Raw genomic sequence first — 54936 nt, forward strand, 5'->3', positions numbered from 1 at the left:
GGTCAGTCGCCCGCGCCGTGGTGACCGCCGTGCCGTTCTCCGCCACCCGGATCGCCGCCGCAGCCCCACCGCCATTCGAGGTGATGACCGGGGCCTTGTTGCCGGTATCAGGGCGGGTCAGAACCACCGTTTGGTCGGAGAATTTCACATTCTCCACCGCGATCAGCAGATCGGTGCCCTCGGCGCTGTTGCCGCTGCGATTGTCGGCCACCGTCCAGCCAAGTGCGGTCTGGGTGATGGTGTATTGGCTGCGCGTGCCGCTATAGACGGCGGTATCGGTGCCCGCGCCGCCATCGATCGTGTCATTGCCGGCACCGCCAGCCATGCTGTCATTGCCCGCTCCGCCCAGAATCCTGTCATTCCCGGCATTGCCCAGCAGCGTGTCATTGCCGCCATTGCCGTTGATCGTATCGGCAAAGCGCGAGCCGGAATAGAAATCGGCCCCGGCTGAGCCATTCACCACATGCGCCTCGGCCCATAGGAACCGCTCCAGATTGGCGGGTTTGGCGGTGCCGTCATCCTCATGGCTGCCCCCCATCAGTCCATAGACCGTGTCATGAAAATCGCCGCGATCGCGCTTGGCATTGTAGATGTTCAGCCCGGTGATCTCGATGGGCGTGGTGACGCCGGTGATATGGCCGCTGCCATCCTGCTTGAACCCCTGGGTCGCGGGGTCATAGCTGTTGCCCAGCGTCGAAAGCCGCACCGCGGTGAGCCGACCGCTCAGCGTATGGTCATTGAAATAATATTCGAAGGCGCTGCCATCCAGAATGATGGCCTTGGTCTGGCTTTCCTTGCCCGCCTCGACCTCATCGAGCAGCACGATCTGGTCGCCCTCGAACATGCCCGAGCCGCCAAGGATATAGGGCCAGCCGGTCGGCACCAGATCCGCGAAGAAGCTGGCGAAATCGGCATTGAAATTGACGCCTTGCGCCGCGGTGCCGGACAGATTGATCGTGATGGGCATTCGTCAGGTCCTTGTGCCAGCGCCGGGATCGGCGGCGCGGTCTCGCATGGGATCCCGGCAGCGCCGGAACCTTCGGGGTCAGCTCTTGCGGCCCTCCGGGTCGCGGACCCTGGGCTACGGCCATGGCAAGAGCCTTGCCTGAGATCCGGCACGCCCTTGCGCGCGCGGGCAGGCGATGAAACAACGGCCACGGAATGCGGCCGCATCTGCGATGCGCGCAGAGCCAAGGGGCTGAAAATTCCGCCCATCGATACGCGCGATTTGTGCTGGGAACCGTGACGGCACCCTGGCCCGGCTTGACCGGGCAAGAGTGCTGGACGGATAAAGGGGATGAGCGGGCCTGCCCCTGGATGCGGGCGGGCCAGTCCCCTTCGCCGCCGGGAATGAACCTTGCGATCCTGCCTATAGGATTTCAGAGCGTTTTAGTCAACCATGACTTCAACCAAAGCCCCAGCGACTTCCGCCAAAGCCCCAGACTCACCAGAAGGTGCAGCGCAAGCCGTGATGACAATCTGACCTGCAATGCCCGCGGGCGAGATCAGCGCAGGCGCGGCGGCTTGTCGGGGTTCATGCCCGGACCCTGCGGGGCGGCGGGCGCGGGCGGTGCATCGGCCACCTGGACCGGCAGTTCAAACCGTCGCCCGACCTGCGCCATTGCCTCGGCTGCGGGTTCCGATCCGGCAAGGAAGGTCACATCCATCTCGCCCGCCTCGATGCCCGAAAAGGTCAGCGCCTCAGCCGCTGCCCGCGCCAGGGCCTCCTGTGCGCCGGGGGTGGCATCGATGAAGGCCAGCATATGCCCCTGCCGCCCGTCGCGGTAGTGCACGGCAGCCAGCAGCGCATGGGCGGCTAGGCCGCCGGCACGGGCCAGCTTGGCCTCCAGCCCTGCAATCAGCGCGGCTGGCAAGGCGCGTGGTATCTCAAAACGTTCGGGCAGTGCCTCGGTCGCCTCGGGGCCATGCGCCAGCGTCTCGGCCAGCCAGTCCACCGCGAAAGGCGGCAGCAGCATCGACGACGGCGCGACGCCCAGATTGATGCCAAGGCCGATGCCCTGCCCGGCCAAGAGCCCGGCGATCACTCGCCCCGGCAACGCCGCATAGGGCACAGGAATGCCGGTAAAGGCACCAAGGCGTTCCTCATTGTCGAAGATCAGCACGACCGGCCCGTCTTCCAGATCGAAGACGCGCGGCGTCAGATTGCCGCCCTCGGCCTCGGTCTCCAGCATCAGGATCATCTCGCCATCGGCCAGACGTTCATAGAATTGCAGGCGCGGGGTGTCATCGCCATCACGGGCTGCGGCCATGGCCTCATAGGCAAGATCAAGCGGTGTCATCCCGGCATCTCCATCAGCGCGCGCACCCGCAAGCGCAGTTCGGGCAACAGTTCAGCCGCGAACCAAGGGTGGCGTTTCAGCCATCCGGTATTCCGCCACGACGGATGCGGCAAGGGGATAATCCGCCGCTCCAGCGCCGTACGCCAATCGGCCACCACCTGCGCAACCGGGCGACGGTCGTTCAGATGCCAGCGGATTGCCGCCCCGCCAATGGCCAGCGTCAGCGCCAGATCGCGATGCTCCGCCAGAACCCGCGCCCGCCATGTCTGCGCGCAGACCGGCGGCGGCGGCATGTCTGCGCCCTTGGCATCATAACCCGGAAAGCAGAAGGCCATGGGCAGGATCGCGACGCGGTGCCGGTCATAGAACTCGGCCTGCGACAGCCCCAGCCAGTCGCGCAGCCGGTCGCCCGAGCGGTCGGTAAAGGGCCGCCCCGACAGATGCACCCGCATCCCCGGTGCCTGACCTGCGATCAAAATCCGCGCCTGCACCCCATGCCACAGCACCGGGCGCGGACTGTGCGCACTGGCCGTCGCCGCAAAACGCGGCGCGCATATCCGGCAAGTGGCGATCTTTGCTTCCAGCGCATCCATCCCGCCACCATCCCATCCCAGATGCGGCAGGGCAACACCCTGCCCCGCCCGCCGCCCGCCCGCATTGCCCCGGCAGGCACAGGCGGCTATGGCGAAGGCCAAGCCGGTCAGAATTGCAGGTGAGCCGATGTATCGCGTCTCGAACTTCATCCGCCATTTCGCGCGCGCCCTGCTGCTTGGCGCGCTGATCGCGACGATCTGGGTCAATCTCTCACCAGCCAGTTATTATGACACGATGGAGCGGCGGCTGTTCCCGCTGCCTTTCCCCGACTGGTTCGTGGCCGATCATGTCGCGGCCACGCTGATCTCGCTGACCTCCGACGGGCTGATGGCGCTGTTCTTCTTCCTGCTGGGGAAAGAGCTGTGGGAGGCCAATATGCTGGAACGCGGCGCCCTGCACGGGCGGCGCGGCGGCCTGCCCTTTCTGGCCACCCTTGGCGCGATCTGCGGCGCGGTGCTGGTTTGGCTGCTGGTTTCCAGCCTGATCGAGACCGCCGAGGAAGCCGCCTTCGGCACCGGCTGGGCGGTGCCCATCGGCGGCGATGTGGTGCTGAGCTACGTTGTGGGGCGCCATGTCTTCGGCAAGGGCAGCCCGGCGCTGCATCTGTTGTTGCTGATTGCCATCGGTGCCGATCTGGCGGGCCTGCTGGCCCTTGGCCTGGCCTGGCCCGAACAGCCCGCGCGGCTGATCTGGCTGACGCTGCCTGCCCTTGCCGTTGCGGGCGTGTGGCTGCTGTTCGGCCGGCACGCAAGGGGCGACAGCGAGCGCGAGCGGCAAGAGGCGCTGCATCTGTGGCCCTATATGCTGGCGGGCGTGCTCAGCTGGATCGGCGTTGCGGCCTCGGGTCTGCCGGGCGCACTTGGGCTTTTGCCGGTGATCCCGGTGATCCCGCACGCCCATCGCGCCTTCGGCCTGTTTGCCGAAGCGGAGGAGCTGCTGCATGATCCGCTGAACCGCCTTGCTCATCTGGCTGTGAAGCCGCTGGTGGTGGTGCTGTTCCTGTTCGGGCTGACGCGCGGCGGCGTGGATCTGCACGCCTTTGCCCCCACCACGCTGACCGTGCTGGCCGCCTTCTGGATCGGCAAGCCCTTGGGCCTGCTGATGGGGGTCATGCTGGCGCAGCGTCTGCTGGGTCTGCCGCTGCCTGCAGGCATCGGACGGCCCGAGATCCTGCGCCTTGCCGCCCTGCTTGGGCTTGGCTTCACCGTGCCGCTGGTCGCGTTGGAAACCGGCCTGCCCGGCGGTGCCATGACCGAGGCCGCGCGCATGGGCCTTGCCCTGACGCTGCTGCTTGGTCCGGCACTGTGGTTGCTTCACCGCCGCTGAGCATTCCCCGATCCCGTTTGCAGGGCTGCAAAACCCCGCAAAGGATGGACATTTCTGGCCCGGATTGAACATAATCGTGCCCTAATCGGGCAGTAATCTTGCTTATATAGTGCTATGGGTGACCATGTGTTAACAATCCTGTCCTATCCGGGGGCCACATCCGGAAGGTCAATCCGTATCCCGCTGGGTGCGATGGGGCGCAGATGATCGAGTTCGAGAATGTCAGCAAGTCGTTCTGGACGGGCAAGCAGCGCAAGGTGATCCTTGACCGCGCCTCGTTCCGGATCGATCTGGGCAATTCCCTCGGGATCCTGGCCAAGAACGGCACCGGGAAGACCACGATCATCAACATGATGGCGGGTTTGGAAAAACCGGATGAGGGACGGATCCTGCGCAGCTCGCGCATCTCTTTCCCTCTGGGCTTCATGGGCGGTGTCATCAACAAGCACACCGCCACCGAAAACGCCCGCTATATCGCCCGGCTTTACGGGTTGGACCCCGATTATGTCGAAGGATTCTGTCGCTGGCTTTGCGGCCTTGACGAATATTTCGACATGCCGATCGGCACGTATTCCGCCGGGATGCGGGGGCGGTTTTCCTTCGCGTTGATGCTGGCGCTGGATTTCGACATCTATCTGATCGACGAGGGGATGCCCTCGACCACCGATGTGGAGTTCAACCGCAAGGCGGGCTCCATCCTGAAGGAACGCCTGACCAAAGCCACGCTTGTCGTGGTCTCGCATCAGGCGGCGACGCTGGAGAAATTCTGCCGCTCGGCTGCCGTGCTCCGCAATGGCCAGCTTTACATGTTCGACACCCTCGAAGAAGCGAAACGTCTTTATGACTACGAAGCTCAAAGTTAAGCGGTTCCGCATCCGTCGTCCCGAGCCGGTGGCCCCCCTGCCACCGCGCGAGGCGCTGGTGAAGGAAGGGATGCTCTTCGCCCCCGAGCCGGGCGATGACGGCTTTGGCAATCAGACCTTCCTGCCGCCGCCCAAACTGGATGCCGCCGAGCCTTCACCTGGACTTCCCGAGGGGTTGCAGCCCATGGGCGATCAAACCCCCGGCGAAGAGATGGATACCATCCGCCGCGAGGGGTTGACGGGGCGCCAATTGCGGCTTGCCCGACGGCTGGCACAAAAGCACAATCTGCCCGCCACCTCGGACTTCGATGCGGTGCGCCTGCTGCGGCAGGCGGGCCTTGATCCGTTTCAACGTTCCAGCCTGCTGGATCTGATCCCCGGACAGGATGGCCCGCCATCGGAACCGCCGGCCAATCGCGCCGTTGCAACCGCGCCGGGCGACGGGGTGCAACTGCCGCAGACCATCAAGCCTGCGCAGCTGCCCTCAACCCAGGTGCAGGCCGAACAGCACCACGCCGCTGATATCCTGCGCATCCAGCGTGACCTGAGCAAACGCCGCCGCCGCCGTTCGGCGCTACTGGCGGCACGGCTGTTCGTCTTTGTCGGCATTCCGACGCTGCTGACCGCCTTTTACTATTATGCGGTGGCCACGCCGCTTTATTCCACCAAGTCGGAATTCGTGATTCAGCAATCCGGCGGTGTGGGCGGCGGTGGCGGTGGCGGTGGTCTTGGCGGGCTGCTGCAAGGCACCGGCCTTGCCACTTCGCAGGATTCGATTGCGGTTCAAGGCTATCTGCAATCGCGTGACGCGATGATCCGGCTCGACCGCGATCATGGTTTCCGCAATCATTTCGAATCCGATCGGCTGGACCCGATCCAGCGGCTGGATCCCGGTGCCTCGCTGGAGAAGTCCTACAAGACCTATACCCGCAACATCCACATCTCCTATGATCCGTCCGAGGGCCTCATCAAGATGGAGGTGATCGCGGCCGATCCCGAGAAGAGCGTGGAATTTGCCAATGCGCTGATCGGCTATGCCGAGGAACAGGTCGACCAGCTGACGCAGCGCCTGCGCGAAGACCAGATGAAGGGCGCGCGCGAAAGCTATGAGAATGCCGAACGCGAGATGATCGCGGCGCAGCGCCGCGTTGTCGATCTGCAAGAAAAATTCAAGGTTCTCAGCTCCGAGGTCGAGGTGCAGCTGATCACCGCGCAAATCGGCAATCTGGAGACGCAGCTTTCCGCCGACCGGCTGTCGCTGCAACAGATGGAAAGCAACGCCCAGCCCAATCAGGCGCGGATGGAGCCGCTGAAACGCCGCATCACCACGCTGGAAAGCGAAATCGGGCTGCTGCGCTCGCGCCTGACCGAGCAAAGCGCCGATGGGCAAAGCCTGGCCGTGGTACAAGGCGAATTGATGGTGGCGCAATCGGATGTGGAAACCCGGCGGCTATTGCTGGCGCAATCGCTGCAGGCGCTGGAAACCTCGCGGATCGAAGCCAATCGTCAGGTGCGCTACCTGTCGCTGTCAGTCAGCCCCGTGGCCCCCGATGAAGCCGCCTACCCGCGCGCTTTTGAATATACGGTTGTTGCACTTCTGATCTTCGGCGGTATCTACCTTATGATCTCGATGACTGTCGCCATCCTGCGCGAACAGATCGCGGGCTAAGGAGAGACGCATGAAGACTGTTGCGATTGGCGGGCTGACCGTCGGAAATGACCGGCCTTTGCTGGTCATCGCGGGGCCCTGCCAACTGGAAAGCCTGGATCACGCCCAGATGATCGCGGGCAAGATGGCCGAGGCATGCAAGGCAGCCGGGGCGCAATATGTGTTCAAGGCCAGCTATGACAAGGCCAACCGCACCTCGCTGAAGGGCCGTCGCGGTCTTGGCATGGAAGAAGGCCTGAAAGTGCTGGAGGCCGTGCGCGCGACGGGCCTGCCCGTCCTGACCGATATCCATGACGAGGGCCAGGCGCGCGAGGCCGCCACGGTCGTTGACGTGATCCAGATCCCGGCCTTTCTGTGCCGTCAGACCGATCTGCTGCTGACCGCAGGCAGGACCGGCGCGGTCGTCAATGTGAAAAAGGGTCAGTTCCTTGCCCCCTGGGATATGGCCAATGTCGCCGACAAGGTGGCCTCGACCGGCAATGACAAGATCCTGCTGACCGAACGCGGGGTGAGCTTTGGCTACAACACGCTGGTTGCCGATATGCGCAGCCTGCCCACCATGGCCAGGACCGGCTGGCCGGTCATCATGGACGCCACCCATTCGGTGCAGCAACCGGGCGGCCAAGGCGGAAGTTCCGGCGGGCAACGCGAATTTGCACCGGTCATGGCGCGCTGCGCGGTGGCGATCGGAATTGCGGGCGTGTTCATCGAGACGCATGAAGACCCCGACAATGCGCCATCTGACGGGCCGAACATGATCCCGCTGGATCAGATGCCCGCGCTGATCGACAGCCTGATGCAGTTCGACCGCCTCGCCAAAGCCGATCCGCTGCGGGTGTGACCTGAAACAAAAGCCGCCCCTCGGGGCGGCTTTTCTGTTCTGGTCGACAGGATTCGACAGAAAACTTATGCGCCATCCGGTAGCCACGCGAAATACTGCGTGAACATCTTGCCGTAACCACTTGGAATGATTGGCGCACCCAGCACGATTCGAACGTGCGACCTTTGCCTTCGGAGGGATTACGACTAGCTCCGTCGATTACCGAAAGGGGCACGCCATGATGCGCTATGTTACTGTAAATAAAAAGGAATTTGATTTCCTTCGCCGACAAGCCTATCCTTCTGTTCGCCACGGTTTTCGCCCTGCTGCTTACGTGGTGCTTACGCGGGTTTTCGGGCATGTGACGGAGGAAGTCCATGGCTAAACTTACAAAACGCGTCGTCGATGCGGCGGAAAGCCGTCGCAGTGATTACGTGATCTGGGACGATGAGCTACCCGGTTTCGGGCTTCGTGTCTTCACATCAGGCAAGCGCAGCTATGTGATCCAGTATCGCCAGGGAGGACGGTCGCGGCGCTACACCATCGGCCTGCATGGTATCTGGACGCCAGAACTGGCCCGCCAGGAGGCCAAGGTCCAACTTGGCAGGATCGCGCGCGGCGAAGACCCGGCCGAGGAAAAGCAGCTCGATCGCAAGTCCATGTCGGTCAAGGAACTCTGCACTCTTTATCTGAATGACATGAACGCCGGTCTCATCATGGGGAAAGGCGGCCGTCCAAAGAAGCACAGCACGATTGTGACCGATACCGGGCGGATCAACCGGCACATCATCCCGCTCTTGGGCAGTCGGCGGGTGCGTGACTTGACCAAATCCGACGTCAACAAGCTCCTCAAAGACGTCATGGCGGGTAAAACTCGGATTTCGGTCAAGACCGATAAGCTTAGAGGCAGGGCCATTGTCCGCGGCGGTCCTGGGACTGCCGCTCGAACCGTCAGCCTTCTCGGCGGTATTCTTACCTATGCCGTCGATGCTGGGATCATCGAGCGGAACCCGGCGCATGGCATCAAGAAACCGAAGGATAACGTCCGCAAGCGTCGGCTGTCCGAGGCGGAGTATCGCCTACTTGGTGTCTTGCTGCGCAAAGCAGCGCAGAACGAGAATTATGCCATGACCGTCGAGATCATCCGCCAGATCACCATGACGGGTTGCCGCCGATCGGAAATGATCGGGCTAAGCTGGAGCGAAGTTGACGCCCAAGCCAGTTGCCTGCGCCTTGAAGACAGCAAGGAAGGCTATTCCATTCGGCCCATCGGGCTGCCTGTCGTGGAGTATCTGGAAGAGCGCGCCAAGTCGCGTATCGGCACTTATGTGTTTCCCGGCCGTGATGAGGACAGAGCGTTCGGCAGCTTCCCCAATCACTGGAAGAAGATCTTCACGGACTCCCCGCTTGCCGATGTCACTCCCCACGTTCTTCGCCATAGCTTCGCGAGCATAGCGAATGATCTCGGGTTCACGGAGATCACCATCGCCGCTCTCGTCGGTCACGCCAAGGGGTCTGTCACGAGCAATTACATCCACACCGTCGACACGGCCCTCATCATGGCGGCCGACACGATTGCTGGCTACATTCAGGGCCTGCTCGATGGCATCGAGTTCAAGCAGACCGCCTACGCGCTGGATCGGGACTCCCGGAAGACGTCGCTCGCGCGCTTCCTTCAGAAGGCAGCAGGCAACGACGACAGAACCGCCGACGTGGCGCAGCCTCTGGCGGCTTGAGGATGGCGGAAACGGCTGGCGGATCGTGGGTCAGCCTTGAAATTGGGGCGCCTCCAATATATATTCCGACACATCGGAAGATTTATTGGTTGGAGGCGTCCATGCCCGCGACTGAAATGCTGAAGGCCACGGAGGCGGCCGTGGTCGCCCGCGTCAGCCTGCGCGATGTCAATCGCGTCATCGACGAGCGCATCCTGCCCGAAACGCTGGTCTCGGTCGAAAACGGACGTTTCGTGCTAGGGGCCGCCTGCACCCTGATCGCCTTCTATTTCGAGAGCGCCAAACGGCTGACCTCGGAGGAACGCCTGTTCGCCATCCGCTCCGCCGAGCCACGGTTGCGGCGCTGGAACCGCGCAGCCACCGAGGCCATGCTGAAAGCCGACTGGACCGTTCGCCACGACTTCCTGACCATCGACCTTCTGCCCTTCTTCGAGCGTTCCGTCGCACGGCTGGAACGGCTGGACGCCGCGCGCGAGGTGGTCACCATCTCCGATGACATCATGGGCGGCACCCCGGTCATCAGCGGCACGCGCGTTCCGGTTCACGACGTCGCGGCCGCATTGGCGGCGGGCGTCCCCGCCAAGGAGATCCTTGAGGATTATCCGTCTCTGACCGAGGACAGGCTGGAATTGGCCGCGCTCTATGCGGAGGCCAACCCCCTTCGCGGACGGCCGAAGCCGCTCATCGCCAGACTGCCCGAAGGTGCGCGCATCCTCTCGGATCATCGCGTGCCGCGCAGGCGAGCCGGATGAAGTTCCTGATCGACGAATGCCTCAGCCCGAAGCTGACCGAGCTGGCTCACCAGAGGGGGCATGGGGAATCGTCCCATGTCGTCTGGCTGGGCCGCTCGGGCGCGAAGGACTGGGATCTCATCCCCCTCATCGTAACCGTCCGGCGTGACCGCTATCCGTTCCAGCGCCACGGCATCAGGTCATCGACCTTGGTGATCTTGTAGTCGGGAATGCGGGCGAGAGTGTCAGCGAGCCAGGCGTGGGGATCGACGGCGTTGAGCTTGGCCGTTTCGATCAGGGTGTAGGCGATGGCAGCGGCGTTGCCGCCCGCCTCGGAGCCGACGAAGAGGTAGTTCTTCCGCCCGAGGGCGATGGCGCGCATGCCGCGTTCGGCGGTGTTGTTGTCCAACTCCAGGATGCCGTGGTCGAGGTAGGGGCGCAGGCGGTCCATTCGGGTCAGGGCATAGCGGATGGCGGCCGCGAGCGGGGATTTGCCCGAGATTTCCGTCAGTCTCATGGCCAGCCATCGCTGCAGATCGTCGAAGACCGGGGCGGCGTGAGCTTTGCGGAGTTCCGTGCGGCGGTCTGGCGGCGACCCTCGGGCTTCTTTCTCGACGGCGTAGAGCTGTGCGATCCGGCCGATGGCCTCTCCGGCGATCGGGGAGCCCTGCGACCGATGGATATCGACGAACTTTCGCCGGACATGGGCCATGCAGGCGACCTCGCGGATGGTGCCGGAGCGGTAGAGATCCTCGAACCCGGCATAACCGTCGGCGTGCATCCAGCCGCGGAAGCGGGCGAGGTGGTCCTTGGGATGCTGGCCCTTGCGGTCACCGGAGAAGCGATACCATGCCGCCGGTGGGGCCTGCCCGCCCCAAGGGCGTTCGTCGCGCGCATAGGTCCAGAGCCGGGCGGTCTGGGTCTTGCCGGTGCCGGGCGCCAGCATGCTGATCGGCGTGTCGTCGGCGAAGATCGCCTCGGCTGAGAAGACATGGCGCCCGATGGCGTCGGCCAGCGGCTCCAACAGGGCCGTGCTCTTGCCCACCCAGTCGGCCAGGGTGGACCGGTCCAGGTCGAGACCTTCGCGCTCGAAGATCTGGCTCTGGCGGTAGAGCGGAAGGTGGTCGGCATACTTGCTCACCAAGACATGGGCGAGGAGGCCCGGCCCCGGGCGACCGCGCTCGATCGGGCGCGAGGGCAGTGGGGACTGCACGAAGCGTTCACAGCACGAGCAGGTCAGCCGAGGGCGGACAAGCCGGTTCACGATGAACCGCCCGGGAACGTATTCCAGCTCTTCCGTCACATCTTCCCCGATCCGGCGCAGGCGCCCGCCGCAATCGGCACAGGCATCTGTGCTCGGTGTCAGCTCCACCTCCATTCGCGGGATGTGGTCCGGGATCGGACGACGCTTGGGTTTGTCCTTCTCCTCGATGTCCGGCAGCTTCATCCGCGCGGTCATCGCGGCGGCGGCGATCTCGCTGGTCTCAAGGGCCAGCTGCAACTGTTCCGCCGTCTCGGACGACGCACCAAACCGGTGCGCCCGGTGCCCGGCCAGCTGATGCCGGAGCTTCTCGATCAGGATCGCCTGGGCCTTCACCTCGGCCAGAAGCCGCGCGGTGAAGCTGCGCAGCTCCTCGGGGTCTTCCGGCAATGTCAGGGCCTGGGTGAGCATGCGGAAAGTTTATCCCACTGTATTACTTGTGGGAATCACTGATTGCAGGCGCCGTGGACTATCCCGCCGCCAGAGGCCGCCACGTCCGTTCCGGTGCCCGCCAGTCGATGCCTTCCAGCAGCATCGACAGTTGCGCAGGCGACAAAGCCACCTTGCCCTCCTTGGCCGAGGGCCAGACGAACCGACCCTTCTCCAGCCGCTTCATGAACATGCACGCGCCTTGGCCATCCCACCAGATCACCTTCACCAGATCGCCCCGACGGCCACGGAAGACGAACAGATGCCCGGCGAACGGGTCCTGCTTCAGCACCGCCTCGGCCTGCGCCGCCAGTGCCGTGAACCCCTTGCGCATGTCGGTGGCGCCCGCCGCCAGCCAGACCCGCGTGTTCGCCGGAACCGGGATCACGCCGTCACGCCCCGGATCAGCCGCGCCAGAGCCTCGGGATCATAGCTCCCGCTGATGCGCATCCGGTGCCCGCCCGCCAATTCGATCTCGATGTGGTTGTGGGCGGCAGGTGTTGCCCGGGCAGACCTGGTCTCCGCGACAATCTCCACAGGCAGAAAGCGCGCCTCCTCTGACGGGGGAAGAGCCGAGGCGGGGTCCGGCGCGTAACGGCGATCGCGCAGCCACTTGAAGATCAAGTTCGCATTCACCGCGTAGCGCCGCGCCACCTGGGCGACCGATACCCCCGGCGCCGCCGTCTGGAAGCAGATCGACCGCTTCTCCTCATCCGTCCAAAGCCGCTTCGTCCGACGCGCCACGTCATCACCACAGTGTCCACTATCAATGGTGGACACTATCCCGCACTCTCACACCGCGGCAGAGCGGTTAGACCGGACGGTTACCCCTCATCATCGAGGACGACTGGACCTTCGTGACCCGCAATTCCGTCGATTTCCGGGGCGCAGCCTCGCGCCCCGGCGAGAAAGGGCAATATGCCCGTGTCGATCTGCATGCCGGGCTGGTCTGCCTCAATGGCCCCGAGGGTATGACGCGAGCCCTCCAGTTGGAGTTGTTCGAGCAAGCCCTGCTCGAACTTGACGCCGATCCAGACCTTGTGAACCAGGTGCTTGAAGTCACGCTGGAGGACGATGACCATCTGCGTGTTATCCGATATGCGCTCCCCTCGGAGCCGGACCAGAGAACCTGACGGGAGCGCGATCAGCGCTCACGCGGCCAAGCCGCGTGCATGTCGTCGATCACATAGGCATGGGCATGGCGTCGACCATGCCCAGCTTCTGCGAGATGCGGATGGTCGGCCGACAGATCGGCATGACCGTGTTCAAGCACCTCTGGATCGTCGGCAGGCCAGACGGCGAAGCCGATGCCGATCGCGACAGCGGCCAGCGCGGCCAGAATGATCGCCGTCATCGGCAGGCCGAGCGTCGCGCCGGCCCACCCGGCAAGCGGATAGGCGATCAGCCAGCAGGCATGGGAAAGCGCGAACTGCGCGGCGAACAGCGCCGGCCGGTCTTCGGGATTGGCCGAGCGCCGGAGCAGCCGGCCGGATGGCGTCTGTGCCGTGGAATAGCCGACACCGAGCAGGAACCACAGCGGCAACAGCCAGCCGTAGCCCGGCAGCGCCGCCGCCGCCAGTGTTCCCACCGCCAGCAGCGATGCGCCACCGAGCATCGCCGTTCGATCTGGAATCGAGTCCAGCAGCTTCGGCAGCGCAAGCGCCGCGACCATCGAGCCGCCACCGAACGCCGCGAGGGCCAGGGCCATCGCCTGGTTGTCGAGGCCATAGACAGCCTGCACGTAAACGACCGTATTCACGATCACCAGCGCGCCCGCCGAGGCGACTGCGAGGTTGATCGCCAGCAGCCCGCGCAGGCGCGGCGTCGCCAGATAGATGCGGATGCCGCGCGTCGTGCGGTCGTAGATACCACGAGGTTTCGACGGTTTCGGACTCGGCAGGACGACCGAGATCACCAGAGCCGCCGAGACGAGGAAGCCGATCACCGTGCCGGCGAATAGGCTATGGAACGAGATGAAGGCGAGAAGTGCCGCCGCCAGCATCGGACTGACGACGCTTTCCAGATCGTAGGCCAGCCGGGAGAGCGACAGCGCGCGCGTGTATTCCTTCTCGTCCGGCAGGATGTCGGGGATCGTCGCCTGGAAGGTCGGCGTGAAGGCGGCCGAGGCCGATTGCAGCACGAAGATCAGAACATAGACCTGCCAAATCTCGGTGACGAAAGGCAGGAAAACGGCAACGGCGGCGCGGACGAGATCGAGCGCCACCAGCATGGCGCGCCGCGGCACACGCTCGGCGAATGCCGATGCGACCGGCGCGACACCGACATAGGCGATCATCTTGATGGCGAGCGCGGTCCCCAGCACCGCGCCGGCCTCCGCCCCCGCCAGTTCGAAAGCCAGCAGGCCCAGCGCCACCGTCGCAAGGCCGGTTCCCACCAGTGCGATGACCTGTGCCAGAAAGAGGTGGCGATAGGTCCGGTTTTCGAGGATCGCCAACATCACAGATACTTCGCTATTTCCTTGAACTCGTCGATCGACTGCCGCCGATCACGCCCGAGCGGCCCGACCACTTCTTCGAGGCAATGGTCGAGGTGATCCTGAATCAGTGTCTTCTTGGCCTGGGCGATAGCCTTCTCGACGGCATGGAGCTGCTGGGCGATGTCGAGGCACGGCCGCCCGCCCTCGATCATCTCGATGACGCCGCGAAGATGACCATCGGCGCGCTTCAGCCGCTTGACGATCTCCGGGTGGGATTGGTGAGTTTGGGATGGCTTGGTCATCGTCATATCCTATCCCCCTGTAGGGGATATACCAAGATGGTCGAACGTCGAAAGCAGGTTGCTCGTTTGGCTATAGCGGCAGGTGAAGTCAGGTATTGCTTACTTGCACTTCTACGCTTTTGCGGTTGTCGGTTCTTGCGGGGGAAAGCCTTCCCCCTGGCCGGCACTGCGTTGCCGGCACACCCCCTTCTGCGGGGAGACCCCGCAACGCCCCCTGGGTAGGTCTCAGCCGGACTCAGTGATGTGGTGGACGCGCTCGCCTCGCGATACACTGTCCCAATGCCTATACTTCATCTCATCTGTGGGCTTCCCGGCTCGGGCAAGACCACATTGGCACGGCAGCTTGAGAATCAGGGAAAGGGGCTTCGCCTCTCTCCCGATGAATGGATGTCCACGCTCGGATTCCAGCTCTACGACGAGGGCGGCCGCGCGCGTGTCGAGCAGTTGCAATGGCGTCTGGCCCAACGCCTTCTGGCCGCCGGAAACGACGTCATTCTGGAGAACGGCTTCTGGTCAAGAGAGGAGCGCGATTCCTACCGGGCGGTTGCGCAGTCGCTCGGCTGCGAGACCCGGCTTCACTATCTCGACGTCCCCGTCGAGGAGTTGCAGCGTCGGATCATCGCCCGCAACCGCGATGCGCCTGCCGATGCGGCTGTCGATCCGAACGATCTTCTCGCTTGGTCGAAGATGTTCGAACCGCCGACCACGGACGAACTTGCGGTTGGGCACGGCACCGCGCCGCCGTGATCGGCGGCAGCGCCGCTTTAGAGTGAGAGTGCAGACGGGGTTTGCCGTGACGGGTTGAGGGCTGGAGAAGAGGTCTCCGGCGCCCGTCGCGGAGAACCGCGATGTCCAGATACGACCATACCCCCCGTTCCGGCGCGGATCGGGCGAACCTTTACGACGAGATCACCGACAAGATCATCGCCGAGCTTGAGGCCGGGCGCTTTCCTTGGGTCCAGCCCTGGGGCAAGGCCACGGCCCAGGCCCCGCTCGGCCTGCCGCAGAACGCCAGCACCGGCCGCGCCTATAGCGGCATCAATATCCTCATCCTGTGGGGCGCCGTCGTCCAGCACGGCTTCCCCGGACAGGGCTGGCTCACCTTCCGCCAGGCGCTTTCGCTCGGCGGCAATGTCCGCAAGGGCGAGTGCGGCACAACCGTCGTCTATGCCGATCGCTTCACGCCCGAGGACGAGAAGCGGCGGGCGCGAGAGACCGGCGAGGAACCGGGGAAGATCCCGTTCCTGAAGCGGTTCACGGTGTTCAACACCGCGCAGTGCGAGGGCCTGCCCGAGGACATTGCCGTGGCCATGCCGCCTCCGCCATCCGGACTGGTCGAGCCGAGGGTCGAGGCGCTCATCAAGGCGACCGGCATCGACTTCCGCATCGGCGGCGACCGCGCCTACTACGTCCCGGCCCTCGACCATGTGGTCGTTCCGCCGCCGCAAGCCTATTTCGAGCCGATCAACTGGCACCGGACGGCCCTGCATGAGCTGGGTCATGCGACAGGCCATGCGTCCCGGCTGAACCGCGATTTTTCCGGTTCCTTCGGCACCAGGAAATACGCTTTCGAGGAGCTGGTGGCGGAAATCTCGGCCGCCTTCTGCTGTGCCTCCCTCGGCATTGTGCCGACCGTCCGCCATGCGGATTACATCGCCTCCTGGCTCGAAGTGCTGCGCGAGGACAACCGGGCCGTCGTCCGCGCTGCCTCGCAGGCGAGCAAAGCGGCCGACTGGATTTTGTCCTTCCTGCCAGATGCGGACGGGCTCGGTGCGGCCGACGATGAGCGGGAGGCAGCATGATGAACGCGCTCGCCTTTCCCGGCTCGATCCCCGATCCTGCGCAGGCGGCCGAGATCCGCCTGCGTGTCCTCAGCCTCGGCGCCGGCGTCCAGTCGACCACGCTCGCCCTCATGGCTGCCCATGGCGAGATCGGCCCGATGCCGGATTGCGCGATCTTCGCGGACACCGGCTGGGAGCCGAACGCGGTCTATGAGCATCTTGCCTGGCTGGGATCGCCGAATGTCCTGCCATTCCCCATCCATATCGTCTCGGCCGGGGATATCCGCGCCGATCTGCTCACCGGCGCACGCGGCGAGCGGTGGGCCTCGATCCCCGCCTTCACACGCACGGTCGCGCCCGCTGGGACTGAACTACCCGTCTATGATGAAGACGAGAACGGCGAACCCGTCATTGTCGGTTCCCGCGTCCTGGCAGGTGAGCGGATCAGCATTGGCATGATCCGCCGCCAATGCACCAAGGACTACAAGATCACCCCAATCCGGCGGAAGGTGCGCGAACTCCTTGGCATTGCGGGGCGCCGCTCGCCCGGATCGCCAGTCGCCGAGCAATGGATCGGGATTTCTCTCGACGAGGCGTTGCGCATGAAGCCCTCGTTTGAGGACTGGCAGGTCAACCGCTGGCCCCTGATCGAACGGGGCATGACCCGCCAGGACTGCCTGCGCTGGCTGGAGCGGCATGGCTATCCTCTCCTGCCCAAGAGCGCCTGCATCGGCTGCCCGTTCCATTCCAATGCCTATTGGCGGCATATGCGTGACCACGATCCCGAAGGGTGGACCGATGCCGTGTCGGTCGATGCCGCCATCCGCACGGGCTTCCGGGGCATTCGCGGCGAGGTCTATCTTCACCGTTCCGCCGTCCCGCTCGATCTGGCCGATCTTTCGACAGCCGCCGATCATGGCCAGCTCGACCTCTGGCCGAACGAATGCGAGGGCATGTGCGGGGTGTGACTGCTGAAACTCGCCGATGCACATAGCCGGATTTCCGGCTTTGCGATTTTCCGGCTCGCAGCGCCGCCCTTCTGGAGACAGAGGGCGGCGCTTTGGGTCGTGGCGGGTTGGGTGCCGGGAGAGAGGCTCCCGGCGGCCCGCCACGGAGAACGCAGATGCCTGCTATTCAGTCACCCACGCCCCTGAAAACCTTCCTCATCTGCCATGGCGCCGAGAACGAGTTCTGGCTGTGCAAGGCCGCGGACCGGAATCATGCCGTCGAGCAGTTTGAAGCCGCCGCGACGGACGGCGACATCAACGAGGTATTCGAGTGCGTCCCCGCCATGAACCGCTACTTCGTCCGCCAGCGGCGGGCGATGTGGGTCTGCTTCGTCCAGGAGGTCGAAGCAGAGGATGAGGATGCCGCGGTCGATGCCTTCTACCAAGGGTTCGATCCGCAGCACTTCTTCATAGAGGGCGCCCTTCAACACGCTGATCATGGCCCCGCCACGGTCTTCGACCGGCGGGAATACCCGAACGCGAATGTTGCCGAGGCCGACTGACGAGCTGTTCCAAAGCTGAATAGCCCGTGTCCTTGCGACAGCGCTGCCCTCTTAGAGTAAGAGGGCGGCGCTTCGCTTCGTGACGGGTTGGAGGTCGAGAGAGAGGCTCACGACCGCCCGTCGCGGAGATGACCACCATGGCCCGAGCTGCCAAGAAAAAGAAGCCCGCCCTTCAGATGATCGAGTTCTCGCGGGCGCGCGATATTCCGTTCAACCGCATCCGACTGTCGGATAGCAACGTCCGCGAGATCGACGTGGAGGCCGGCCTGGACGACCTGACCCATGACATCGACCGGCGGGAAGATCTCGTGCAAGGTCTCAATGTCCGCGCCGTATTCGACGAGGACGGCAATGAGACCGGCGATTTCGAGACACCCGCAGGCGGCCGCCGCTACAGGTCCATCGCGCGCCTTGTGGAAGCCGGTCGCTTCCCGGCCGAAGGGCTTGTGCCTTGCATCGTCAAGAAGGCCGACGCCAAGACCTCGGCCGTCGACGACTCGCTGGCCGAGAACCTGCTGCGCCTCGCCCTGCATCCGCTCGACCAGTTCAAGGCGTTCAAGCGGATGTTCGACATGGGCATGTCGAAGGAGGAGATCGCCGACGCCTGGCGGACCACGCCGCGCTACATCATGCAGCGTCTGCGCCTCGCCACCGTCGCGCCGACACTACACGATGCCTATGCGCGCAACGAGATGACGCTGGCGATGCTGGAAGCCTTCACCGTCAACCCCGACCACGAGCGCCAGCATCAGGTCTGGGAGCGCATCAGCACGTCGTGGCAGAAGGAGCCCTGGCAGATCCGCAATATGCTGACCGAGACCACGGTTCCGGCCGCCGATAAGCGCGCCCGCTTTATCGGCGTCGAAGCCTATGAGACAGCGGGCGGCCCGGTGCTGCGCGACCTCTTCTCCGAGGAAAACGGCGGCTGGTTGCAGGACGTCACGCTCCTCGACCGCCTGGTCGACGAGAAGCTGCGCGCCATTGCCGACGAGATCGCCGGTCAAGGCTGGAAGTGGATCGACGCGGCGGTCGAGCTGCCCTACGGCCACACCAACGGCCTGCGCAAGCTGGCCGGTGTGACCCAGGAACTGACCGAAGAGGAGCGCGCCACGCGCGAGGCGCTGCGCGACGAGTATGACGAACTCGAAGCCAAGTATGCCGAAGCCGACGACCTCCCCGATGAGGCCGATCAGCGTCTCGGGGAGATCGAGGCCGAGCTGGAAGCCTTCGAGAACCGGCCCGTCACCTTCGCGCCGGAAGACATCGCCCGTGCCGGTGTTTTCGTCAGTATCGGCCGCGAGGGCGAGTTGATCGTCAGCAGCGGCTACGTCCGCCGCGAGGATGAGCAACCCGAGACGGTCGATGGCGAGGATGCCGGAGAGGGCGCGGACCCGTCCGACCCTGATGCCGTGCAGCGCGCCGTCATCACTGTCGGCGGCGAGCCGGTCCCGGACGCCGACGAGGAAGAGGACGATGCTGTCAAACCGCTGCCCGAGCGGCTGGTGACGGACCTGACCGCATGGCGGACGCTGGCGCTGCGCAATGCGCTCGCCGAGAATCCGCACGTCGCCATGACGGCCCTGCTGCACAAGCTGGTTCTCGATACCTTCGAGCGCACGTCCACCTCGGGAACGAGCCTTTATGCCGCCGTGCGTCACATCTATCTCCCGGCCGATGCGACCGGGCTCGCGGACAGTGCCGCCGCGAAGATGATCGACGAACGCGCGGACGCCTGGCGGGGCGACATTCCCTCCGGTGATGACGACAGGCTCTGGGGCTGGATCGACGGCCTCGACGATGCCAGCCGCCTGGCGCTGCTCGCCCATGGCGTCAGCTTCGGCGTCAACGCGCTCTATGAGCGGCCGAACCCCTATTCGGGGAATGGCATCTCGCAGCACGGTCTCGACCGCCGCATGGCCGAGGCCGAACGGCTGGCGCAGGCCACCGGCCTCGATCTTGTCGAAGCCGGCTGGAAACCCACGGTCGAGAACTACCTCGGCCGCGTGACCAAGACTCGCATCCTCGAAGCGGTGCGTGAAGGCGCCGGCGATCGCGCGGCCGATCTCATCGCGCATCTCAAGAAGGGCGACATGGCGAAGGAGGCCGAGCGGCTTCTGGCCGATACCGGCTGGCTGCCGGAGCCGCTGCGCCCCACCGTGGACGCGCAGGCCGTGGATGGCTCAGCCGATCAGGACGAGAATGGCATGGCGTTGCCCGATTTCCTCGCCGGTGACGATGAGAACGCGGCCGATGCCGCCGACGATCCGGTGGCCTTGGTCGCCGCCGAGTGACGCGCACCAGCGGGGCGGTCTCGGTCGCCCCGCTTACTCCCCACCCCATATAGGCTCGGCCCCGGCCGGGCCTTTTTTTTCAGGAGACAGGATCATGCCATCCGACAACCATCCCAACCCCGGCCAGCCCATTCCTCAGACTGTTCATGTCGCCCTTTATGAACATCGCTATGGAACCGATGTGCGCGCTTTTCTCGACAGCGAAGAGGCGATGCACTGGCGCACAGAGATCGCCAAAGAATGGTGGACTGACGCCTTCGATGACGATCTGCCGCCCGACGACCAGATCGGCGACGTGTATTTCGAGCGCATGTTGGAGCGCGACGAGTTCTTTTGGACGAAGGCGTGTGAAATCAAACGCGATCCTCCTGATTCCACCGATCCGGACAGCCCCGTTCCAAGCGCCGATGGTGGTGGCGCATGATCATGACGGTTGATGAAATCTTCGCTGACGACCGCCGCAACCCTCCCATGGAGCGATCGCTTCCGTGGGAGGAAACGCGCGGCGGCGTCACCGTCTTCGTGGAGCCGAAGCCTCATTGGGCCGAGGACATGCGCGCCTTCCGGCTCGATAGGTGCGAATATTGCCGCTATGCGGACTGGAGCGCGCACGGCGCCCGGACACGGTTCTACGGTCATATCGACACGTCCGGCGACGACGTGATGATGGAGGCTCGGGCAATTATCGCCCGCGAGATCGCCGATGGGCTATGGGACTGAGCAGCCCTTACGCCTGTGCCTGGCGCAGACCGGGCCATCGGGGTATCGCCGCGCAGCCAGCGACGGATCGAGGTCCAGCGTCACCATTGCGCCGTCAGCTTCTCGCAGCGGGACAGCGGATTCCATCTCCAGCCTGAAACACATCCTGAAGATCAGCCCGGCAACGAGGCTGGCGCGGCGGGGCATCTATGACGGGATTCCCGGCATCCTGTCAGAGGCGAAGCACCACCCCCGCTTCCATTCGCGAACCTTGGTCCGACCGTCTCTTTGTCAATCAACCCACGAGGGGTCGGCTTACGCGAGCGTGCCGCCCTCGCGGATTCGGACGAGCCGAACGCGCGAGGGTGATTGCAGATCCGGTCGGACACTTCGGGCGCCTGTCGCGCGGGGGATGGTCCCCCGCCTCCCAAGACAGGAGCCGGAACCCATGTCCTATGCAGATGCCACCGCCTTCGCCGCCAGCCTCGCCACCACGCTGATGGTTTCCATCGTCGTGTTTCAGGCCGGAGATGGAACCCACTCCGCCATGCCGGCCGACGAGTTCGACGGCGACGAGGAGATGGTGAAGCTGGAACTCGATCCGTGGAGCTGAGGCGCGAAAGCGCCTCACTCCCAAGGCCCGGTGCCCAAGCGCAGTCGGGCCTTCTCCCGACAATCGCCGCCGATTGCCGCTTGCGTGCCGGACGGCATTGCGATCTCGACCCGCATCGGAAAGAACCGTCGGCGATCACGCCGATTTCGCTCCATCAAGATGAAAGCCATTCGCCATGCTCAGCCATATTGTCGTTTCCATTCTGCTCTGCACGGCGTCATGCGAACCGGCCGAAATCCGCGTCTGGGACGGCGATTCCATTCGCTTGGGCACGACGCGGCAATCTGAGGCCGTCCGGATCTTCAACATCGACGCCCCCGAGATCGAGGGGCAATGCGCGTATGAAACCGACCTCGCGCTGCAATCGAAGATCAGGCTGGCCGAGCTTCTGAAAGGCCAGCGGATCGAAATCCTGCACCAGGGAACCGACCGCTATGGCCGGACCCTGGCGGCGATCCGCGTCGAGGGACGAGACGTCGGAGACATTCTCGTCAGCGAGGGACTGGCCCGAACCTGGGCGGGACGCCGCGAACCGTGGTGCTGATCCACCCCGACAACAGGAGAGTGAGAGGGTGGGTCGGTTGGCCGTGACGGGTTGCAGGTGGAAGAGAGGCTTCCGCCGCCCGTCGTGGAGCAAACCCCATGACCCTTTCCCACCACCCCGGTTTTACCCTGGTCGGCGACGTCATCACGCGCGAGGTGTTGCCCCGGCTGCGCTACGCCCAAAAGCTGCCGTTGCGCCTCTCCTGCATGGGCACGGCCGGTTACGAGGGCCTCGACGAGGCCGATGAATTCGACCGCACGGTCGTCATCGGTCAATCCGCATCCGCCGAAGAAGCCATGATCCTTGCCAGCCAGCGCGTCGCGCGCGGCGACATTCGTGTCAGCGCGGACGACACGCTGCGCTTTCACCCGCGTATCGTCGTCATTCAGGACGGCGATCTCGGCCTGGTTCTCGGTGGCGAGATCCGGGCAGGAATCGTCCTCTGGCAGCAGCCCGTCGTCTCCGACGTGGAGGCCCGCCGCATCATCACCGAAGCCAGCCGCTTGCGCGGGCTGGCCTTCGCCGCCTCCGGTCGGGTCGATCACAGCGCAGCCCGCGATCATCGTTATCGCGCCAGCCTGCTCGAGGCCCGACTGGTCGATCCCTACTGGCGCGAGACCGCGGCGGAGCTTCTCCATCTGCCCCAGGCCGCCTGACACCTTCTTCCACATCTTCGCCCGGCCGCGCGCCGGGCTTTCTCGTTTCAGGAGTCCGACATGGCTAACTATTTCACCCATTTCTCCTGCCTGCTCGACGTAGGCACCCCGGAAAACGCCGCCCGCGCGCTCGACCTCTACAACGCACTTTCAGAGGAAAACGCTGCCGAAGACCCTCCCTCGGAAGGATTCATTCTGTCGATCCAGCCTGAGCATGGCGGCACCCAGCTCTGGATGCGCGACGATGAGACCGGCGATCCCGAGCATGTGATCCAGTTCGTAAAACGCTGCGCGGCCGCGTTCGGCCTGTCGGGCCTCTGGGGCTTCCAGTATGCGACCGCCTGCTCGCAAGCCAGGGTCAACGCCTTCGGTGGTGGCGCGCATGCCCTCGATCTCGCCACCGGCGAGACCGTGGACTGGATCTATAGCGGCAGCTGGCTGGAGATCGTCCTGGACGGAGGTGATCCCTATGCCTTCTGTAATGGGGCCAGTGCAGTCAATGGGTAATATTCAACAAAAGGCCCCCTCGAGGCTGAGCGCTTCGAGGGCATGGCTAGGCGGAACGGATAAGTCCTGGCGGTCACCCCCTCTGGCGCTTTCGATACCGTTCCATCGATTGTGATCCTACACCGGTTCGCGCTTCTGTCCGTGGTCGACGCAGTGGTCGCCAACTTGATGCTGGTTCAAAGCGGTCTCCGCGCGCCTATCTGAGATACGTGCTCGGAGCAGAAGCTTCGGCTACAAGGCATCGGGCGGCGTCGTCGGAAACCGCGTCCTGGTGAGGACCTCGATGGCCGGTTTTCAGGTCGGCCAGTTCGTTGTTTTCAGTCGCGGCAACTTGGCTGGCTTTAAGCCATCCTGGCAGCCTGGAATTCGGTGTTGTCGACCCACATGCGATGCAGAATCACACCCATCCTGCGGGCCAGAGCGACCGCGGCCCGCTTAACGCCACGCCGACGAACAACCCGCTCCGCCCATGCGCGCAACCAAGTCGGCTTTTTCGAGCGATGGATCACCACGGTGGCAGCTTGATACAGTGCGGTCCGCATATCCAGATCGCCAGCTTTGGTGACACCGCCGATGATATCCGTCTCTCCGGATTGGTAGCGACGAGGTGTCAATCCAATTGATGGGCCAACATCTTTCGACCGCCGAAACCTGCCGGGGTCATCGATGGTTGAGCGGACAGTCAATGCGACGACCGGACCAATTCCGGGCATCGTCATCATCAAGCGACAAACTGGATCCTCGCGGGTGATGTCTCGTGCCAGGCGTTCAAGGCGCACAAGCTCGCTGCGCAACGCAGCTCGAGCCCTGAGCATCGGTTCGATTGAAAGCTGGATGAGCTTGTTGCCATCGGTCAATTCGCGAACACGGTCTTCAAAGCTGACTTTGCCAATCCGACCAAGTCGAAGTCCGAAATTGCGCAGCATGCCCCGAATAGACATCTCGATGTTGATAGCGGCGTCTTGCACGGATCGGCGTGCACCGAGAAGCACCCTAAGCTCCTGCGCGGAAAGCGACTTGCAATGGACTGGCCGGAACCAACCCATCTGCAGCAAGCGGGCCAGGCCAGCAGCATCGCGGCGATCGGTCTTTACCGGCGCAGCTTTCAAGGCGGCTTTTACTTGCCGGGTCTCCATCAGCACCACCGGCAGTCCAAGGTCGGTCAAAGATTTATGAAGCCACTGGGACAAGGGTCCGGCTTCGATACCGATCGCTTCTACCACTCCCGGCATATTCCTGATGCAGGCGTTCAATGCCCCGGGGTCACTCGCGACTTTCGTTTCCTTCACAAGCTTGCCGTGTTCGTCCACGGCGCAAACCGCAGAACTTTCGAGAGATACGTCAATGCCAACGAAAACACCCATAGATCACTCCCCTCTTGATCCCAATGACAGGCAGCCTGAATCAAGCAACGAAGCGCCCGAATTTCCCAGCGGGAAAAGTTCTGGATCCGCTTCAGCCCCGGGCAGCCACCCCATTACGGCATCTGAGATCATCGAAACCACGGTCTATCGGCTCGACGAGCTTTCCGACACGGCGAAGGACAAGGCCCGCGCCTGGTATCGCGAAGGCGGGTTCGACTACGACTGGTATGATGCGGTCTATGAGGATTTCCAGCGGATCGCGGAAATCCTCGGCATCCGCTTCAAGACCCGCACCGTGCGCCTGTATGGCGGCGGCTCGCGGCGGGAGCCGCGCATCTTCTTCTCAGGCTTCTGGTCACAAGGCGATGGCGCTTGTTGGGAAGGGTTCTACTCCTATGGGAAGAACGCCTCGGCCGAGATTCGATCCCATGCACCGCAGGATACGGCCCTGCACGGTATCGCCGATGCCCTTCAGGCAATCCAGCGACGCAATTTCTACCAGCTTCGCGCCGAGGCCAGCCATCGTGGTCGCTACTACCATGAGTATTGCATGGCGATTTCCGTCGAACGCGACAGCCAGACATATCAGGACATGACCGCCGATGCCGAGGAGATCGTGATTGAGGCGCTGCGCGATCTGGCCCGTTGGCTCTACCGCCAGCTTGAGCGCGAATACGACTACCTCTCCTCGGGTGAGGCGGTGGATGAGACCATCACCGCCAACGAATATACCTTCACCAAAGCCGGACGCCGTTTTGGCTGACCCCGACAAGCGCTCCGCCTCTCGGCCGGGCGCTTGTTTCATGCCTGCTTACGCCACGGCTTGAGAGGGAGAGAGCGACCGGAAGGGATTTGAGCCGGTGCGGTCGAGAGAGAGCGCCGTGCGGCTCGGTCCTATTCCGCTCTCCCAAGGAATCTCCGATGAACATGATCTCTGCTTCCGCGGCGGCCTCCGCCGCCGCGCCGCTTCCACTCGACCATGACGCCGAGACGGCTGCTTCCACCTTCACCGCTGCCGGTTTCCTGCTGCCGCATCTCGAACGCGGTCAGCGTGTCGATGCCGCAACCCTGCGCGGCGCCATGGAAGCGGCCTTCGGCGCTTCCGATGCCACCGGCGCCTGGAACTGGAAGACCGCCTATGATGCCTGCGAGGCGGCGACCGTCCTCTTCCTGCGCAAATACGGCGCTGCGCTTTTCCGCAGAGCCGGGTCATCGGCGGCTATCCTGCCGCAGCTCGGCAAGATCGCCGGGCTCCTGCCGACGCATACACGCCGGTCGGAGGAAGCCCAGACCTTCCAGCAGTTCTCCACCCCGATCCCGCTTGGCTTTGCGGCGGTGACGGCGGCGGCGATCACTCCTGCCGACCGGGTGCTGGAGCCCTCGGCCGGCACCGGGCTCCTCGCCATTCTGGCCGAGATCGCCGGCGGCACGCTGCTCCTCAACGAACTCGCCGAGATGCGCGCCGGCCTGCTTTCCTCTCTCTTTCCGGCCCTCTCCGTGACCCGCTTCGACGCCGCCCAGATCGACGATCACCTCGATCCCGGCCTGGTCCCGACCGTCGTGCTGATGAACCCGCCGTTCTCGGTCATGGTGAATGTCGAGGGCCGCATGGCCGATGCCGCCTTCCGCCATGTCGCCTCGGCGCTGGCGCGCCTTGCGCCCGGCGGGCGGCTTGTGACCATCACCGGGGCGAGCTTCGCCGCCGACAATCCGGCATGGACCGCCTCCTGGACCCGGCTGCAGGAGCGCGGCCGCGTCACCTTTTCCGCCGCAGTCGATGGGTCGGTCTATGCCAAGCATGGCACCACGATCCCAACCCGGCTGACCGTCATCGACAAGCTGCCCGCCGACGACCCTGCGGTGTTTCCGACAGCAATCGGAGTCGCGCCGGACGTGGCGACGCTGATGGGCTGGCTGGCGGATCAGTTGCCCGCGCGGCTGCCGGTCGATCCCGGCGTTGCCGTGCCGATCGCGCGGCCTGCCGTCCCCCGCACCGTGCGCGGCTATGTCAACCGAACGGCGAGGGCTGCGCCCGCCGCGCCGCTGGCCGAGCCGGAGGGGGTGCCGCTCGCCTATGAGACCGTCGATTGGGCACCGGCCGAAGACGGCCGCCTCTCCGATGCGATCTATGAGGAATACGGTCTCCAGACCATCCGCATCGCCGGCGCGCAGGCGCATCCGACCCAGCTCGTGCAATCGGCGTCGATGGCGAGCATCGCGCCGCCGAAGCCGAGCTACCGGCCGATGCTGCCAGCCGACATTCTCGGCAAGCTGTCCGAGGCGCAACTGGAAACCGTGATCTATGCCGGCGAGGCCCATACGGGCTTCCTCGCCGGGGCCTGGACGGTCGATGACACGCTCGACAGCCTGTCCGCCGCGCCGGAGGAGGCCGAGGGTGCCATCCGTTTCCGCCAAGGGTTCATGGTCGGCGACGGCACTGGTGTCGGCAAGGGCCGGGAATCCGCTGCCATCATCCTCGACAACTGGATGCAAGGGCGGCGTAAGGCGGTCTGGATATCGAAGTCGGACAAGCTGCTGGAGGACGCACAAAGGGACTGGAGCGCCCTCGGCATGGAGCGGCTGCTGGTCACGCCGCTGTCGCGCTTCCTACAAGGCAAGCCGATCACTCTGGGCGAAGGCGTCCTATTTTTAACCTATGCCACGCTGCGCTCCGACGACCGCGGCGAAAGGGTTTCGCGCGTCAAACAGATCGTCGAATGGTTGGGCTCCGACTTCGATGGGGTCATCATCTTCGACGAGGCGCATGCCATGGCCAACGCCGCCGGCGGCAAGGGAGAACGCGGTGATGTCGCCGCCAGCCAGCAGGGTCGCGCCGGGCTGCGCCTCCAGCATGCCCTGCCGCAGGCCCGCGTCGTCTATGTCTCGGCCACCGGCGCCACCACCGTCCACAACCTCGCCTATGCGCAGCGCCTGGGCCTCTGGGGCGGCGAGGATTTCCCGTTCTCGACCAGGGCGGAATTCGTCGAGGCGATCGAGGCCGGTGGCGTCGCGGCAATGGAGGTGCTGGCCCGCGACCTGCGCGCCCTCGGCCTCTACACCGCCCGTTCGCTGTCATTCAAAGGCGTGGAATACGAGCTGCTCGACCATGAGCTGACCCCGGAGCAGATCCGCATCTACGACAGCTACGCCGATGCCTTCGCCATCATCCACAACAACCTGGATGCCGCGATGCAGGCCGCCAACATCACCGGCGGCGACGGCGGCTCCGGCACGCTGAACCGGCAGGCCAAATCCGCCGCCCGCTCGGCCTTCGAGAGCGCCAAGCAGCGCTTTTTCGGGCACCTGCTCACGTCGATGAAAACCCCGACGCTGATCCGCTCGATCACCAGCGATCTGGAGGCGGGCCATTCCTCCGTCATCCAGATCGTTTCGACCGGCGAGGCGCTGATGGAACGGAGGCTCGCCGAGATCCCCACCGAGGAATGGGGCGACCTGAAAATGGACCTGTCGCCGCGCGAATATGTCCTCGACTACCTCGCCCATTCCTTCCCGGTCCAGCTCTACGAGCCGTTCACGGATTCGGAGGGCAACCTGTCGTCTCGCCCGGTCTATCGCGACGGCCAGCCAGTCGAAAGCCGGGAGGCCGTGGCGCGGCGCGACGAGATGATCGCAAGCCTCGCCAGCCTGCCGCCGGTCCCCGGCGCGCTCGACCAGATCATCCAGCATTTCGGCACTGACACCGTGGCCGAGGTCACTGGCCGCTCGCGCCGGATCGTTCGCAAGCGCAGCGTGACCATCGACCGGCTGGTCGTGGAGAATCGCGCCGGTTCGGCCAATCTCGCCGAGACCCAGGCGTTCATGGATGATGGCAAGCGTGTGCTGGTGTTCAGCGACGCCGGCGGCACCGGGCGCAGCTACCACGCCGAACTCTCGGCGAAGAACACCCGGCTGCGCGTCCACTATCTCCTCGAAGCGGGCTGGAAGGCCGATGCCGCCATCCAAGGGCTTGGCCGCACGCACCGCACCAATCAGGCGCAACCGCCGCTGTTCCGGCCGATCTCGACCAATGTGAAAGCCGAGAAGCGATTTCTCTCGACCATCGCCCGCCGCCTCGACACCTTGGGTGCGATCACGCGCGGCCAGCGCCAGACCGGCGGTCAGGGCCTGTTCCGCCCGGAAGACAATCTGGAGAGCCACTACGCCCGCGACGCGCTGCGCCAGCTCTATCTCCTGCTGGTGCGGGGCAAGGTCGAGGGATGCAGCTTGGAGCGGTTCGAGGCCGCAACGGGGCTGAAGCTGATGGACTCGAACGGCATCAAGGATGATTTGCCGGCGATCACCACGTTTCTCAACCGTTTGCTCGCCCTGACCATTGAGCTTCAGGGCGTGCTGTTCACCGCCTTCGAGCAGCTTCTGACCGCGCGGATTGAGGGCGCCATCGCCTCGGGCACCTATGATGCCGGACTGGAGACGCTGCGCGCCGAAAGCTTCGTGGTGGCGGACCGGCAGGTGATCTACACCCATCCGCGCACCGGGGCCGAGACCAGCCTGCTGACTATCACCGAACGCAAGCGCAACCGGCCGGTGACGCTCGACGCCGCCTTGGCCGAACTCGATGATCCGCGTGCGAAGCTGCTGATCAACGAGCGCTCGGGTCGCGCGGCGGTGCAGATCCCCAGCACGAGCGTCATGCTGGATGATGGCGAGATCGAGCGCCGCGTCCGCCTGATCCGGCCGATGGAGGCCCATAACGTCCCGGTCAGAATGATGGGCGAAACCCATTGGGTCGAGGCCGACCGGGACGTCTTCGCATCGGCTTGGGAGGCCGAGGTTGCAGAAGTGCCGGAGTTTGCCGACAGCACCCTGCATATGGTCACGGGCTTGTTGCTGCCGATCTGGAAGCGGTTGCCCAATGACTCCACCCGCGTCTATCGGCTCCAGTCTGACGCCGGCGAGCGCATCATCGGCCGGAAGGTCTCTCCAGCCTGGGCCGCGAACGCGACCAAGACCGGAACCGCATCGGTCACGCCGGATGATGCCTTTGCGGCGCTGATGGAAGGTCGGACGATCCTCGATCTCGCCGAGGGCCTTCAGCTTCGGCGGGTCCGCGTCATGGGCGCGAACCGGATCGAACTCTCCGGCTTTACCGACATGATGCGTCAGCGCCTCTCGGCCTATGGCCTCTTCCACGAAATCATCTCATGGAAGCTGCGCATGTTCGTTCCGGTCGATGGGACTGGCCCTGCCGTTCTCGGCAAGGTTCTCGACCGCTGGCCGGTCGAGCGCATCGGCGAGCGGGAGGCAGCATGATGCCCCGTCACGATGTCTCGGAACTGGCGATCCGTCTCGGTCGGGAGGCCGAGGCGGTCTGCCGCCATTATCTGTCGTCCGGCCAGCGCGCCGGACGATACTGGCTGGTCGGCGATGTGCAAAACACGCCTGGGCGATCCATGTTTGTCCGCCTCACCGGGCCTGAATCCGGCAAGGGCGCGGCGGGGAAGTGGACCGACATGGCCACTGGGGAGCATGGCGATCTGCTCGACATCATCCGGCAATCGCTTGGCCTCGTCGACTTCAAGGACGTGGCCGAGGAAGCGCGCCGTTTCCTCGCTCTCCCGCATCCCGAACCGGAGAAGACGAAGACGCCGACCGGCAGCACGTCCAGCGTGGCGTCCGGTTCGCCTGAAGCGTCTCGCCGCCTCTTCGCCATGGCGCAGCCGATCGGCGGCACGCTTGCGGAGATCTACCTGCGCGGGCGGGCGATCACCCGCCTCTCGGGCACCGCCGCGCTGCGCTACCATCCCCGGTGCTATTACAGGCCCGATGAGCATTCGCCCACCGAGATCAGGCCGGCACTCGTCGCCGCCGTCACCGATCTCTCCGGCCACCAGACCGGCGCGCATCGCACCTGGCTCGCCCCGGACGGTTCCGGCAAGGCACCTGTCGAAACACCGCGGCGGGCGATGGGCGACCTTCTCGGCCACGCAGTCCGCTTCGACACTGCCGCTGAGGTTCTCGTAGCCGGCGAGGGCATCGAGACCGTGCTGTCGCCCCGTCAGGTTCTGCCCCACATGCCGATGCTGGCGGCGCTTTCAGCCGCTCACCTCGCTGCCATCCTGTTCCCGCCGTCCCTGCGCCGGCTCTATGTCCTGCGCGATCGCGACCCGGCCGGGGACGGCGCAAGAGACAGCCTCGCCTCCAGAGCAGCGAGCTTCGGGATCGAGGCGGTCACGCTCACGCCGGTCGAGGGCGACTTCAACGATGATCTGCGACGCCGTGGCGCCGATGCCCTCAGGGCGGCCCTGAAGGATCAGCTTCATCCCGAGGACATCCGCCGTTTCATGGAGCGGTGAGGATGTAATCGTTCTCGGAGGCGCGGCCCAACTCGTCGCCTGCCGGTTTCGTTCGCTGGCCATCGGCAGGCGCATCCTTCGTCGGAGAGGCCCGCACCCACGGCCTTCTGAGAGGGCGATCGGCGCACAAACGGGCCGGGCAGGCAATGGCCGCTTTCGGACTATTTTCCGCCGGCGGGGACGAGCCCCGCCTTTGCATCGCGAAAGTCAAAATAGTCCGAACCCGGCCATCGAGGCCCTCGCGGAGTGGGCGAGGGCTGCCAACCCGTCCCGCCCGTGCGCGTCGACGCCTGCGAAGGCCGCGATGGGCGCGGTCTCCAGACAAAGGACGCTCCCGATGACGAACGAAACCTATTCCGCAGGCGACGAGCCGGTCCACACCTCCTCCCAGACCGATCACGCCCTCACCGAACTCCAGCTCTACGGCTGGCGTCCTTTCCAGGACGAACCCGATCCCAGGCCGCTGCCCGAAGGCAATACCGTCGCCAGTGCCGTCACCGACATCTTCGACGCCCTCGTCGCGACGCTCGGCGACACCCGCTTAGAGCCCGATCTCGAAGAGCTGCTCTGGGGGACGGTCAATCTCTTTCACCGCGCCGCCAGCCGGGTGGAACGCGATCTCGACGACAACGAGCAGGCGCAGCGCCGGATGCAGCGGGAACAGGACGGCAGCGAGGTGAAGTCGGTCGAACTCGAACGCCTCACGGCAGAGGGACAGACCCTCATCGAACGGCGCAACAGCATGGAACTCTTCCGCGATCTCGCCGCCGAGGCTTTCGAACACCACACCGGCAGCGCCTGGCGGCCGCGCAGCGGCTCGATGGTCAACCATCGCAACCTGACCGCCGCGATGATCGACAGCCGCGACTTCCTTGCCGCGAAACGCCGCGCCGAGACCGAGGTGATGCTGCCTGCCGGTCCCAAGGTGGCCGTGACCGGCGGCGCCGGTTTCAACGATCACCGGCTGATCTGGGGGCGGCTCGATCAGGTCCATGCCAAGCACCCGGAGATGGTCTTGCTGCACGGCGGCACCCCGAAAGGCGCGGAACTGATCGCCTCCCGCTGGGCAGACCACCGCAAGGTGCCGCAGGTCGCCTTCCGGCCCGACTGGACGAAGCACGGCAAGGCCGCACCCTTCAAGCGCAACGACGCGATGCTGGATGTGCTGCCGGTCGGCATCCTCGTCTTCCCCGGCACCGGGATTCAGGAGAATCTCGCCGACAAGGCCCGCAAGCTCGGCATCCCGGTCATGAAGTTCGACGGCGGCGCGTAAGCGCCGCCGTTCGGCGGCTTTCAGCCGCCAAACCTTGACAGGAAGCGAGGTCGAGCCTCTATTGGAGCATCCTTGTAGAACCGGCGAAGCAGAATAGTCGCAGGCGGAGCGCATCTCCCGGCAGCCTGTCGTGATCCTCAACCGTTCGCTGGAGGTTTCCATGACGTTGATCCTGCTCGCCATCTCTTTGACCATCACGGCCTGCGTGATCGCCTACAATCTCGCGATCTACGCTTTGCCCGTCATGTCGGCCATTACTGCCGCGCAATACGCGTGGGGCGCGGGAGCCGGCGTCCTGATGTCCGGTTTCGCTGCGCTCGGTGCGGCCCTGCTGTCCATCGTCTTGGTGATCGCGGTCCTGGGCTTTGCCAAGAACCCTGTTCTTCGCCTCATCGCGCTTGCCCTCTTCGCGGTGCCCGCCGTCATAGCTGGCTACGCGCTCGTCTATGGCGTCACGAAGAACGCCATAGACTCGACCCTCGCGCTCAACCTTCTGGGCGGCGTGGGCGGCCTGGTCATCGGCGTCTCGGCCATCATCAATCTGAACGCGCTCGGCGAGTCGGTGTTCTCGCGCTGAGCCGGCGCGCGCGATCCCGCAGTCTCATGGAAACCCGACGGCTGGACCACCGGGCTCCGGGCTTCCTGCTCAGAATAGGAAATCATGTCATCGCGGTCACGCTGCCGTCTTTCTCGACCTGCTTTGCCCGGCTCTGGAAGCCGGTCATCGGCGTGAATCCCGCTGACGCCGTGCAGTCGATGGCCAGCCGCATCCTTCCACTTCATTTCGTGAACACAGCCGCAATCACCTTCAAACCCTTGCCGCAATACTGCCGGACCTGACCTCGTGCCATTGATGCAGGTGATGCGATGCCGGTTCCGCGCTCCAGACCCGATAGCCCTTCTCGTCACGGGCCACACAGCCTTCCAGCGGGGCGTGAACATGACGGGGAAGTGGGTTAGATCGGGATGCCCGGTGGCATGGATACGGGTTCCAAGGGCCAGCACGCTGCTGCTACCGGCAGGGATGCCAGTTCTGCTGCGCGTCCCCGATTGGCTCTCGAAGGCACCAATCCCTCCGACTGACTGATCCCCTAAGTCCGTTCGGTTTCCACCAGCAACCCCGGCGGCTCCGGACCGTGTTGCCGCGCGAGCGCGGCTGCCCGCCCCACTCCGGGCCTTAGGGGCGAGCTGCCGCAAGGGCGGCAGTTGCGGGAGTCTCCCGACGGCCTTGGCCGGGTCTCGTCGGAGGGATGGTCCCTCCGAGGAGCAACGGAGACTTACAATGCAGAACATCGTCATCCTCGCCGGCAACATCGGTCAGGCCCCCGAAACCCGCACCACCCAGGGCGGCACCTCGATCACCCACTTCAGCCTCGCCACGTCGCGCCCCAAATACTCGGAAGGCCGCGTGGTCCGTGACGAGAAGGGCTATCGGGTTCAGGACACGGAATGGCACCGCATCACCTGCTTCAACGGCCTCGGCAAGACGGTCCAGCAGTATTGCGACACGGGCATGAAGGTTCTGGTTCGCGGCCGCATCCACTACACGAAGTGGAAGGATGCGGAGGGCAACGACCGCTACGGCTGCGAGATCATCGCCGAGACCGTCGATTTCCTGAGCCGGGCGAAGCAGACCGAGAACGACGACGGCAAGTTCATCGACGACGATGACATCCCGTTCTGAGCGGGAAGCCAGAGGCCCGGCGGCGCAAGCCGCCGGGCCTTCCATGTTTACGGTGGGTCGCGCCCGCCGGCTCAGCGCAAGATTCCCCACCGGAACGCCATGCGCCTTCGCGCCCGGCGCTCCGATTTCCTTGCCGGAGAATCGGATCATTTCCAAAAACAGGAAACCACTTTTTGGTCCGATGCTCCCCGAATGAGTAGGGGGCAAGCCGCCCCTCTCAAACTCGCCCCATGAAGGTGCAGGGCTACGCCCCGCCCCCTCCAACTCCCTACCCATGGAGGGGAGACCCCTCCAAACCTCCCCTTTGGCGTTGCGCTGAATAATGTCGCGACCCCTGGTCGGGGCCGCGGGCTCCTCTCTCTCTGACTTCGGATCATGCACCAGCCACTCCGGCGTCAAGGACTTCGCGGTCCCCCAATTTTCAGCCGACGCCCAAGAACATCGTCAGAAAATCGGCTCCACCACTCGCCGCCGCTGGCGGTCGGCTTACGCGATCCCTGACCCCTCGCGGCAACAGTGCAGGCTCCTCCCGTCAGAACGAAAGGAGAAACAAATGTCTGATCTCGATTTCCTCAATCTCTCAAGAAAGCTTGGCCGCATCAGAACCAGGGTGCGCAAGAACTACTTCAGGTGCGACACTCGCTTTTCGCAGTCCCTCCATGAAAAGCTGCTTCTTGCCCTCAACGGCCATCTCAAGACTTGCCGCGAGGGCGCAAAGGTCCAGCGGCGGCTACGGAACGAAAGCGATCCGACGGTGCGCGAGTCCCTTGAACAGACCCTCGGCGACTGCATGGGCGATCTCGAATCCGGCGGCCGGGGGTTCTATCCTTGGCATCTGCTGGATGCCGTCGATGGTGACCCGGACTTCGGCGGATACCACCACCCCGTTGCGGCCATGTGGTGCAATGGCCCGATCCCGGAATGGATGACCGTCGAGGACAAGCATCTGTCCGGCCTTGGTCCCATCCTCCGGCAGATCGCTGCCCAGACAGGTATCCGCTTCACCACCTATCTCTGCGATGCCAGCATTGGCCCCGATGGCGCGGGGCAACTCGACCCCGAGATCTACGAGCGCCCGGTCAGCAACTTCCGATACCGATACCGATAGCGAGGTGGCGGGCGGCGGAAGCCGCTCGCCACCTTTTCCCCTGTCGTAATAGCCATACCGACCGGATCGACCGCTCGGCAGGGCTTATGAAAGGGGGGCAAGCCGCCCCTCTCAAACTCACCCCATGAAGGTGCAGGGCAAAGCCCCGCCCCCTCAAACTCCCCCACCCATGGAGGGGAAACCCCTCCAAACCTCCCCTTCGGTTCCACCGAATATTGTCGCGGCCCCTAGTCGGGGCCGCGGGCTCTTCTCTCTCTGACTTCGGATCATGCACCAGCCACTCCGGCGTCAAGGACTTCACGGTCCCCCCAATTTTCAGCCGATACCCAAGGGCATCGTCAGAAAATCGGCTCCCCCGCTCGCCGCCGCTGGCGGTCGCTGCGCGATCCCTGACCCCTCGCGGCTACGGTGCCCGACCCTCCCGTCAGCGAGAGAAAGGAGCATGACATGACCGAACAAAAGATCATCCGTATCGACGGGGGCAGCGCCGAATACTGGCGCGATCGCAAGCAGGCTTTCGGGCTTATCCGCGATGCCGAGCTTGCCGCAAAGCGTCTGGCCGAGGCGCCGATGTATCTGCACGGCGGCTACGACGAGGATGGCGACGTTATCCCCATCGAAAACCTCGGTCCCCACGACGATATGGAGGACGCGATCTGGGCCATCGAGGCCGATCCGACTGCGGTGAGCATCCTCGTTGCGCAGGGGCGCACGAGCATCGGCGGTCACGAGATCGGGGCTGTGGTTCGCGGTTTCGAACCGGACTACGGGCACATCGAGGACCCGGAGAGCAATCCGCTCTGGGGACCGGATACCGACTGACCCTTCGACGAGAGGCGGCGAAAGCCGCCTCTCGTCTTTGCTTCGTCGTCAAAGCCCTGCCGGCCGGATCGACCGGCCCGCAGGGCTGATGAAAGGGGCACGCCCCTCTCAACGCTCTCCCATGAAGGAAGGGGCAAGCCCCCTCCTTCAAACATCCTCCCCAAGGGAAGGGCTGAAGCCCCTCCCTTGAACCCTCCCATGGGAAGGAGGCGACGGTTCCCTCGCCCTCCTTCCCAAACCCATCCTCCTCTCCCTGGGCCAGGCCATTCTGGCCGCGCCGATACGCTGTCGTATGTCCGACCGAATCAGATGGCTGCCTATCCCGCCACTGCGAGGTTGATCACGACGATTCCAGCCGAATTTCGAGTGGAATTTGAAGGCAGAGCGACTATTATAGTCGTAGTTCTGGAGTGCGTGCAGGTCTCGGTGGGAGGTGATCATGTATGATCACCGCTCGCCAATCACGGGCCGCACGCGCGTTGCTGGGTTGGACACAGGAGACGCTCGCTGACAAGGCCCAGGTCGCATTGACCGCACTCAAACGCCTCGAATCCCAAAATGGGCTTGAGGTGTTCGAGACGACTCGCGATCAGGTTCGCCGCGCTCTCGAAGCGGCCGGCATCGTTTTCCTGTCAACGGATAAGGGCGAAGGCGTCTTGCTCCTGCACGAGCGGAGCCCGACGCCGGGTTAGCGTCGTGGCCTGCGCATTGACCCGTTGCCCATAAAAAGAATGGCTATCTCCCGCCGGAGATGGTTAACAAATACGTTATCCGATCGTGAGCGACTGATGGGACAAGCGACACAGACATTTCTTGACGAACCACCGTCCAGCCAAACGCTGACACCATATGATCGAGAACACATGAAGCTCTATATGCGCCTGCTCGACGCAGCGCGCGATGGCGCCGACTGGCGCGAAGCGGTTCGAATCCTCTTCAATCTCGATCCAGAGCGTGATCCCGAGCGTAGCCGCCGCGTTCATGACGCGCATCTCGCACGAGCGCGTTGGATGACCGAGCGCGGCTATCGCGAACTGGTCCGCGAAAGTCAGCACCGAACATCATAGCGATGCGCGGGACGCATCACCTGTTGATCCCGACCCAGCTTCCTCAATTCAACCCGAACGGGAATCGTAGAGTCTCTCCAACTTCCTGAGCTGTGACGTGGGAGGCTCCGATGACACCCAACGCATCTACCTGGCGTTCTTCGGCAGACTACGAGCATCTGGATGTGCTGACGCCATCCGATCTGGCTTGGGAGTGGCTCCGCCGCAACGATGCCTATGACGCTGATTTTGAGGCATCGGCCTCTGGCCAGGGAGATCCCGAACCGCTGACCGAACGAATCCGGCAGCGGTGGGGACTCCGATTTCCCCGTCGATCCGCTGGCTGCGCCACCTGACGCCAAGGTATTATGGCTTCCGCAGGAGGACACGAGCGTCGTCATACTGGCGAACGCGCCATCGGAATTTGACGAGCAAATCGGTCTCGCAGCTACCGTGATCTGGCGCGCCCATCCTCGCTCGCAACCTACGGATGAGGACTACCGGCTCGATATTGGCAACGGACAGCATCTGCAGATCCTCGACTGCACGGCCGGCGACGACAGGATCGCCGTCGCCATCGTTCCGCTCGGCCTGGACGGCTTCGACCGGATCGAAGCCGTCCGCCGCTTCCTCTCCGCCCTACATGGCCGCGCCATTCCTCCCGATACGCGGCTGACCCGGCAGCAGCGCATACGCCTGCGACGGATGCTTCGCGCCTTTGACGGACACAGGGCGGGCGCCACACAGCAGGAAATCGCGCAAGTCATCCTGAAGATCGGGCCGCTCGACCGCGATGAATGGCAGGCGTCTTCGGCCCGCCACACGATCAAGGCGCTTCTGCGCGACGCCCATTCCATGGTCGCGGGCGGCTATCGAAAACTCCTGCGTCATCGTCGCCAACGCTAGCGTAGTTCGACGCCTGGGCTGGTGGGCGATTTCGATACCCATCAACTTCGCCCTGCAACTCGCCGGCCTCCCTCCGCCACCGTGGTCGTTGTCCCGCCGCTGACTCGCAGTGGCCGTTCCCAACAGCCCGGAGGCCCGATCATGCCACATGAACCCGTCGTTTTGCCGCCGCGCTTCCTGCGCACCAAGGAGGCTGCGGATTTTCTCAGCCTTTCGGCCCGGACGCTCGAAAAACACCGCACCTACGGGACCGGCCCTGCCTATCGCAAGCTCGGCGGCCGGGTTGTCTATGCCATCGACGATCTCGAAGCCTGGACCGAGCGCGGTGCGGTAACCTCCACCTCCGATCCCCGTGGCTCCGTGCTGCCCGCCAAGCGCCACGCCCTTCCGACCGGCCCGCAGGTCGGGCGCTCCGCCCGCTGATCGCACCCAGTTCCCTTCATGGTGGCGCGACGTCGATCCCTTTCCGAGCGCGGGCAGCTCGACCTGTTCAGGGCGCTCCCCGGCGACTTCGCGCCACGAGACGCGCAGGATCTCATGGCCTATCCCTTCTTCTCCCTCGGCAAGTCAAAACGTGTCGCGCCCATCGACTTCGCCGCCGGCAATGTGACGATCCGGGTCGAGGCGGTCCCCGATCATGGCATGGCGACGATCTGGGATGCGGACATCCTGATCTGGGCCGCCAGCCAGATCGTCGAAGCCCGTGATACCGGGCTTCGGACGTCCCGGCTGATGGCCGCCACGCCTTACGAAATCCTCACCTATGTCGGGCGCGGCACGTCGCTGCGCGACTACCAGCGCCTGAAGGCCGCACTCGACCGGCTGCAATCGACCACCATTTCCACCTCGATCCGGCAACCAGCTGAAGGCCGCCGGCATCGCTTCTCCTGGATCAACGAATGGCAGGAGCGCACCGACCGCAACGGCCGCCCCGATGGTATCGAGATGATCGTGCCGGACTGGTTCTATCAGGCCGTCCTCGACGACGCGCTCGTGCTGACCATCGACCGGACCTATTTCGACCTGACCGGCGGACTCGACCGATGGCTCTACCGCCTAGTGCGTAAGCACGGCGGCCGCCAGCGTGAGGGTTGGCGCTTCGACTTCCGCCACCTCCATCAGAAGTCCGGCAGCATGTCGCCATTCAAACGCTTCGCTTTTGAGTTGCGCGACATCATCCGACGCCAGCCCTTGCCGGGCTACCGGCTCTTTCTGGAAGCCGAGATCGGCGGGCGCATGCTGCTCGCCTTCGAGCCGACACCGGCCTGTGGAAAACCTGTGAATGGCCTCGTGCTATCGGGAACCCGGACTATCGTGCTATCGGGAACCCAAGGCTCGTGCTATCGGGAACCGAAATCGGGCTTAACGCCCGAAGACCACTCGCAAAATCGCGCCCTTAACTTAGAGTCTAACAAAGACTCTAACCTTGAAGAGCGCGTGCGCGATGTGGAAAACCTCATCCGCGACACCGCCAGAAGCCTCAGCAGAGCCGCTAGGAACGGCGCATCTGCCACGCCACGCGCTTCCCAGCCGGCCCCTCAGCCCGGCGGAACCGAGGCTTCCGAAGGTTCCGACACACCCCGCCTTCCTCTCGACTTGCCGGGAGGCGGCCAATGATCATCGCACTCCTCAACCAGAAGGGCGGTGTCGGCAAGACCACGCTGGCGCTGCATCTCGCCGGAGAACTGGCGCAGGGCGGAAAGCGCGTCACACTTCTCGATGCCGACCCGCAGGGTTCGGCGCTCGACTGGTCACAGCAACGCGCACGCGAGGGCCTGCCTCGACTGTTCGGCACCGTCGGCCTCGCACGGGACACACTGCACCGCGAGGCACCGGAGATCGCCCGCGATGTCGATCACGTCGTCATCGACGGACCGCCGCGTGTCGCCAGCCTCATGCGCTCCGCGCTCCTCGCCGCCGACCTGGTGCTGATCCCGGTGCAGCCGTCGCCCCTCGATGGCTGGGCCTCGGCCGAAATGCTGGCCCTCCTCGCAGAGGCCCGCATCTATCGGCCCCAACTCGTCGCCCGCTTCGCGCTCAACCGCTGCGGCGCGCGCACCGTCATCGCCCGCGAAACGGCCGAAAGCCTTGCAGATCACGACCCGCCCGTCCTTGCCACCACTGTCGGGCAGCGCGTCGTCTTCGCCGACGCTGCACAGTCAGGTCGTCTCGCAGGCGAGATCGACCGCCAATCTCCTGCCGCGCGTGAAGTCGCAGCGCTCACCGATGAGATTGCGCGGCTGGGCATCGGGAGGGTCGGCCAATGACCATCCTGACCGGCGACTGCCGCGAAGAAATGCCCTGGCACGCTCCCTACGACATGATCCTCGCCGATCCGCCCTATGGCGACACCTCGCTCGCCTGGGACCGGCGCGTCGAGGGCTGGGTCGCGCTGGCGCGCGCCGCCCTCAAGCCGACCGGCTCGCTCTGGGTTTTCGGTTCACTTCGTTCCTTCATGGCGACCGCCGACCACTTCGCCAATGCGGGTCTGCGCATCGCGCAGGAGGTGATCTGGGAGAAGCAGAACGGCACCGGCTTTCACAATGATCGCTTCAAGCGGGTGCATGAGCTGGCCGTCCAGTTCTATCCGGCAGAGACCGCCTGGCGCGACATCTACAACGACGTCCAGACCACGCCCGACGCAACGGCCCGCACGGTGCGGCGCAAGCAGCGTCCACCCCATACCGGCCAGATCGACGCCGGCCATTACATTAGCCATGACGGCGGACCGCGCCTCATGCGCTCGGTCATCTACCTGCGCAACTGCCACGGCCGCGCCATCCATCCGACCGAGAAACCGTCGGCGCTCCTGGAAATCCTGATCCGCACGAGCTGCCCGGAAGGCGGACTTGTCGGTGACTGGTTCGCCGGTTCCGGCGCAGCCGGGGAAGCCTGTCGGCTTTCCGGCCGGAGCTATCTCGGCTGCGAGATCGACGCCGACATGGCCGATCTCGCCCGCGCCCGCATCGCCACCGTGCTGCCGTTCCATGACGGAGCCCCGTCATGACGGCCGGCACGGACAAGCGCGGCTTCGCTACGCGCCCAGCCGATCCCGATGGCTGGATCAAGGCTGGCGATGGACGGCCAGCGCGCGATGGCGCCGCAGCCGCCCATTCCGCCCGGCTGACGATCGACATCACGCCCGAGCTTCGCGGGCGGATCAAGATCGCCGCGTTCGGGCGCGGCACCACCGTCGCGGACATGCTGCGTGACCTGCTTGCGCGCGAGTTTCCCGACACAGCGGGAGACCGCCCATGATCGGTATCGATGCCCATGATGGCGATCTGACCCGCGTGGAACTGACCTGGGTGGAGGGCAGGACCGAATACTGGATCAGGTTCGGCCATGAGGCGGGAACGCAGATCCTCGACCGCAACCGGCGCGTCGTTTCTTTCGGTCCTGGTTCGGTGTTCGCGTTCGTCCGCTGGGCGGCGAACGACCACGGCACGATCATTTCGCGCCTCGACATCCTGCGCGCGGTTGCGCCGGGCGAATCCTATCAGACGCTGCCCTTCGTCCGTCCGGGCGGCGAAATCCTGCTGAAGATCGAAGGCTGGCCGAAGGTTGAGGCCGTCCTTCGCCATGTCGACGGGATCGAGGCCATTGGCGTCGATCCCGCCCAGGTCGATCCCGATCACTGGCGGCATGTCGCCCACTGGATGAACGCAGGCGAAGCGCCGCGTCCTTACACCGCCGAGCGCCATCAGGCATGGCTCCGGCGCCGGGAGATCGCCCCATGACGCGCTTTCGCTATGTCATGGTGACGGCGGCGGCCACGCTGGGGATCGCCATCGCCGGATTCGTTCCGACCGCGCCAAGGCTGCTCTGGAACGCATCGGCCAGCGTGCCGATCGGGTTCTACACCGTCGCGCCCGCTGATCGGATCGAGATGCCCGATCTGGTCGCCGTCATGCCACCTGAGCCGTTCGCGTCCTACATGGTGGACCGCGGCTACGTCGCGCGCGACGTGCCGCTTCTGAAGCGCGTGATCGGCCTGCCCGGACAGCGCGTCTGCCGCGCCGGCCGCGCCATCGCCGTCGATGGTGTTCCGCTCGGCGAAGCACGCGACCGCGACAGCCTCGGCCGAGACCTGCCGGTCTGGCAGGGCTGCCGCGTCATCGCCGAGGGCGAAGTCTTCCTGATGAACCCGGACGTCGGCGACAGCCTCGACGGCCGCTATTTCGGCCCGTTCCCCGCCTCGGCGGTGATCGGCCGCGCGATCCCGCTTTTCACCGACGAAGACGGCGATGGCCGCTTTGTCTGGCGCGCGCCGATGCGGTGACGGCGCGTCCGCTGCGGGGCGTGCGAACGGCCCGCGTCTTCTCCACCGCATAGCAAAGGAAACCTCCCATGGCACAGATCGGCCAATTTACCCGCACCCCGTCCGGCTATTCCGGGCATGTCCGCACCCTCACGCTCGACGCGGAGTTGACCTTCGTTCCAGCAGAGAACGCCGAGGCGGAGAATGCGCCCGCCTACCGCATCCACCTCGGCGACGAGGACGGACCGGAAGTCGGCGCGGGCTGGAAACATTCCGGGGAACGCGCCGGGCCGTTCGTTTCGGTCCTGCTCGACGATCCCGTCTTCCAGCAGCCGATCCGCGCCCGCCTGTTCCAGGCGGACGAGGACGGACGCGACTGGGGCTTGCACTGGACCCGCCAAAAGAAGCGCGACGAGCAGGAATGACCATGCTCATCTCCTGCATTCGTCTCGCCTCCGGGAGATACGGCGTCCGCCGCCGCATCATCCTCTCTCTTCTTTCCGGCCTGTTCGTTTCAGCCATCACCACGCCGCCCGTCCTAGCCCAAGCTGCGATGCCCGGTCATGTGGTTGCCGCGCATCCGCACGACGCCCACATTGCGGAAGCCTCGCAACGCTTCGGCATCCCGACGACATGGATCATCGCCGTGATGCGCACTGAGAGCGCGGGCGACGTGCGCGCAATTTCGTCCGCCGGTGCGATGGGACTGATGCAGGTCATGCCCGACACCTGGGCGGATCTGCGCATCCGCCATGCTCTCGGCCGCGACCCCTTCGAGCCGCGCGACAACATCCTCGCGGGCACGGCCTATCTCCGCGAGATGTGGGATCGCTACGGCAATGTGGCCGCGATGCTCGCGGCCTACAATGCCGGTCCCGGCCGTTACGACGAATACCGCGCGACGGCTCGTCCGCTTCCGGCCGAGACACGCGCCTACGTCGCCGCGCTGACACCGATCCTGCTCGGCGAGCGACCGTCGGGGGGCAGCTCGTCGGTTGTTCCACCGCTCGATTGGCGCGAGGCGGCGATCTTCGTGGCGGGAGAAATCGGCGCTACCGCTTCCGATCCGGCTTCACCCGACCCCACGCCTCGCGACGCCCCTTCATTCGTCCCGGCAGCACCGGAAACGCTCACGGCCTTGCAGCCGGAGGGGCTGTTCGTCGCTCGCAGTGCCGGTGAGGACCAGCCATGAGCGGCTCCGTGCGGTTTCGCATCCTGTCGACCGCTGGCGTGTCATGGAGGGCGCGGGGGGTGGCGGCAGGCACCACGACCGGAAGATGGCAGGATAAAAGCGCGCACGGTGCGGCTCGGTCGGTCGGTTGTTTTTGTTCATGTTTTCGGCGCGTTCCGCACCGTGCCGCGCATTCGCGCACCGTGCGCCTCGCGCCCATCCTCCTGAATTTCCTTACTGTCTTGCACCGTGCGGGGCTGTGTCATGTCCGATGAACACGAGTTCCGCATAAGGCCGGGGCGCATCCGCTCGACCCGCGCTCAGCAGACCCGGCCCTTCATCGCGCAGGCGCTCGCCGCCGCGAAGAAGGCCGGCGGTGGCGTCTCTCGATCCGGCCGCGTGACTTCCGGCAATCGCTCCCGCTTCGGGCGCGGCCAGCGCGCCAGCGTCCAGGCCAATCGTCTCATCACCACCCGCACACGCGGCGCCGTCGTCAAGGCGCGCGTGGTGCGCAACATGGCATGGTCCGCGCCGCTCGGAACGCATCTCGATTATCTCCGCCGTGACGGCGTGACCCGAGATGGCGAGAAGGCACGGCTGTTCGGGCCGGGAACGGAGGATGCCGATGGTCGCGCCTTCGCGGAGCGGTGCGGCGATGACCGGCATCATTTCCGGTTCATCGTCTCGCCCGACGACGCGCCGGATATTTCCGACCTCCGATCATTCACGCGCGATCTTGTCGGCCAGATGGAAAAGGATCTCGGGACGCGCCTCGACTGGGTGGCGGTCGATCACTGGAACACCGCGCATCCGCATGTCCATCTGATCGTGCGCGGTGTTCGCGACGATGGGCAGGACCTCGTGATCTCCCGCGACTACATCAAGGAGGGGATGCGGGACCGGGCGCGCGATCTCATCACCCAGGAGCTGGGGCCGCGCACCGATCTCGACATTCACCGTGCGCTAGAGGCCCAGATCGAGGCGGAACGCTGGACCCAGCTCGACCGGCAGCTTGTCCGTGATGCGGGAAAATCCGGCATCGTCGATCTTGCCCCGCTCGCCAGCCGACCGCAGGACGAGTTCCATACGCTGAAGGTCGGGCGGCTGCGCACCCTCGAAATCCTCGGCGTCGCCGGGCAGATCGGCCATTCGCAATGGTTCATCAAGCCCGAGGCCGAGACGGTCTTGCGCGAACTCGGCGAGCGCGGCGACATCATCAAGCGCATGCACCGTGCCCTGATCGCGCGCGGCATCGAACGCGGCTCGGCCAGCTATGTCCTCGCCGGCGAAAGCCTCGACGTTCCCGTCATCGGCCGCCTGGTCGAGCGCGGCCTTGACGACGAGTTGAAGGGCACGGCCTATGCCGTCGTCGATGGCGTCGACGGACGCACCCACCACATCAAGCTCCCTCATCTCGATGCCGCCGGTGACAGCCCGCCCGGCTCAATCGTCGAGTTGCGCGCCTATGAAGATGCGCAAGGTGCGCGCCGCGTCGCGCTCGCTGTCCGCTCCGATCTTGATCTCGGTGCGCAGGTGGGGGCCTCGGGCGCGACCTGGCTCGACCGCCAGGCCATCGCCCGCGAGCCGGTTCCTCTCTCGGATAGCGGCTTCGGCGCCGAGGTCCGTCAGGCACTGGACGAGCGGGCGGAGCATCTGATCGGCGAGGATCTCGCGGAGCGGCAAGGCGGGCGCGTCGTCTTCGCTCGCCGGCTATTGAACACGCTGCGCAGGCGCGAACTCGACAGTCTCGGCGAGAAGCTCGCGGCCGAGACCGGCATGTCCTTCGAGCGCGCCGCCAGCGGCGAATATGTCGCCGGCTCCTATCGCCAGCGCTTCGCGCTCGCCTCAGGCCGCTTCGCCATGATCGACGATGGCCTCGGCTTCCAGCTCGTGCCCTGGTCGCCCTCCATTGAGAAGCAGATCGGCCGTCACGTCTCCGGCATCGCCCGCGACGACGGCGGTGTCGATTGGGACTTCGGGCGCAAGCGCGGCCTCGGCCTCTGACCTCAATCGGAAAGGAACCAACCCCATGTCCGCCACCAAGATCCTCTGGGGACAGATCAGCGTCGTCTTCCTCATCATCCTCGCCACCACCTGGGGCGCCACCCAATATGTCGCCTGGAGCCTTGCCTATCAGGCGCAACTCGGGCCGCCCTGGTTCGAGCTGTTCGGCACCCCGATCTACTATCCGCCCGCACTCTTCTGGTGGTGGTATTTCTATGAAGCCTATGCGCCGCCGATCTTCGCCAAGGGCGGGATCATCGCGGCCTCGGGCGGCTTCATCGCCATCGCGGTCGCCATCGGCATGTCAGTCTGGCGCGCGCGCGAGGCGAAGAACGTCGCCACCTATGGCTCGGCGCGATGGGCGGAGAAACCCGAGGTGAAGGCGGCCGGCCTGCTCGATCCCGATGGTGTCGTCCTTGGCCGGTATGATCGCGAGTATCTGCGCCATGATGGACCGGAGCATGTGCTGTGCTTTGCCCCGACACGTTCGGGCAAGGGCGTCGGCCTGGTGGTGCCGACGCTGTTGACCTGGCCCGGCTCGGCCATCGTCCACGACATCAAGGGCGAGAACTGGCAGCTTACCTCGGGTTTCCGGGCACGCCATGGCCGCGTGCTGCTCTTCGACCCAACCAACCCAAAGTCCTCGGCCTACAATCCGCTGCTCGAGGTGCGCCGCGGCGAGTGGGAGGTGCGCGACGTCCAGAACATTGCCGACATCCTCGTCGACCCCGAAGGCTCGTTGGACAAAAGGAATCACTGGGAAAAAACCAGCCATTCGCTCCTCGTCGGCGCCATCCTTCATGTCCTCTATGCGGAGCCCGACAAGACCCTCGCCGGCGTGGCACGATTCCTCTCCGATCCGAAGCGCCCGGTGGATTCCACCCTGCGCGCCATGATGGAAACCGCGCATCTCGGTGACGCAGGACCGCACCCCGTCATCGCCAGCGCCGCGCGGGAGCTGCGCAACAAATCCGAGAACGAGCGGTCCGGCGTGTTGTCGACGGCGATGTCGTTTCTCGGCCTCTATCGAGATCCGGTCGTGGCCGAGGTCACGCGCCGCTCAGACTGGCGCATCAGCGACATTGTGGGAGGCGATCAGCCGACCACGCTCTACCTCGTCGTGCCGCCCTCCGACATCAACCGCACCAAGCCCTTGATGCGACTGCTGCTGAATCAGGTCGGCCGCCGCCTGACCGAGGATCTGCAGGCGAACACGGGGCGGCATCGGCTGCTCTTGATGCTCGACGAGTTTCCGGCGTTGGGCAGGCTCGACTTCTTCGAGACGGCCCTGGCCTTCATGGCGGGCTATGGTCTCAAGAGCTTCCTGATCGCGCAGTCGCTGAACCAGATCGAGAAAGCCTATGGCCCGAACAACTCTATCCTCGACAACTGCCATGTGCGGGTGAGCTTTGCGACGAATGACGAACGCACCGCCAAGCGAGTCTCGGACGCGCTCGGCACTGCTACCGAGATGAAGGCGATGAAGAACTACGCCGGGCACCGGCTGTCGCCCTGGCTCGGGCACCTCATGGTTTCGCGCTCGGAAACCGCCCGCCAGTTGCTGACGCCGGGCGAGATCATGCAGCTTCCCCCGCATGAGGAGATCGTCATGGTGGCGGGCATCCCCCCGATCCGGGCGACGAAGGCGCGCTACTACGAGGACGCCCGGTTTCGCGAGCGTGTTCTGTCACCACCTGAATTGCAGCGCCCTGAGGGAGCCCGGCCCGACGACTGGACCACGCTTCCGCTCCCGGCGCGGCCGGAAGCCGCCGTGGATGAGGACAACCCCACGACGGATGACGAGGATACGACCGAATCCGAACGCCGCTTGCAGCCAGAACTCAGCCGGGTGAAGCCGGTGGAGAAGAAAAAGCCCATCGAGAACGAGTTTGAGTTCGCCCCGCCCGATGATGTCGACGAGGAGGCTGTCCAGAACCGGCGGATGATCCGGCAGGTCCAGGGGATTGCCCGGCAGGTTGCCATGGACCCGAACGACGGCATGGACCTATAGGACCATGATGCAACGCAAGAAGAAATCAAAGGTCACGATCTATCTCGATCCAGACCTCACTGCGGCGCTGGCCGACTTCGCCGCACGCCGGGATCGGTCGCAATCCATGATCGCCGAGGCTGCCATCGCATCCTTCGTGTCGCCGGATGATGCTGAGCGCCGCGAGGCGATCGTCGCCAAGCGACTCGACCAGATCGACCGCCGCATGACGCGGGTAGAGCGTGATGTCGGCATCGCCGTCGAGAGCCTGGCGGTATTCATTCGTTTCTGGCTGATGACGACGCCAGCCTTGCCCGAGCCGGCGGCAAAGGCGGCAAAGGCCAAATCGGCCGAGCGATACGAGGCGTTCATCACTGCGCTCGGCCGACGCCTCGCACAGGGACCGAAGCTGCGGCAGGAGATTACCGAGGATGTAGCGGCAGCGGACGAATAGATCGTCAGGCGGAGTGCTTGCATTAATGCCGATCCCGTAAACTGCTTTTTCGCGGCGATGGCGCGACGGAGGCGAACGCTACAACTATCGCAAAACCGTTCTTAGGGCACGATCCAGCGTCCTTCCCAGCCGTGGAGCCCTTGCCTAAAGCTGCATCGCCTGTGCGGCTCCGAGGAAAGATCCAATCGTTCCACATGGCTTATGACGATCTCGACCAGGCAGAACCGCGCATAGGCGGTCGCCGGATCGCTATCGTCGGTTTCCATTTCATTCGGCGAGGCCAGCACTGTCCCCGGCGGCAGTGCCGACCGAAAGAGGATATGTGTATGCGGGCGCAGCGCGTTCCAGAAGTCCCGCCGCCTCGTCTCGTCTTCGATGATCTCCGCCCGACCGTCGATGCGCAGTTGAACGACCCTCTCATTGTCGAAGCCGGCAAGCGATACGCACGGATTGGCCGTGATCTCCCGAACCTTGGGCGAACGCAGGTCGGTGATGAAGGACAGACTCGTAGATGCCTCGTTGAAGCTGCGCAGCACGATGGTTCGGATCTTCGGCGCACCGTCCTCGCCGACGGTCGCGAGTTGCATCAGCGTAAAGGGCGTTCGCTGTTTGACCGCATCGGCCAGCACCAGCCAGACATCATGGAGCAATGCCTGCTTCATGGTGCTTTTCCGGCAGGAGCAAGGCCGACACCGGCATCTGGCTCGACCTCCGGTGCCACCTTCCGCGACCCGAACTGAAGCAGAGCGACCCCCGCGAGGATGAGGCACATCGCCAGGTAGCCGATCAGCTGGATCGCCTCGCCGACGAACACGACGCCGATCACCAGGGCCACGACCGGAGGAATGTAGGTAACGCTCGAAGCCGCCAGCGCACCGAGGTTTTCGACGATGTGATAATAGGCGACATAGGCAAGGCCGGTTCCGCAGAGGCCAAGACCGATGACAAGGCCGATCCAGGCCCGGTCGTCGGCGAAGACCGCGCCAATCCCCTCGACCGGGATCACCATGAACAGCAGAAGCATTGCGATGCCGATCTGGTAGGTCGTCAAGGCGGCGGCTGGCAGCTTCAGCGGGCTGACGAATTTTCTGGCATAGACGAAGGAGCAACCGACGCTGAAGGTGCCCGCGATCATCCAGGCGACCCCTGCCATCTCGATGTCGCCACCGACCGACCACGGCTGCGCGATCAGCAACACGCCGAGAAAGCCGAGGGCGACGCCGACCGCCTTTGTCGCCGTGATGCGTTCCTCGCGCAGGAAAAGGAAAGCGCAGACGAAGGTGAAGAGCGGGATCGCCCCGCTCAGCATTCCGGCGATGCTCGACGGCAGCAAGGCCGTGCCCTTGGCGAAGGCGAAATAGTAAAGCGCGGTCGCCACCAGCGCCATGACCGCGAAATGATGCACATGACGGGCATGGCTCCATCGCAGTTCGCCCCGAGACAGCGCGAACAGAAAAACAGGGAGGAAGCCGAAGACCACGCGCAGCAGCGTGATCTGAGCCGGCGTGATGTATTCCGCTGCCCATTTGACGAAGATGAAATTGCTTCCCCAGATGAATCCGAGGAAGCAGAAGGCAAGCCAGGCGGTTTTCTTCATGGGCTTACACGGCGCGGGTGACGCCGCCGTCGACCCGGATATTCTGGCCAGTGATATAGGCCGCGCCATCGGAAGCGAGGAAGGCAACCGTCGCCGCGATTTCCTCGGAGGTGCCGTAACGCTTCAAAGGCACGCCGTCGCGGCGCTCCTCGGTCGCGGGGAGACTGTCGATCCAGCCGGGCAGCACGTTGTTCATGCGGATGTTGTCGGCCGCATAGGTATCGGCGAAGATCTTGGTGAAAGATGCGAGCCCGGCACGAGCAACGGCCGAGGTCGGGAACATCGCACTCGGCTCGAAGGCCCAGGCCGTCGAGATGTTGATAATGACGCCGCCCTTCTGCTTCTGCATGGTCGGAGCGACGAGCCGAGCCGGCCGCACGACGTTCAGGAAATAGGTGTCGAACCCTGCGTGCCAGTCCTCGTCGGTGATTTCGAGGATCTGCTTGCGCGGGCCGTGGCCGGCGCTGTTGACCAGCACGTCGATACGTCCCCAACGCTCAAGGGTGCCGTCGACGAGGCGCTTCAAGTCGTCATTCGACTGGTTCGAGCCCGTGACGCCGAAGCCCCCGAGTTCCTGTGCCAGTGCCTCACCCTTGCCAGAGGACGAGAGAACCGCGACCTTGAACCCATCTGCCGCCAGCCGGCGCGCAGCAGCCGCGCCCATTCCACTACCGCCAGCCGTGATGATTGCGATTTTTTCTACTGTCATATCCGTGGCCTCTGAAAGAGAATTGATCGTGGAAGCCGCCTATACGGAGGCACTATGGATTGGTATCATCCTTTGAAACGGGATACGAACCAGTTCCACTCCCATCACTCTGTAGAAAATCTATCCTATGCCGGAAGGTTTCCCTCGACTCCCCTCGCTCAACGGCCTGCGCGTATTCGAGGTCGTGACGCGGCATCTCAACTTCCGGCTCGCGGCCGAGGAGCTGGGCGTCACGCAAGGGGCGGTCGCGCAGCAGATTCGCGGGCTGGAAGCCGAACTCGGGCTGAAGCTGTTTGAGCGCCAGCCACGCACGCTGGCCTTGACGGAGGCGGGCCGCAGCTACGTTGCCAATATCCGCCGGGCGTTCGAGTTGATCGCCGAGGCGACCGAAATGCTGAAGCCGGAACCCAGGCACCTGACCATCAGCGTCACGCCGACCTTCGCATCACGCTGGCTGATCCCGCGCCTGCCAGATTTTACCGCCACACACCCGGATATAGACCTTCGTATCCTTGCCACGGATCGGCTTTCCAGCTTCCAGACGGATGCGGTCGACATCGCCGTGCGCTATGGGCGGCCACCCTTCGGGGCGGGCCTCAACACCGAACTCCTGTTCGAGCAGGTGATCGTCGCAGTTGCCAGCCCGCTTCTCCTCGAAAAGCTCGGTCCGCCCGACGAGGACGACAATCTCACGCGCTATGCGCTCCTACACGACGCACATAATTTCTGGCCACAGTTCCTCGAACGAGCCTATCCGGGTGGCGTGACCGCCTCAGCCAAGAACATTCGCTTCAACCAGACATCGCTCGCCGTTGACGCGGCTGTCGCCGGTCAGGGTCTGGCGTTAGCGAGCCTGTTCTTCGTGCAGGACGATATTGATGCAGGCCGCCTCGCGCGCCCCTTCGCGACGGAATTGCGCGTCGGTTCGGACTTCTACCTGGTTTCGCCGCGCAAGCCGCGCCACCCTGAACCGACAGCGGATGTGCGGAGCTGGCTCCTGACCGCCGCGCGATGAACCGAATCACCTGACAAGGACCAAGGCGCTGCTTTCAGGCTTGGTCCTAGATGGGGTCACCGCCGTTCTCCTGTATTTGCGCGCTACGCTACTACGACGGTCGAAACTTGTTGAAACGACCCGATTTGGGTCTCTTTTAGTCATCCCCATCCGGGGATCGTCTCTCGCCTCCCCGGTGGAACGGGGACGAGATGGCAGGCATCAACCACAAACAGGCAACGGTGGACCGCGGCGCGCGTATGCTCCGGACGGCGCTCGGGCCTGCCATCTCAACCTTGCTGCAAGACCCGTCTGTCGTCGAGGTCATGCTGAATCCCGACGGGCGCATCTGGGTCGACCGGCTGTCCGAAGGGCTGGCCGATACCGGCGAGATCCTGTCCGCCGCCGATGGCGAGCGCATCGTGCGGCTGGTGGCCCACCATGTCGGCGTCGAAGTGCATGCGCGCAGCCCACGGGTCTCGGCGGAGCTGCCGGAATCGGGAGAGCGCTTCGAGGGGTTGCTGCCCCCGGTGGTGTCCTCGCCTGCCTTCGCCATCCGCAAACCCGCCGTCGCGGTGTTCACCCTCGATGACTATGTGGCGGCCGGCATCATGTCCGAGGATCAGGCAGAAGCACTCCGCGCCGCCGTCCAGTCGCGCGCGAACATCCTGGTCGCGGGCGGCACGTCCACCGGCAAGACCACGCTGACCAATGCGCTGCTCGCCGAGGTGGCGAATACGCAGGATCGGGTCGTAATCATCGAGGATACCCGCGAGTTGCAATGCGCGGCGCCCAATCTGGTCGCCATGCGGACCAAGGATGGTGTCGCCACTCTGTCCGATCTGGTGCGCTCGTCCTTGCGCCTGCGCCCCGACCGTATCCCGATCGGTGAGGTCCGTGGGGCCGAAGCTCTGGACCTGCTCAAAGCCTGGGGCACCGGCCACCCCGGAGGGATCGGAACGATCCATGCCGGTTCCGGCATCGGCGCGCTGCGCCGCCTCGAACAACTCATCCAGGAAGCGGTCGTCACCGTGCCGCGCGCGATGATCGCGGAAACCATCGACCTTGTTGCCGTCCTCTCCGGGCGCGGTTCCGCCCGCCGCCTTGCCGAGCTTGCCCGCGTCGAGGGGCTCGGGCCGGACGGAGACTACCGAATTTCCTCAGCCTTTTCAGAACCCGACACCACTCACAACACTGGAGAACCTGCATGATCCGTCGTGCCTTCCGTATCCGCCACCATATCGCAACCGCATCGGCCTTCGCCTGGGTGAGCCTGATGACGTCCCCGGCCTGGGCCTCCGGCTCCTCCATGCCCTGGGAGGCGCCGCTGCAATCCATCCTCGAATCCGTCGAAGGTCCAGTGGCGAAAATCGTGGCGGTGATCATCATCATCGTCACGGGCCTGACACTGGCCTTCGGCGATACCGGCGGCGGTTTCCGGCGGCTGATCCAGATCGTCTTCGGCATCTCCATCGCCTTCGCGGCATCGAGCTTCTTCCTGTCGTTCTTCAGCTTCGGCGGGGGGGCGCTGGTCTGATGGCCGTGAGCTTCGAGGCCCTCGATACCGTGCCGGGCTTCGCGGTGCCGGTTCACCGCGCCCTGACCGAGCCGATCCTGCTCGGCGGGGCGCCCCGATCCGTCGCGATCCTCAACGGCACGCTGGCTGGCGCCGTCGGCCTCGGCCTTCAGCTATGGCTTGCAGGCATCCTGATCTGGGCCGTCGGTCACATCGCCGCCGTCTGGGCCGCCAAACGCGATCCGCTCTTCGTCGAGGTCGCGCGCCGCCATCTTCGCATCCCCGGCCATCTTTCGGTGTGAGGCACGAGCCATGATGAATCTCGCAGAATACCGTCGCACCGCCTCACGCCTTGCCGACTACCTTCCCTGGGTGGCGCTGGTCGGCTCCGGCGTCGTGCTGAACAAGGACGGCTCGTTCCAGCGCACGGCGAAGTTCCGTGGTCCCGATCTGGATTCCGCCGTCGCGGCCGAGCTGGTCGCGGTGGCCGGGCGGCTGAACAACGCCTTCCGCCGTCTCGGCTCCGGCTGGGCCATCTTTGTCGAAGCACAGCGGTCGGAAGCCGCAAGCTATCCCGCAAGCCGCTTCCCCGATCCGGCCTCGGCGCTGGTCGATGCCGAGCGGAAGGCCGATTTCGAGGAGGAGGGCAGCCATTTCGTCTCTGGCTACTTCCTGACCTTCCTGTGGCTCCCGCCCGCCGAAGATGCCGCACGTTCCGAGTCCTGGCTGTATGAAGGGCGCGAGACCTCGGGCGTGAACCCCTGGGAACTGGTGCGCGGCTTCATCGACCGCACCGACCGCGTGCTGGCGCTGCTCGACGGCTTCATGCCCGAGTGCCGATGGCTCGATGACGCCGGCACGCTGACCTACCTCCACTCGACGATTTCGACCAACCGGCATCGCGTCCGCGTGCCCGAAACTCCGGTCTATCTCGATGCGCTGCTGGCCGATCAGCCGCTGACCGGCGGCCTGGAACCCCGACTGGGCAATCAACATCTCCGGCTTCTGACGATCACCGGCTTTCCGGGCACCACCACACCCGGCCTGCTCGACGAGATGAACCGGCTGGCCTTTCCCTACCGATGGTCCACCCGCGCCATCCTTATGGACAAGACCGACGCGACCCGGCTGCTGACGAAGATCAGGCGGCAATGGTTCGCCAAGCGCAAGAGCATCGCGGCGATCATCAAGGAGGTGATGACCAACGAGCAATCTGCGCTCGTGGATACCGATGCGGCGAACAAGGCCGCCGACGCGGACATGGCCTTGCAGGAACTCGGCGCCGACATGGCCGGGATGGCCTATGTCACGGCGACCGTCACCGTCTGGGACGAGGACGCCCGCCGCGCCGACGAAAAGCTGCGGCTGGTCGAAAAGATCATCCAGTCCCGCGATTTCAGCGTCATGGTCGAGACGGTCAATGCCGTCGACGCCTGGCTCGGCAGCCTGCCCGGACATGCCTATGCCAATGTCCGGCAGCCGCCGGTCTCGACGCTCAACCTTGCCCACATGGTCCCTTCGTCCGCCGTGTGGGCGGGGCCGGAACGCGACGATCATCTCGGCGCACCCCCACTGCTTTACGGCAGGACCGAGGGATCGACGCCGTTCCGGCTTTCCCTGCATGTGGGCGACGTGGGCCATACCCTCGTCGTCGGACCGACCGGCGCGGGCAAATCCGTGCTGCTGGCGCTGATGGCCTTGCAGTTTCGCCGCTATCCGCGCGCTCAGGTCTTTGCCTTCGATTTCGGGGGGTCCATCCGCGCCTGCGCCCTCGCCATGCAAGGGGACTGGCACGATCTTGGCGGCGAGCTGACCGATGCGGCCGATGCTTCCGTCTCGCTGCAACCGCTGGCTCGTATTCACCAGACCTCCGAGCGCGCCTGGGCTGCGGACTGGATCGTCGCGATCCTGATGCGCGAGAACATCCAGATCACCCCGGACGTCAAGGAACATATTTGGACGGCGCTGACTTCGCTTGCTTCCGCCCCGGTCGGCGAACGCACCATCACCGGCCTTGCCGTGCTGCTCCAGTCCAACGACCTGAAACAGGCGCTACGGCCTTATTGCGTCGGCGGCCCGTATGGTCGGCTGCTCGACGCCGAGAGCGAACATCTCGGTTCGGCCGATGTCCAGGCATTTGAAATCGAGGGCCTCGTCGGCACCGGCGCAGCGCCCGCCGTCCTCTCCTATCTCTTCCACCGCATCGGCGATCGGTTGGGTGGGCAACCTACGCTGCTGATCATCGACGAGGGCTGGCTTGCGCTGGACGACGAAGGGTTCGCGGACCAACTCAGAGAATGGCTCAAGACCCTGCGCAAGAAGAACGCCAGCGTCATCTTCGCCACGCAGTCGCTGTCCGACATCGACAATTCCGCCATTGCTCCGGCCATCATTGAAAGCTGCCCGACGCGACTCCTCTTGCCGAACGAGCGCGCCATCGAACCCCAGATCACCGCGATCTATCGCCGCTTTGGCCTCAATGATCGCCAGATCGAAATCCTGGCCAGGGCGACTCCGAAGCGGGACTACTACTGCCAGTCGCGGCGTGGCAACCGCCTGTTCGATCTTGGATTGTCGGAGGTCGGTCTGGCGCTCTGCGCCGCCTCGGCCAAATCCGATCAGGCCCTGATCACCGAAATCCTCGCTGAACACGG

At 64.7% G+C, this 54936-nt stretch carries 61 protein-coding genes (1 of these 61 only partly in view); 49 read left to right on the forward strand and 12 right to left on the reverse strand.

All coding sequences use genetic code 11. From position 1 onward, the window contains the following. The 3 genes from GBJ34_RS12370 to GBJ34_RS12380 form a co-directional block, all read right to left on the reverse strand. On the reverse strand, positions 1-967 hold a 967-nt coding region (locus GBJ34_RS12370; RefSeq protein WP_404811428.1), incomplete at its 3' end, for a calcium-binding protein. 538 nt (positions 968-1505) lie between these two features. Then, the gene (locus GBJ34_RS12375; protein WP_151719601.1) at positions 1506-2300 is read right to left on the reverse strand and encodes an SseB family protein; all 795 of its coding nucleotides are present in this window, start codon (positions 2298-2300) and stop codon (positions 1506-1508) included. Continuing rightward, a complete protein-coding gene (locus GBJ34_RS12380; RefSeq protein ID WP_151719622.1) occupies positions 2297-2893 on the reverse strand; it encodes a uracil-DNA glycosylase family protein in 597 nt (198 codons plus the stop codon). The genes GBJ34_RS12375 and GBJ34_RS12380 overlap by 4 nt, the downstream gene beginning before the upstream one ends. Positions 2894-3020: 127 nt before the next feature. On the opposite strand from GBJ34_RS12380, the gene GBJ34_RS12385 reads away from it, so the two are divergent. From GBJ34_RS12385 to GBJ34_RS12415, 8 genes are all read left to right on the forward strand, one after another. After that, positions 3021-4220, forward strand: a complete 1200-nt coding sequence (locus GBJ34_RS12385) for a Na+/H+ antiporter NhaA (protein ID WP_192931211.1) — start codon at positions 3021-3023, stop codon at positions 4218-4220. Between the two features lie 203 nt (positions 4221-4423). After that, positions 4424-5083 carry an ABC transporter ATP-binding protein gene (locus GBJ34_RS12390; protein ID WP_151719603.1) on the forward strand — a complete coding sequence of 220 codons (660 nt, stop codon included), beginning with the start codon at positions 4424-4426 and terminating at the stop codon, positions 5081-5083. After that, positions 5061-6752: a capsule biosynthesis protein gene (locus GBJ34_RS12395; RefSeq protein WP_151719604.1), complete on the forward strand. Its 1692-nt coding sequence runs from the start codon at positions 5061-5063 to the stop codon at positions 6750-6752. The genes GBJ34_RS12390 and GBJ34_RS12395 overlap by 23 nt, the downstream gene beginning before the upstream one ends. A gap of 10 nt (positions 6753-6762) precedes the next feature. Then, a complete protein-coding gene (gene kdsA / locus GBJ34_RS12400; RefSeq protein WP_151719605.1) occupies positions 6763-7593 on the forward strand; it encodes a 3-deoxy-8-phosphooctulonate synthase in 831 nt (276 codons plus the stop codon). Positions 7594-7810: 217 nt separating this feature from the next. Beyond that, positions 7811-7957 carry a hypothetical protein gene (locus tag GBJ34_RS20560; RefSeq protein ID WP_155043630.1) on the forward strand — a complete coding sequence of 49 codons (147 nt, stop codon included), beginning with the start codon at positions 7811-7813 and terminating at the stop codon, positions 7955-7957. Beyond that, complete coding sequence (locus GBJ34_RS12405) at positions 7950-9308, forward strand: tyrosine-type recombinase/integrase (RefSeq protein ID WP_080620466.1); 1359 nt, start codon at positions 7950-7952, stop codon at positions 9306-9308. Before GBJ34_RS20560 ends, GBJ34_RS12405 begins: the two co-directional genes overlap by 8 nt. 101 nt (positions 9309-9409) lie before the next feature. After that, complete coding sequence (locus tag GBJ34_RS12410) at positions 9410-10060, forward strand: DUF433 domain-containing protein (protein ID WP_080620467.1); 651 nt, start codon at positions 9410-9412, stop codon at positions 10058-10060. Then, the gene (locus GBJ34_RS12415) at positions 10057-10263 is read left to right on the forward strand and encodes a DUF5615 family PIN-like protein (RefSeq protein ID WP_089389002.1); all 207 of its coding nucleotides are present in this window, start codon (positions 10057-10059) and stop codon (positions 10261-10263) included. The genes GBJ34_RS12410 and GBJ34_RS12415 overlap by 4 nt, the downstream gene beginning before the upstream one ends. Here GBJ34_RS12415 and tnpC read toward each other — a convergent pair. The 3 genes from tnpC to tnpA are packed head-to-tail and all read right to left on the reverse strand — an operon-like array spanning position 10212 to position 12473. Beyond that, positions 10212-11711 carry an IS66 family transposase gene (gene tnpC / locus GBJ34_RS12420; protein WP_035746780.1) on the reverse strand — a complete coding sequence of 500 codons (1500 nt, stop codon included), beginning with the start codon at positions 11709-11711 and terminating at the stop codon, positions 10212-10214. The two genes, GBJ34_RS12415 and tnpC, sit on opposite strands and share 52 nt — an antisense overlap. Positions 11712-11769: 58 nt before the next feature. Continuing rightward, positions 11770-12117 (reverse strand): IS66 family insertion sequence element accessory protein TnpB, encoded by a 348-nt coding sequence (gene tnpB / locus GBJ34_RS12425; protein WP_035746778.1) that lies wholly within the window; start codon positions 12115-12117, stop codon positions 11770-11772. Next, positions 12114-12473: an IS66-like element accessory protein TnpA gene (tnpA, locus tag GBJ34_RS12430; protein WP_226341152.1), complete on the reverse strand. Its 360-nt coding sequence runs from the start codon at positions 12471-12473 to the stop codon at positions 12114-12116. The genes tnpB and tnpA overlap by 4 nt, the downstream gene beginning before the upstream one ends. 113 nt (positions 12474-12586) lie before the next feature. Between tnpA and GBJ34_RS12435 the strand changes: the two genes are divergently transcribed. Then, positions 12587-12862: a hypothetical protein gene (locus GBJ34_RS12435; protein ID WP_205963182.1), complete on the forward strand. Its 276-nt coding sequence runs from the start codon at positions 12587-12589 to the stop codon at positions 12860-12862. Between the two features lie 11 nt (positions 12863-12873). Here the strand turns inward: GBJ34_RS12435 and GBJ34_RS12440 are convergent, their stop codons facing one another. Both GBJ34_RS12440 and GBJ34_RS12445 read right to left on the reverse strand, forming a co-directional pair. Continuing rightward, the gene (locus GBJ34_RS12440) at positions 12874-14187 is read right to left on the reverse strand and encodes an MFS transporter (RefSeq protein ID WP_080620471.1); all 1314 of its coding nucleotides are present in this window, start codon (positions 14185-14187) and stop codon (positions 12874-12876) included. Then, positions 14187-14468, reverse strand: coding sequence for a metal-sensing transcriptional repressor (locus GBJ34_RS12445; RefSeq protein WP_080622743.1), 282 nt, complete (start codon positions 14466-14468; stop codon positions 14187-14189). Before GBJ34_RS12445 ends, GBJ34_RS12440 begins: the two co-directional genes overlap by 1 nt. A 279-nt stretch (positions 14469-14747) precedes the next feature. Between GBJ34_RS12445 and GBJ34_RS12450 the strand changes: the two genes are divergently transcribed. The 11 genes from GBJ34_RS12450 to GBJ34_RS12500 all read left to right on the forward strand — a co-directional run bounded on the left by GBJ34_RS12450 (position 14748) and on the right by GBJ34_RS12500 (position 23069). Beyond that, positions 14748-15215: an AAA family ATPase gene (locus GBJ34_RS12450; protein ID WP_080622744.1), complete on the forward strand. Its 468-nt coding sequence runs from the start codon at positions 14748-14750 to the stop codon at positions 15213-15215. Positions 15216-15316: 101 nt separating this feature from the next. After that, a complete protein-coding gene (locus tag GBJ34_RS12455; protein WP_080620472.1) occupies positions 15317-16270 on the forward strand; it encodes an ArdC family protein in 954 nt (317 codons plus the stop codon). After that, on the forward strand, positions 16267-17217 hold the full coding sequence (locus tag GBJ34_RS12460; protein ID WP_226341153.1) for a hypothetical protein: 951 nt from the start codon (positions 16267-16269) through the stop codon (positions 17215-17217). The genes GBJ34_RS12455 and GBJ34_RS12460 overlap by 4 nt, the downstream gene beginning before the upstream one ends. A gap of 155 nt (positions 17218-17372) precedes the next feature. Further along, entirely contained in the window at positions 17373-17759 is a 387-nt protein-coding gene (locus tag GBJ34_RS12465) for a hypothetical protein (protein ID WP_080620473.1), read from the forward strand. A 137-nt stretch (positions 17760-17896) separates the two neighbouring features. Continuing rightward, positions 17897-20050, forward strand: coding sequence for a ParB/RepB/Spo0J family partition protein (locus GBJ34_RS12470; RefSeq protein WP_151719606.1), 2154 nt, complete (start codon positions 17897-17899; stop codon positions 20048-20050). Between the two features lie 94 nt (positions 20051-20144). Continuing rightward, on the forward strand, positions 20145-20474 hold the full coding sequence (locus tag GBJ34_RS12475) for a hypothetical protein (protein ID WP_080620474.1): 330 nt from the start codon (positions 20145-20147) through the stop codon (positions 20472-20474). Continuing rightward, complete coding sequence (locus GBJ34_RS12480; protein ID WP_080620475.1) at positions 20471-20770, forward strand: hypothetical protein; 300 nt, start codon at positions 20471-20473, stop codon at positions 20768-20770. Before GBJ34_RS12475 ends, GBJ34_RS12480 begins: the two co-directional genes overlap by 4 nt. A gap of 427 nt (positions 20771-21197) precedes the next feature. Continuing rightward, complete coding sequence (locus tag GBJ34_RS12485) at positions 21198-21362, forward strand: hypothetical protein (protein WP_164871400.1); 165 nt, start codon at positions 21198-21200, stop codon at positions 21360-21362. Positions 21363-21537: 175 nt separating this feature from the next. Then, on the forward strand, positions 21538-21906 hold the full coding sequence (locus tag GBJ34_RS12490; RefSeq protein WP_080620477.1) for a thermonuclease family protein: 369 nt from the start codon (positions 21538-21540) through the stop codon (positions 21904-21906). A 98-nt stretch (positions 21907-22004) separates the two neighbouring features. After that, positions 22005-22562 (forward strand): hypothetical protein, encoded by a 558-nt coding sequence (locus GBJ34_RS12495; RefSeq protein ID WP_080620478.1) that lies wholly within the window; start codon positions 22005-22007, stop codon positions 22560-22562. 60 nt (positions 22563-22622) lie between these two features. Further along, complete coding sequence (locus GBJ34_RS12500) at positions 22623-23069, forward strand: hypothetical protein (protein WP_151719607.1); 447 nt, start codon at positions 22623-22625, stop codon at positions 23067-23069. Positions 23070-23410: 341 nt separating this feature from the next. On the opposite strand, the gene GBJ34_RS12505 is transcribed toward GBJ34_RS12500, so the two are convergent. Next, entirely contained in the window at positions 23411-24433 is a 1023-nt protein-coding gene (locus tag GBJ34_RS12505; protein ID WP_010398690.1) for an IS110 family RNA-guided transposase, read from the reverse strand. Here GBJ34_RS12505 and GBJ34_RS12510 point away from each other — a divergent pair. The 24 genes from GBJ34_RS12510 to GBJ34_RS12625 all read left to right on the forward strand — a co-directional run bounded on the left by GBJ34_RS12510 (position 24414) and on the right by GBJ34_RS12625 (position 47466). After that, positions 24414-25196: an antitoxin of toxin-antitoxin stability system gene (locus tag GBJ34_RS12510; protein WP_226341154.1), complete on the forward strand. Its 783-nt coding sequence runs from the start codon at positions 24414-24416 to the stop codon at positions 25194-25196. The genes GBJ34_RS12505 and GBJ34_RS12510 overlap by 20 nt on opposite strands. Positions 25197-25354: 158 nt before the next feature. Then, positions 25355-29704, forward strand: coding sequence for a strawberry notch family protein (locus tag GBJ34_RS12515; RefSeq protein WP_080620481.1), 4350 nt, complete (start codon positions 25355-25357; stop codon positions 29702-29704). Then, positions 29704-30747: a DUF7146 domain-containing protein gene (locus GBJ34_RS12520; RefSeq protein WP_080620482.1), complete on the forward strand. Its 1044-nt coding sequence runs from the start codon at positions 29704-29706 to the stop codon at positions 30745-30747. Before GBJ34_RS12515 ends, GBJ34_RS12520 begins: the two co-directional genes overlap by 1 nt. A gap of 337 nt (positions 30748-31084) precedes the next feature. Further along, positions 31085-32020, forward strand: coding sequence for a DUF2493 domain-containing protein (locus tag GBJ34_RS12525; RefSeq protein ID WP_080620483.1), 936 nt, complete (start codon positions 31085-31087; stop codon positions 32018-32020). 160 nt (positions 32021-32180) lie between these two features. Continuing rightward, positions 32181-32597, forward strand: a complete 417-nt coding sequence (locus tag GBJ34_RS12530; RefSeq protein WP_080622747.1) for a hypothetical protein — start codon at positions 32181-32183, stop codon at positions 32595-32597. Positions 32598-33302: 705 nt separating this feature from the next. After that, the gene (locus GBJ34_RS12535) at positions 33303-33704 is read left to right on the forward strand and encodes a single-stranded DNA-binding protein (protein WP_080620484.1); all 402 of its coding nucleotides are present in this window, start codon (positions 33303-33305) and stop codon (positions 33702-33704) included. A gap of 553 nt (positions 33705-34257) precedes the next feature. After that, positions 34258-34812 carry a hypothetical protein gene (locus GBJ34_RS12540; protein ID WP_080620485.1) on the forward strand — a complete coding sequence of 185 codons (555 nt, stop codon included), beginning with the start codon at positions 34258-34260 and terminating at the stop codon, positions 34810-34812. Between the two features lie 447 nt (positions 34813-35259). After that, positions 35260-35634, forward strand: a complete 375-nt coding sequence (locus GBJ34_RS12545) for a hypothetical protein (RefSeq protein WP_080620486.1) — start codon at positions 35260-35262, stop codon at positions 35632-35634. Between the two features lie 443 nt (positions 35635-36077). After that, on the forward strand, positions 36078-36326 hold the full coding sequence (locus GBJ34_RS12550; RefSeq protein WP_080620487.1) for a helix-turn-helix domain-containing protein: 249 nt from the start codon (positions 36078-36080) through the stop codon (positions 36324-36326). Positions 36327-36422: 96 nt separating this feature from the next. After that, entirely contained in the window at positions 36423-36701 is a 279-nt protein-coding gene (locus GBJ34_RS12555) for a DNA -binding domain-containing protein (protein WP_080620488.1), read from the forward strand. 110 nt (positions 36702-36811) lie between these two features. After that, a complete protein-coding gene (locus GBJ34_RS20790; RefSeq protein ID WP_080620489.1) occupies positions 36812-37036 on the forward strand; it encodes a transcriptional regulator domain-containing protein in 225 nt (74 codons plus the stop codon). 97 nt (positions 37037-37133) lie between these two features. Then, complete coding sequence (locus tag GBJ34_RS12565) at positions 37134-37586, forward strand: DUF2285 domain-containing protein (RefSeq protein WP_226341155.1); 453 nt, start codon at positions 37134-37136, stop codon at positions 37584-37586. Between the two features lie 141 nt (positions 37587-37727). Continuing rightward, entirely contained in the window at positions 37728-38009 is a 282-nt protein-coding gene (locus GBJ34_RS12570; protein ID WP_080620491.1) for a helix-turn-helix transcriptional regulator, read from the forward strand. A 114-nt stretch (positions 38010-38123) separates the two neighbouring features. Then, positions 38124-39203: a replication initiator protein A gene (locus GBJ34_RS12575; RefSeq protein ID WP_230382923.1), complete on the forward strand. Its 1080-nt coding sequence runs from the start codon at positions 38124-38126 to the stop codon at positions 39201-39203. Beyond that, positions 39200-39853, forward strand: coding sequence for a ParA family partition ATPase (parA, locus tag GBJ34_RS12580; protein ID WP_080620493.1), 654 nt, complete (start codon positions 39200-39202; stop codon positions 39851-39853). The genes GBJ34_RS12575 and parA overlap by 4 nt, the downstream gene beginning before the upstream one ends. Further along, the gene (locus GBJ34_RS12585; protein ID WP_080620494.1) at positions 39850-40593 is read left to right on the forward strand and encodes a DNA-methyltransferase; all 744 of its coding nucleotides are present in this window, start codon (positions 39850-39852) and stop codon (positions 40591-40593) included. The genes parA and GBJ34_RS12585 overlap by 4 nt, the downstream gene beginning before the upstream one ends. After that, complete coding sequence (locus GBJ34_RS12590) at positions 40590-40844, forward strand: ribbon-helix-helix protein (protein WP_080620495.1); 255 nt, start codon at positions 40590-40592, stop codon at positions 40842-40844. Before GBJ34_RS12585 ends, GBJ34_RS12590 begins: the two co-directional genes overlap by 4 nt. Continuing rightward, a complete protein-coding gene (locus GBJ34_RS12595) occupies positions 40841-41326 on the forward strand; it encodes a DUF2840 domain-containing protein (RefSeq protein ID WP_080620496.1) in 486 nt (161 codons plus the stop codon). The genes GBJ34_RS12590 and GBJ34_RS12595 overlap by 4 nt, the downstream gene beginning before the upstream one ends. Continuing rightward, positions 41323-41868: a S26 family signal peptidase gene (locus GBJ34_RS12600; protein WP_080620497.1), complete on the forward strand. Its 546-nt coding sequence runs from the start codon at positions 41323-41325 to the stop codon at positions 41866-41868. The genes GBJ34_RS12595 and GBJ34_RS12600 overlap by 4 nt, the downstream gene beginning before the upstream one ends. Before the next feature lie 68 nt (positions 41869-41936). Beyond that, positions 41937-42272, forward strand: a complete 336-nt coding sequence (locus GBJ34_RS12605) for a DUF736 domain-containing protein (RefSeq protein ID WP_080620498.1) — start codon at positions 41937-41939, stop codon at positions 42270-42272. Positions 42273-42274: 2 nt separating this feature from the next. Further along, positions 42275-43039: a lytic transglycosylase domain-containing protein gene (locus tag GBJ34_RS12610; protein WP_080622748.1), complete on the forward strand. Its 765-nt coding sequence runs from the start codon at positions 42275-42277 to the stop codon at positions 43037-43039. Positions 43040-43282: 243 nt separating this feature from the next. Beyond that, the gene (locus GBJ34_RS12615; protein WP_080620499.1) at positions 43283-45022 is read left to right on the forward strand and encodes a relaxase/mobilization nuclease domain-containing protein; all 1740 of its coding nucleotides are present in this window, start codon (positions 43283-43285) and stop codon (positions 45020-45022) included. Positions 45023-45047: 25 nt separating this feature from the next. Beyond that, a complete protein-coding gene (locus tag GBJ34_RS12620; RefSeq protein WP_089389005.1) occupies positions 45048-47033 on the forward strand; it encodes a conjugal transfer protein TraG in 1986 nt (661 codons plus the stop codon). 4 nt (positions 47034-47037) lie between these two features. Further along, a complete protein-coding gene (locus tag GBJ34_RS12625; RefSeq protein ID WP_080620500.1) occupies positions 47038-47466 on the forward strand; it encodes a ribbon-helix-helix protein, CopG family in 429 nt (142 codons plus the stop codon). Positions 47467-47567: 101 nt separating this feature from the next. Here the strand turns inward: GBJ34_RS12625 and GBJ34_RS12630 are convergent, their stop codons facing one another. From GBJ34_RS12630 to GBJ34_RS12640, 3 genes are read right to left on the reverse strand one after another with little or no spacing between them, the layout of a single operon-like run. Continuing rightward, complete coding sequence (locus tag GBJ34_RS12630; protein WP_080620501.1) at positions 47568-48128, reverse strand: pyridoxamine 5'-phosphate oxidase family protein; 561 nt, start codon at positions 48126-48128, stop codon at positions 47568-47570. Further along, positions 48125-49063 (reverse strand): DMT family transporter, encoded by a 939-nt coding sequence (locus GBJ34_RS12635; RefSeq protein WP_080620502.1) that lies wholly within the window; start codon positions 49061-49063, stop codon positions 48125-48127. Before GBJ34_RS12635 ends, GBJ34_RS12630 begins: the two co-directional genes overlap by 4 nt. A gap of 4 nt (positions 49064-49067) precedes the next feature. Continuing rightward, entirely contained in the window at positions 49068-49772 is a 705-nt protein-coding gene (locus tag GBJ34_RS12640) for an SDR family oxidoreductase (protein ID WP_080620503.1), read from the reverse strand. A 127-nt stretch (positions 49773-49899) separates the two neighbouring features. On the opposite strand from GBJ34_RS12640, the gene gcvA reads away from it, so the two are divergent. The 5 genes from gcvA to trbE form a co-directional block, all read left to right on the forward strand. Then, a complete protein-coding gene (gcvA, locus tag GBJ34_RS12645; protein WP_080620504.1) occupies positions 49900-50787 on the forward strand; it encodes a transcriptional regulator GcvA in 888 nt (295 codons plus the stop codon). Between the two features lie 239 nt (positions 50788-51026). Then, positions 51027-51977: a P-type conjugative transfer ATPase TrbB gene (gene trbB / locus GBJ34_RS12650; protein WP_425274181.1), complete on the forward strand. Its 951-nt coding sequence runs from the start codon at positions 51027-51029 to the stop codon at positions 51975-51977. Then, positions 51974-52303, forward strand: a complete 330-nt coding sequence (locus tag GBJ34_RS12655; protein WP_028710779.1) for a TrbC/VirB2 family protein — start codon at positions 51974-51976, stop codon at positions 52301-52303. Before trbB ends, GBJ34_RS12655 begins: the two co-directional genes overlap by 4 nt. After that, entirely contained in the window at positions 52303-52584 is a 282-nt protein-coding gene (locus tag GBJ34_RS12660; protein WP_080620506.1) for a VirB3 family type IV secretion system protein, read from the forward strand. The genes GBJ34_RS12655 and GBJ34_RS12660 overlap by 1 nt, the downstream gene beginning before the upstream one ends. 10 nt (positions 52585-52594) lie before the next feature. Continuing rightward, positions 52595-54936 carry the 5' portion of a conjugal transfer protein TrbE gene (gene trbE, locus GBJ34_RS12665; RefSeq protein WP_080620507.1) on the forward strand. 169 nt of this gene lie beyond the right edge of the window, so 2342 of the gene's 2511 nt are visible here — the first part of the coding sequence; the start codon lies at positions 52595-52597; its stop codon lies beyond the right edge, outside the window.

The sequence above is a fragment of the Gemmobacter serpentinus genome (assembly GCF_008973825.1).
GTDB lineage: Bacteria > Pseudomonadota > Alphaproteobacteria > Rhodobacterales > Rhodobacteraceae > Gemmobacter > Gemmobacter serpentinus.

What these genes read in the sequence shown, in the direction of transcription:
- GBJ34_RS12445 (WP_080622743.1), bottom strand. Translation starts at nt 14,468, where the DNA reads ATGACCAAGCCATCCCAAACTCACCAATCCCACCCGGAGATCGTCAAG.
- GBJ34_RS12455 (WP_080620472.1), top strand. Translation starts at nt 15,317, where the DNA reads ATGTCCAGATACGACCATACCCCCCGTTCCGGCGCGGATCGGGCGAAC.
- GBJ34_RS12410 (WP_080620467.1), top strand. Translation starts at nt 9,410, where the DNA reads ATGCCCGCGACTGAAATGCTGAAGGCCACGGAGGCGGCCGTGGTCGCC.
- GBJ34_RS12450 (WP_080622744.1), top strand. Translation starts at nt 14,748, where the DNA reads ATGCCTATACTTCATCTCATCTGTGGGCTTCCCGGCTCGGGCAAGACC.
- GBJ34_RS12415 (WP_089389002.1), top strand. Translation starts at nt 10,057, where the DNA reads ATGAAGTTCCTGATCGACGAATGCCTCAGCCCGAAGCTGACCGAGCTG.
- GBJ34_RS12575 (WP_230382923.1), top strand. Translation starts at nt 38,124, where the DNA reads ATGGCCTATCCCTTCTTCTCCCTCGGCAAGTCAAAACGTGTCGCGCCC.
- GBJ34_RS12385 (WP_192931211.1), top strand. Translation starts at nt 3,021, where the DNA reads ATGTATCGCGTCTCGAACTTCATCCGCCATTTCGCGCGCGCCCTGCTG.
- GBJ34_RS12510 (WP_226341154.1), top strand. Translation starts at nt 24,414, where the DNA reads ATGCCAACGAAAACACCCATAGATCACTCCCCTCTTGATCCCAATGAC.
- GBJ34_RS20790 (WP_080620489.1), top strand. Translation starts at nt 36,812, where the DNA reads ATGACACCCAACGCATCTACCTGGCGTTCTTCGGCAGACTACGAGCAT.
- parA (WP_080620493.1), top strand. Translation starts at nt 39,200, where the DNA reads ATGATCATCGCACTCCTCAACCAGAAGGGCGGTGTCGGCAAGACCACG.
- GBJ34_RS12545 (WP_080620486.1), top strand. Translation starts at nt 35,260, where the DNA reads ATGACCGAACAAAAGATCATCCGTATCGACGGGGGCAGCGCCGAATAC.
- GBJ34_RS12525 (WP_080620483.1), top strand. Translation starts at nt 31,085, where the DNA reads ATGACGAACGAAACCTATTCCGCAGGCGACGAGCCGGTCCACACCTCC.
- GBJ34_RS12630 (WP_080620501.1), bottom strand. Translation starts at nt 48,128, where the DNA reads ATGAAGCAGGCATTGCTCCATGATGTCTGGCTGGTGCTGGCCGATGCG.
- GBJ34_RS12480 (WP_080620475.1), top strand. Translation starts at nt 20,471, where the DNA reads ATGATCATGACGGTTGATGAAATCTTCGCTGACGACCGCCGCAACCCT.
- GBJ34_RS12550 (WP_080620487.1), top strand. Translation starts at nt 36,078, where the DNA reads ATGATCACCGCTCGCCAATCACGGGCCGCACGCGCGTTGCTGGGTTGG.
- GBJ34_RS12610 (WP_080622748.1), top strand. Translation starts at nt 42,275, where the DNA reads ATGCTCATCTCCTGCATTCGTCTCGCCTCCGGGAGATACGGCGTCCGC.
- tnpC (WP_035746780.1), bottom strand. Translation starts at nt 11,711, where the DNA reads ATGCTCACCCAGGCCCTGACATTGCCGGAAGACCCCGAGGAGCTGCGC.
- GBJ34_RS12555 (WP_080620488.1), top strand. Translation starts at nt 36,423, where the DNA reads ATGGGACAAGCGACACAGACATTTCTTGACGAACCACCGTCCAGCCAA.
- GBJ34_RS12660 (WP_080620506.1), top strand. Translation starts at nt 52,303, where the DNA reads ATGGCCGTGAGCTTCGAGGCCCTCGATACCGTGCCGGGCTTCGCGGTG.
- GBJ34_RS12505 (WP_010398690.1), bottom strand. Translation starts at nt 24,433, where the DNA reads ATGGGTGTTTTCGTTGGCATTGACGTATCTCTCGAAAGTTCTGCGGTT.
- GBJ34_RS12470 (WP_151719606.1), top strand. Translation starts at nt 17,897, where the DNA reads ATGGCCCGAGCTGCCAAGAAAAAGAAGCCCGCCCTTCAGATGATCGAG.
- GBJ34_RS12530 (WP_080622747.1), top strand. Translation starts at nt 32,181, where the DNA reads ATGACGTTGATCCTGCTCGCCATCTCTTTGACCATCACGGCCTGCGTG.
- GBJ34_RS12380 (WP_151719622.1), bottom strand. Translation starts at nt 2,893, where the DNA reads ATGGATGCGCTGGAAGCAAAGATCGCCACTTGCCGGATATGCGCGCCG.
- GBJ34_RS12595 (WP_080620496.1), top strand. Translation starts at nt 40,841, where the DNA reads ATGATCGGTATCGATGCCCATGATGGCGATCTGACCCGCGTGGAACTG.
- GBJ34_RS12655 (WP_028710779.1), top strand. Translation starts at nt 51,974, where the DNA reads ATGATCCGTCGTGCCTTCCGTATCCGCCACCATATCGCAACCGCATCG.
- GBJ34_RS12500 (WP_151719607.1), top strand. Translation starts at nt 22,623, where the DNA reads ATGGCTAACTATTTCACCCATTTCTCCTGCCTGCTCGACGTAGGCACC.
- kdsA (WP_151719605.1), top strand. Translation starts at nt 6,763, where the DNA reads ATGAAGACTGTTGCGATTGGCGGGCTGACCGTCGGAAATGACCGGCCT.
- GBJ34_RS12615 (WP_080620499.1), top strand. Translation starts at nt 43,283, where the DNA reads ATGTCCGATGAACACGAGTTCCGCATAAGGCCGGGGCGCATCCGCTCG.
- GBJ34_RS12390 (WP_151719603.1), top strand. Translation starts at nt 4,424, where the DNA reads ATGATCGAGTTCGAGAATGTCAGCAAGTCGTTCTGGACGGGCAAGCAG.
- GBJ34_RS12625 (WP_080620500.1), top strand. Translation starts at nt 47,038, where the DNA reads ATGATGCAACGCAAGAAGAAATCAAAGGTCACGATCTATCTCGATCCA.
- GBJ34_RS12520 (WP_080620482.1), top strand. Translation starts at nt 29,704, where the DNA reads ATGCCCCGTCACGATGTCTCGGAACTGGCGATCCGTCTCGGTCGGGAG.
- GBJ34_RS12585 (WP_080620494.1), top strand. Translation starts at nt 39,850, where the DNA reads ATGACCATCCTGACCGGCGACTGCCGCGAAGAAATGCCCTGGCACGCT.
- GBJ34_RS12395 (WP_151719604.1), top strand. Translation starts at nt 5,061, where the DNA reads ATGACTACGAAGCTCAAAGTTAAGCGGTTCCGCATCCGTCGTCCCGAG.
- GBJ34_RS12465 (WP_080620473.1), top strand. Translation starts at nt 17,373, where the DNA reads ATGCCTGCTATTCAGTCACCCACGCCCCTGAAAACCTTCCTCATCTGC.
- GBJ34_RS12605 (WP_080620498.1), top strand. Translation starts at nt 41,937, where the DNA reads ATGGCACAGATCGGCCAATTTACCCGCACCCCGTCCGGCTATTCCGGG.
- gcvA (WP_080620504.1), top strand. Translation starts at nt 49,900, where the DNA reads ATGCCGGAAGGTTTCCCTCGACTCCCCTCGCTCAACGGCCTGCGCGTA.
- GBJ34_RS12405 (WP_080620466.1), top strand. Translation starts at nt 7,950, where the DNA reads ATGGCTAAACTTACAAAACGCGTCGTCGATGCGGCGGAAAGCCGTCGC.
- trbB (WP_425274181.1), top strand. Translation starts at nt 51,027, where the DNA reads ATGCTCCGGACGGCGCTCGGGCCTGCCATCTCAACCTTGCTGCAAGAC.
- GBJ34_RS12635 (WP_080620502.1), bottom strand. Translation starts at nt 49,063, where the DNA reads ATGAAGAAAACCGCCTGGCTTGCCTTCTGCTTCCTCGGATTCATCTGG.
- GBJ34_RS12490 (WP_080620477.1), top strand. Translation starts at nt 21,538, where the DNA reads ATGCTCAGCCATATTGTCGTTTCCATTCTGCTCTGCACGGCGTCATGC.
- GBJ34_RS12620 (WP_089389005.1), top strand. Translation starts at nt 45,048, where the DNA reads ATGTCCGCCACCAAGATCCTCTGGGGACAGATCAGCGTCGTCTTCCTC.
- GBJ34_RS12570 (WP_080620491.1), top strand. Translation starts at nt 37,728, where the DNA reads ATGCCACATGAACCCGTCGTTTTGCCGCCGCGCTTCCTGCGCACCAAG.
- GBJ34_RS20560 (WP_155043630.1), top strand. Translation starts at nt 7,811, where the DNA reads ATGATGCGCTATGTTACTGTAAATAAAAAGGAATTTGATTTCCTTCGC.
- GBJ34_RS12475 (WP_080620474.1), top strand. Translation starts at nt 20,145, where the DNA reads ATGCCATCCGACAACCATCCCAACCCCGGCCAGCCCATTCCTCAGACT.
- GBJ34_RS12440 (WP_080620471.1), bottom strand. Translation starts at nt 14,187, where the DNA reads ATGTTGGCGATCCTCGAAAACCGGACCTATCGCCACCTCTTTCTGGCA.
- GBJ34_RS12535 (WP_080620484.1), top strand. Translation starts at nt 33,303, where the DNA reads ATGCAGAACATCGTCATCCTCGCCGGCAACATCGGTCAGGCCCCCGAA.
- GBJ34_RS12375 (WP_151719601.1), bottom strand. Translation starts at nt 2,300, where the DNA reads ATGACACCGCTTGATCTTGCCTATGAGGCCATGGCCGCAGCCCGTGAT.
- GBJ34_RS12515 (WP_080620481.1), top strand. Translation starts at nt 25,355, where the DNA reads ATGAACATGATCTCTGCTTCCGCGGCGGCCTCCGCCGCCGCGCCGCTT.
- GBJ34_RS12640 (WP_080620503.1), bottom strand. Translation starts at nt 49,772, where the DNA reads ATGACAGTAGAAAAAATCGCAATCATCACGGCTGGCGGTAGTGGAATG.
- GBJ34_RS12600 (WP_080620497.1), top strand. Translation starts at nt 41,323, where the DNA reads ATGACGCGCTTTCGCTATGTCATGGTGACGGCGGCGGCCACGCTGGGG.
- GBJ34_RS12495 (WP_080620478.1), top strand. Translation starts at nt 22,005, where the DNA reads ATGACCCTTTCCCACCACCCCGGTTTTACCCTGGTCGGCGACGTCATC.
- GBJ34_RS12540 (WP_080620485.1), top strand. Translation starts at nt 34,258, where the DNA reads ATGTCTGATCTCGATTTCCTCAATCTCTCAAGAAAGCTTGGCCGCATC.
- GBJ34_RS12460 (WP_226341153.1), top strand. Translation starts at nt 16,267, where the DNA reads ATGATGAACGCGCTCGCCTTTCCCGGCTCGATCCCCGATCCTGCGCAG.
- GBJ34_RS12485 (WP_164871400.1), top strand. Translation starts at nt 21,198, where the DNA reads ATGTCCTATGCAGATGCCACCGCCTTCGCCGCCAGCCTCGCCACCACG.
- GBJ34_RS12590 (WP_080620495.1), top strand. Translation starts at nt 40,590, where the DNA reads ATGACGGCCGGCACGGACAAGCGCGGCTTCGCTACGCGCCCAGCCGAT.